Below are 57,052 nucleotides of genomic sequence, written 5' to 3'. Positions count from 1 at the left end.
CGCTCCAAGTGCGGTACAATTTTGTCTTCGTAGAAACGGGCAGCGCGAGAATAAACTTGGGCAATCTTTTCGCCAGCCGGGGGTGCTTCATTATGTGAATGCAACATTTCCTCGAACCCTTCGTAGCCCAGGGCTAAACGCAGCAAATTCAGGTTGCGGCCGGCAAAAATGCCAAAGGATTTTTCGCTAATTCGATGGTCTATCTCAACCGGGGTATTTGGCGACTTTAGTGCTTGACTTTCAGCAAGAGCGATTTCACAGGTTTGCCTAGCGCGTCTCATGTGGGAGACATATACTGCGTCAAACTTTGTACCTTTTTTCTTCAGGTCAACACCTGCACGGCGTGCCTGCAATCGGCCAAATGATGTCAGGTCAACATCCAGCACTCCTGCAAAAATGTTGCGTTCGTTACTGGTACTTTCACCGTGCCGAATAAAGTAGACACGTCCTAGCTCTTCTGCATTGAATTCTTTTGGTGAATCGGCAGAAGTAGCTGTGGTTACACCCTGGGATTTACCTGTAACTTCGATCGATCCATTGTCGCTACTTTCTACCTAGTCATCTAAATCTCTAGTATTCATGATTTATTTTCACTAAGCCTTAAACAGGATTTAGATTGTCTAACGTTGAAATTTCAGACTTTCAAGTCAAACGAGTTAACGACCACAAGCACTCTACCACGCAACCACGGTCATAGACCGTGCCGGTCATAATACTTTGCACGATCGAAGACCGTGCTTTTTGTCCAGCAAAATTTCTGGTAAAATCACCCGAAGTAAAAAAAATCCAAGTAGTCCACTTTCTCGCGCTTTACCTGAAAAGAGAGAGCTATGCTAAAGATTAAATGTACTCGGGTTGATATCAAAGTTTTTCATGATTACAATAGTGCGGGCTGTTTTGAATTCCTAGTCTGAAACCCGTAATTTTCAGTTGAGCGATCGTCGTGCGATCGTTAGCGCCACCCTCCTAATGTTCGCCCTGCAACCCTTCTTCTACAGTGGATTATCAAAAACTGTCGGAAGTGTTGCGATCGGCGATTTCGTGAAAGCCCATTCCCGCGTGCGACTGAATACTAGATATTTTCTCGTACTCACCAAACTAAAATTTGATAGAAAGCTTGTAAAAATTCCTCAAAAAAAACTGTTTGTTCTCGAAGTATTACGCAGATTTTTTGGGGTTTAAAACAGCAAAATCGGACTCGATCGCGACAAATCCTAGGACTCATAAACAAGATTTAGATTCTCTTGTGACTTTAAAGTTTGAGAGATTTAACTCTGAGCGGTTAATCACAAAAAACACTCTGCTGCGAAAGCACTTTCTTTGACCGTGGTGATTATAGTCTGACTTTAACCCTCGGAGCGTAGCAATACTAACTAATTGATGCAGGAGCGATCGCACAACTGACAACATGAAGAACACCCAAATCTTCACAGGATCTAAAACAAAATTTTAGAGAAAAAAGCCCAGCTCGCTCTTTCCCTCGCAAACCAAAAGATTCTTGAGATGGACAGCAGCTTAAGAGCGAGTTTAGGGGATCGATCGCCCATCTAAGCAATAACTTTTGTGAAAAACCCGCCCGACACTTCGATAAATATCAATTTTGCACCTGCATGAGAGCCAAAAAGATTATGCTAGAATCCATCAATACGTAGTCGTAGGTTGGGCACAGGCCGAGAAGAGCAATCTTCTTGCAGTCTAGGGGAGGTTGTAGGTCAGCCACCATTTGGGTCTTCCCAGTTGAAAGCCATCCTGCAACGGCAGCCTAGAATCTGCAACCGCTTTTCCAGTGCGGCAGAGCGGTTGGGAGTGTCACGCTAGAATAAGCAGTACGAGTAGGGACACGGCAATGCCCTGTCCCTACGAGAACACAAACGCTCGTTGTGCGAGCGTGACCTCGAAACGGGCACATAGCAGCAGGTGATGGGAATAAATCATGTTTGAACGCTTCACAGAAAAAGCAATAAAAGTAATCATGTTGGCCCAGGAAGAAGCTCGCCGCCTGGGTCACAACTTCGTAGGGACAGAACAGATCCTCCTGGGTCTGATCGGTGAAGGAACCGGGGTGGCAGCTAAAGTCCTCAAATCAATGGGGGTCAACCTCAAAGACGCTCGGATTGAGGTGGAAAAAATCATCGGCCGCGGTTCCGGCTTCGTAGCAGTAGAAATTCCGTTCACTCCCCGCGCCAAGCGGGTTCTAGAACTATCCCTAGAAGAAGCTCGCCAACTCGGACACAACTATATAGGTACCGAACACCTGCTGCTGGGCTTGATCCGCGAAGGTGAAGGAGTAGCGGCCAGAGTCTTAGAAAACCTGGGAGTAGACTTGTCGAAAGTCCGCACCCAAGTCATTCGGATGCTGGGAGAAACCGCAGAAGTCGCAGCCACTGGCGGAGGTGCCCGCACCAAAACCCCAACCCTCGATGAATTCGGTGCCAACCTCACTCAAATGGCGGTCGATGGCAAACTAGACCCAGTAGTCGGACGCCAAAAAGAAATCGAACGGGTAATTCAAATCCTCGGTCGGCGCACCAAAAATAACCCGGTGCTCATCGGCGAACCCGGAGTCGGCAAAACTGCGATCGCCGAAGGCCTGGCTCAGCGCATCGCTAACAACGACATCCCAGACATCCTGGAAGACAAGCGCGTCGTCACTCTCGACATCGGCCTCCTCGTCGCTGGTACCAAATACCGGGGCGAATTTGAAGAACGCCTCAAAAAAATCATGGACGAAATCCGCACAGCGGGTAACGTGATTTTGGTGATTGACGAAGTGCACACTTTGATCGGTGCAGGTGCGGCAGAAGGCGCGATCGACGCAGCGAACATCCTCAAGCCGGCTCTGGCAAGAGGCGAACTCCAATGTATCGGCGCTACCACCCTCGACGAGTACCGCAAGCACATCGAGCGCGATGCAGCCCTAGAGCGGCGCTTCCAGCCCGTCATGGTCGGCGAACCGACCGTTGACGAGACGATCGAGATTCTCTTCGGTCTGCGGGAACGCTACGAACAGCACCACAAGCTGAAAATTTTGGACACGGCCCTGGAAGCCGCAGCCAAACTTTCACATCGTTACATCTCCGATCGCTTCCTCCCAGACAAAGCAATTGACTTGGTAGACGAAGCTGGTTCCAGAGTTCGCCTGATCAACTCCCAACTGCCCCCGGCAGCCAAAGAACTTGACAAAGAACTGCGCCAAGTCCTCAAAGATAAAGACGAAGCGGTGCGTTCTCAAGACTTTGACAAAGCCGGCGAATTGCGCGATCGAGAAATGACGATCAAAGCCGAAATTCGCGCTATTTCCCAAGCCAAAAAAACCGACTCGGCCCGCACCGGCGAAACCGACCCGTCGCCAGTAGTCACCGAAGAAGACATTGCTCAAATCGTGGCAAGCTGGACGGGCGTCCCGGTCAACAAACTGACCGAATCCGAATCCGAAAAGCTGATGCACATGGAAGATACCTTGCACCAGCGCTTGATCGGTCAGGAAGAAGCAGTGAAAGCCGTTTCCCGCGCCATCCGCCGCGCTCGCGTCGGCTTGAAAAATCCCAACCGCCCGATCGCCAGTTTCATCTTCTCCGGGCCCACCGGCGTCGGCAAAACCGAACTCACCAAAGCCCTAGCCGGCTACTTCTTCGGTTCAGAAGACGCGATGATTCGGCTGGATATGTCGGAGTACATGGAACGTCACACCGTCTCCAAACTCATCGGTTCTCCTCCGGGCTACGTCGGCTACAACGAAGGCGGCCAACTCACAGAAGCAGTCCGCCGCCGTCCTTACACCGTCGTGCTGTTCGACGAAATCGAAAAAGCCCACCCCGATGTCTTCAATATGCTCCTGCAAATATTGGAAGACGGCCGCTTAACAGATGCCAAAGGTCGCACCGTGGACTTCAAAAACACGCTGCTGATTATGACTTCAAACATCGGTTCTAAGGTGATTGAAAAAGGCGGCGGCGGCCTCGGCTTCGAGTTCACTGAAAACCAAACCGATGCCAATTACAACCGCATTCGCTCCTTGGTTAACGAAGAACTCAAAAACTACTTCCGCCCCGAATTCCTCAACAGGCTCGACGAAATTATCGTCTTCCGCCAGTTGAACAGGGAAGAAGTCAAGGAAATCGCCGTCATTATGCTCAAAGAAGTGTTCGGCCGCTTGACAGAACAGGGAATCACCCTGGAAGTGACCGAAAAATTCAAAGAACGGCTGGTAGAAGAAGGCTACAACCCCAGCTACGGAGCCAGACCCCTGCGCCGCGCCATCATGCGGTTGTTGGAAGACAGTTTGGCTGAGGAAATCCTTTCTGGCCGCATCAAAGACGGCGACACCGCTGTTGTGGATGTGGGCGAGGACGGAATTGTTAAGGTGCTGCAAGGTCAAAAGCGGGAATTGCTGCCCCAAGGCGCTGAGTAAGATTGAGTAAGTGCGATCGCCAGTAAAGTTTGGAAATAACCAATCTCGGAGTCGCAAACAACTCAAAATCCTCACATAAAAAAGGTAGAGAATTTAAATTCTCTGCCTTTTTTATGAGTTAATATCAAGAGGAGACTTATTGCATAAATCTTTGATTGATAGGGAAACCGCAGATGCAACGCAGATGCCTTTCAAGATTGTTTGCAAAGGCATACTCTTCAAGTCTAGTAATTAACAGCGACATACTTCAACGGTAAGCTGTACTGCATTTAAATTGTATATTTTGGGCGGGTTCGCGTTCCCAGCCCGCTCATAGTTTGATTATTTCTTGAGATGCAATTTAAATGCGGATGAGCTTAATCAGATAATTAGTGGCAACTATATAGCGAGGACTTTCATGACATCTGAAAAAAATAATTTGGGTACAAAAGTAGCAGAAAATCCGCCGGAAACCTGGTGGCAGAAAGCGTGGAAGTCGCAGCGAGAAAATCTTCAGATAGTGATTATTGCTTTGAGTTTAGCAATAGTGATTCGAGCGTTGGTCGCCGAACCGCGCTACATACCCTCAGATTCTATGGTACCAACTCTGCACGTGGGCGATCGCGTCGTAGTCGAAAAAATCTCCTACTACCTCGAACCTCCAAAAACTGGCGACATCGTAGTATTTGCCCCTCCCGAAAAGTTGCAAGAACAAGGCTTTACCCAAGACCAAGCATTCATCAAGCGGATAATTGGCTTGCCGGGTCAAACCGTCGCTGTTAAAAAAGGTTTAGTTTATCTCAACGACAAACCCATCGTTGAAAAATATATTGCCGAACCTCCTAAATACCAGTGGGGGCCTTATCGCGTCCCAGAAAATGAATACTTTGTGATGGGAGACAACCGCAACAACAGCAACGATTCCAGCAGGTGGGGATTTTTACCTAAGCAAAATATCATCGGCCGCGCTGTACTGCGGTTTTGGCCTCTAGAACGCATCGGGGAAGTTTGAAGTCAGTTGACTGTTAACAGTTGACTGTTGACAGTTGACTGTTGTCATCGCAAGCCCGATGCCCGATGCCCGATGCCTCTCCTGTACGGAAATTTCTACTTATTCTTGTACCTTCAGGGGTAGGGACTTCCTCCGGCAACTGATAAAATAGTACAAAAAGCAGTGGGATTTCTCGCCTCGATCAAAATTAGTAGAATATTAAAAAATTAGGAAAGCTATGGGATTTTTTGATTCAGAAATTGTTCAGCAAGAAGCCAAGCTGTTGTTTGAAGATTATCAATCTCTTATCAAACTAGGTGGCAATTACGGCAAATTCGATCGCGAAGGCAAGAAAATGTTCATCGCTCAGATGGAAGCAATGATGGAGCGCTACCGTATTTTTATGAAGCGCTTCGAGCTGTCTGAGGACTTCATGGCTCAGATGACTGTTGAGCAGTTAAAAACACAGCTCAATCAATTTGGCATCACGCCCCAGCAGATGTTTGAGCAAATGAACTCAACGCTGGAGCGGATGAAATCTGAGCTGGAAAAACAATCCTAGTGAGCAGAAGGAAGAAGGAAGAAGGAAGAAGGAAGAAGGAAGAAGGAAGAAGGAAGAAAAAGAAAGTATTCCCAATGCCCAATGCCCAATTCCCAATGCCCAATGACTGATAATTAAGGCCGCTCAAAAGATGAAGCAGGTTTGAAACTTTCTGCGGGAACGCCTTCCAAAGCTTGGCTCATAAAATCGCGCCAAACAGGGGCGACAATAGTACCGCCAGTAGCACCGTAGCTCATCGGTCTGTAATTGTCGTTGCCCATCCAAACAGCCACCGACAACTGCGGCACGTAACCCACAAACCAGATATCCCGTTCTGAGGAAGTTGTACCAGTTTTCCCAGCAGCCGGCCGCCCAAGTTGAGCCGCTCTTGCCGTTCCGTTGTTAATTACCCCTTGCAGAGCGCTGTTGACAGATGCCGCCGCCCAGGAATTGAGAACTAATTTGGGTTTGGGCGTATTGTCGAGCAAGACGTTGCCGCTGCTGTCAGTGACTTGCACGATAAACGTGGTGTCAGAATGCCAGCCGTTGTTGGCGAAGGTAGCAAAAGCTCCGGCCATTTCTAAAGGAGTCAGGTCAACCGCACCCAAGGGTAAAGAAATTACCGGTTCCATCGGACTTCTGATGCCGAGCACCCGGCAAATCTCAATCACTTTATTCAATCCGACTTCTTGCCCCAGCTTGACCGCGGGAATGTTGAGAGATACTTCCAAAGCTCTGCGGATGCTGACGGCACCGGAGAACCCGCCGCCGTAGTTTTGAGGGTAGTAGTAGCCGTCGCCGTCGCGGTAGCCGACAGGGGAGTCGTAGACAACTGAATCGGGGCTGTATTTGCCGCTAGCAAAGGCAGCGTAGTAGATAAAAGGCTTAAAAGAAGATCCGGGCTGGCGGCGTGCTTGAATGGCGCGGTTGAACTGACTCTTTTCGTAATCGACACCGCCCACCATTGCTTTGACGAAGTGGGTGCGGGGATCGACGGCGGCTAGGGCAATTTGACCTTCCTCGCGATCGTAAAACAGCCCTTGGTAGTAAAGCCGATTGTGCCACGCTTTTACGGTCTCTTCGGCTATGCGCTGCATTTTGAGGTCGATCGTGGTTTGAACGCGCATTCCTCCCTTAACCACGGCATCTCGCCCGAAACGCCTAGTCAGTTCCTGGACTACGGCTTGTGTTACGTAAGGAACTTGAGAGCCACCAAAAGAGGTAATTTTGCCTAGCTTAATTTTTTCCTGGCGGGCAGCAGTCTCTTGGGCCGGCGTAATCCATTTAAGATCCTTCATGCGGCTTAAAACGGTTGTTTGCCGCTCTTTTGCCAACTTGTAATTGACGAAAGGACTGTATTCTTCGGGGGCAGAAATTAAGCCGGCCAGCATCGCTGCTTCTGAAAGAGTCAAATTACTTGCTGACTTGTTGAAATAGCTTCGAGAGGCTGTCTCCACGCCGTACAAGTTGTGACCTAAGTAGATTTGATTCAGGTATAGTTGCAGAATTTGGTCTTTGTTGAGAATTTGCTCCAAGCGGATAGACATTACCGCTTCAGCTACCTTGCGACTAAATTTTGACTGGGGAGAAAGAAACAGGTTCTTGACTAGCTGCATAGTCATAGTCGAGCCGCCTTCAACGGTTCTACCTTTCTCTAGGTTGACTATGAGAGCTCGGGCTATCCCGCCGGGGTTGATACCTTTGTGGGTGAAGAAGTTGCTATCTTCGATCGCCAGAACAGCTCGTTTCAGGTTCGGGGAGATTTGGTCAAGGGGTACGACATCCCGGTTGGCTTCGTCGTGGATGCTGGCTAGGGGCTTGCCGTTGATGTCGTAAATGTGGGTAGTTTCTGTAGGAGAGTAGGTTTGCAAGATCCGAACATCTGGCAAATTGCGGAAGCTGATCGCTAAGCCAACCAGTCCGCCAGCGACTACGGAACTGGCAAGCATTGTCATGCTGAGTATGGTTCCGGCGGTCACTTTACTGACTGACTGAACAAACTCGAATACGGGGGCTGAGTTTTCCGTGTTTTTGCGGACTGCGTTGGTTGACACGTGGATTTCACTTCCTCACTCGATTTGGGGTTTAAGACTTTTAATTTTAGATGCGAACCCTAGAGACAGTCAGTCGATTTTAGATTTTAGATTTTAGATTTTAGATTTATTCCACAGATGAATCTGGGAGTTTGAACAAGAGTCTAAAATTTGGGGATCTCCACGACTGTTGTCGGGGCTGGTATCCGTTTTTGGGCGGGGTCAGCTAATGAAAGCCGATCAGCTTTGGGATTATAGTAGCTTGATAGTTATGTTTTTATGCGTCAACCAGTGAGTGTAACTAATTCTGCTGCACTTTGGCAAAATATGATGGACGATCGCTCCCCGATGATAACTCCTAACCTTTCAGCGCTTTACCGCGGCGTCAGTGAGATTTTTCCAGATCGACCTGATTCTAGCAACCCTGACGAAAATTTAGCCCAACTGCTGGCAAAAGTCGATCGACCCTTGCGCGTCAAACTGGGAATTGATCCGACAGGGAGTGACATTCACTTGGGACACAGCATTTGCGTCCGCAAGCTGCGAGCTTTTCAGGATGCTGGTCACACAGCCGTACTGCTGATCGGAGATTTTACCGCAAGAATTGGCGATCCGACCGGGAAGTCGGAGATGCGCAGCCAGTTGACGGCCGAACAAGTGGCGGAAAATGCCAAGACTTATTTAGACCAAGTGCGTCCGATTCTAGATTTTGACACGCCCGGACGTTTGGAAATTCGCTACAACTCCGAGTGGTTGTCGAAATTGGACTTAGCGAAGATTTTGGAACTGCTGGGGACGATGACGGTGCAGCAGATGCTCGCTAAAGAGGGATTTGATAACAGGATGCAGCAGGAAAATGCAATTTATCTGCATGAGTTTCTGTATCCACTAATGCAGGGTTACGATTCGGTGGCTTTGGAAGCGGATGTTGAATTGGGGGGAACCGACCAAAAGTTTAATATTGCGGTGGGGAGAGATTTGCAGCGACATTTTGGGATGAAACCGCAGTTTGGTTTGCTGATGCCGATTTTGATCGGGACTGACGGCGTACAGAAGATGTCGAAATCCTTGGGCAATTATGTGGGTTTGTCGGAAGACCCGCTGACGATGTATTCTAAGTTGGAGAAAATTGCTGATAGTTCGATCGCCCAGTATTTTGAACTATTGACAGATTTGCCACTTGATGAATTGCCAGAAAATCCGCGAGAAAAACAGAAACTTTTGGCTGTGGATGTGGTGCGCCAGTATCGCGGGAAAGAAGCGGCCGATCGCGCACAACAAGATGCAATTGCGCTGGTTAAAGGTGCTGCGGGACAAGCTGATGCTGTGGCGGAGTTTTCTTTGGCAAACGTCCAGTTTCCGGCTAAGTTGTTTTATATTCTGAGTGCTAGCGGGCTTTGTAAAAGCAGCGGTGATGCGCGGAAGTTGATGCAGGGCGGTGGGGTGAAGCTGGAGGGCGATCGGGTTTCTGATGTTAATCTTACTTTTGAATCACCTGCTGATTTAGGCGGTAAGGTTTTGCAGGTTGGGAAGAATAAGTTTGTGCGATTGGTGTCTTGAATCTCTTTTTTAACCCCAGATGAATACTGAAGATGAACGCTGATGAACGCTGATAATCGAATTATTGTTGCTTTGGATGTTTCGAGTCAAGAAGAGGCGATCGCACTTCTGGACAAACTGCCGCAAGTATCTTTCTGGAAAGTCGGTTTGGAACTGTTTGTGAGTTCCGGGCCGGGGATTTTGGAAATTTTAAAACAGCGGGAAAAGCGGATTTTTCTCGATTTGAAGTTTCACGATATCCCGAATACTGTGGCTGGTGCTTGTCGGGCTGCTGCTAAGTACAATGTGGATTTATTGACTATCCATTCTACTTGTGGTAAAGATGCTTTAAAAGCGGCACAGTTGGCTTTGACTGAAGGGGCAGCGGCTGTGGATAAACCGAGTCCTAAGTTGATTGCAATTACTCTGTTGACGAGTTTGAATTCGCGACAGTTGGCTTTTGAGTTGAAAATACCTTTGGAGTTGCCGGAATATGCTTTGCACATGGCATTGTTGGCTAAGGAAACGGGTTTAGCTGGGGCTGTTTGTTCTCCGCAAGAAGTGGAACAGTTAAGAATGAGTTGCGGGGATGATTTTGTGTTAGTTTGTCCCGGTGTGCGTCCGAAATGGGCCGATGGGGGCGATCAAAGGCGATCGATGACTCCGAAGGCTGCTTTGAAAGCTGGTGCGGATTATCTGGTGATTGGGCGGCCGATTACTGCTTCGGACGATCCGGTGGCGGCTTTTGGGCGTATTTGTGAAGAGTTGGAGTAACAATAGGAATGTTGTTTTTTACCGCCGATAAACGCCGATGAACGCCGATGGAATTTTATCTGCGTTCATGTGTGTTTATCTGCTGATATCTGCGGTTGCAACTCCGACTGTGGCAGTTAATTTTGTGAAAACTCATGCTAACAGTATAAATGCCAGTCGGTATGGTTTGTTAGTGCGATCGCCCTGTCCCGCTGATTTAGAAACTTTGGTCGATCGCCTCTTGCAAGATTTGCCGAGTTATGCTAATCGCGTAATTGTGCGATCGCACTTTTCTCCTAACACTAACACACCGTCCGGTTACGCGCTGCCTCAAATAATTTTAGCCGGTCGCCCGGAGTTTGAACCGTTACCTTTAAATTCTGGGGATGCACTCCCTGAAAATGCCAGTCAAGTTTTCATTACGACTTTGGAACGGCAGTATCGCGGGGGAGAACGAGTCGAAATTCAGCAATATCATTGGTTATTTTTCACTAAAACGGAGAACGGATGGGAGTTGGCAAAAATCGTTTCTCGGTTTGGTACTGCGGCGGATATTCGTCCTTTATTAGGCCAAGATAGTGAAAGCGAAATTGCTCAGGCTATTCGTTTGTGGTTGCGCGATTGTCAGGCAAAAAATAAGTTGTCCCGCAACTAAATTGTATTTTTGGGCGGGCGAGACGCCCACCCCACAAGAAATAATTGTGATTGTGGAACAGGCATCTTGCCTGTTCAAAACAAAGGTGTAATAAAATTTAGTCTTTGTGTGTGGAACAGGCATCTTGCCTGTTCAGAACAAAGGTGTAAGAAAATTCACGAATTTTAGGTTGAGTGGGGGCTGGTTTTTGTAGATTGTGGGTGGGAATTGGAGATTTTTGGTGAACACGCCCTACAAAGCAACCACAAAAATTCATTACAATGGCTATTTTAATTCATCCAATTTAGCCTTGATAGCCTGCATATCTTGCCACATAAACCATTTCGGAGTTTCCGGTTCGCGGGAGGGATTTCGCAACAAGTATGATGGGTGAAATATCGGCATACACAAACGATTTTCCCATTCAATCCATTGACCTCTGATTTTACTAATTGGTCGCTTGTCGCTTAGCAAACCTTTCAGGGCTGTTGCACCAGTTAATAAAATAATTTTCTGGTCTAAGATGCGAATTTGTTCGAGCAAGTAAGGTTTGCAAGCTTCGATTTCTTTTGCTGTCGGAGGGCGGTTGTTGGGAGGGCGACATTTGATGACGTTGGCAATGAATACGTCGGTTTCTGCACTCAATCCCACGGATTCTAAAATCTTATCTAACAGTTGGCCCGATCGCCCGACGAAGGGCAATCCGGTTTCGTCTTCGTTTTGTCCGGGCGCTTCTCCCACAATCAAAATTGAGGCTTGAGGATTGCCGCGCCCGATGACAGCGTGAGTGCGGGTATTGCCTAATTCGCAGCGGTGACAGCGGTTGCAGTGCTCGCCGATTTGTTCCATATTTTGATAAGTGCCGGGAGGAATGGGAATTTTGGCATTTGCTGGTATTGAGTCAGTTTGGAAAGTGGCACTTTGATTGTTGTCAAAAAGGCTCAGTTGCAAGTCGCTGGACATAAATTTTACAATTAGGGAGATTTTTTTGAGTCTAGAGTTTATAGTTTAGATCGGGTTTGGTGATTTGAGATTGGCTAGAAGCTTGTATGCGATGCTGTCGATCGCACAATCTCAAATTAATACTCGCAAGTCTCACATTATTTCGTTGAGCTCGTACAGGCAAAAATATGTTCTCTAACCCGTTTTTTGACGATCGCGCCGATGCAGGCGAAAAACTGGCCGAGGCAGTTCTGGGCGAGCTCGGCAAGTTGAATTTAACGGCACAGGAGGCTGTAAAACCGATTGTTTACGCCTTGCCGCGCGGAGGTTTGCCAGTTGCTGTGCCGATTGCGCGCCGCTTGGGCTGTCCTTTGGATGTGGTTGTCGCCAAGAAAATTACTCGCCCAGATAATTTAGAATTGGCGATCGGGGCTGCAACTGCTGACGGCCACGTTCTCTGGCAAAAGCAAAAGCAGCACAATTTGCGCTTGCAAAAATTAGCACTGCCCGTGGCTCAAAATAATGCTCAATCTCTGCTGACGGATTTATCTGCAGGACGCCCCAATGTCAGCGCGACAGGGGCTTTGGCGATTGTGGTGGACGATGGCATTGCTACGGGGATGACGATGGCTGTGGCGGCGCTGGCTTTGCAGTCGCAGCAACCTGCGGCTTTGTGGATTTGTGCGCCTGTCGCCCCGGTAGAATTGATGGGATTTTTGGCCGAAATGGGCGATAAGTCGATTATTTTGGAAACCCCAGACCCTTTTTACAGTGTCAGTCGCTTTTACGGGCAATTTCCGCAGGTTGAGACGGCGGAGGCTTTAAAGTGTTTGCAGCAACAAACTGAGTGGCGATCGTAGGTTAAGCTAGAAGGCAAAATCCAAAAGCTCGATCGCTAAAAAATGAGACCTTGGCAATATTGGTTGGACACTTTGATTCTGTCTACTCAGCACGATCCGCCTCGCTTTGTTGAGTTGGTGATGTTGACTTTGGCGATGATTTTGCTTGTGCTGTGGAGTGTAACATTGGAGTGGCAGTATTTAACGCTGTCTTTGAGTTATATAATTGGTTCGTCTTTTTCAATTCTGGTGCGGGAATCCATGGGCCCGCGGCCTCAATTTCAACTAACTCATCTGACAGCCTTGTTGTTATTAATAATCAGTTTTTATAGTTTTGCTGAACTGATTAGATAGTTAAGGCAGTTTTGATTTGTAGAGGCAGGTTTGACAATCTCATTGCGAAGGTCGTGAAGCAATTGTATAACTTATATAGCAATCCTCAGCGGGTTGTGAACTAGATGTTTTTTTGAACTAACCGCGAAGACGCGAAGGACGCGAAGAGAAGATCGAGAGTTCACCAATAATTAGCCATCATCCTACATTCTCATGGAATTGATGTAGAATTATGCGGTTGCCGGCGGGATCGAAGGCATAGATTTCTAAACCGTGAGAAGTTTTGATAATTTCTCCGGCGGGCGGATAACCTAAAGCCCAAATTCGGGCGATCGCAGTTTCGATATCGCTAACTTCCAAACACAAACTCATGCCTGTTTTGGCTCGATTTGTAAATTCCGATTTGTGGGAATCTTTGGGTTTGAATATGCCGAGTCTTAAGCCTGGGAGTTGAAATTCAGCATAAGTATTGGGAATGTAGGGGTTTGGTTCTATGTCGAGAAATTTTGTGTAAAATTTCACAAGAACTTCTTTATCAAGGTCTGCTAAAGTCACTAGGGCGGCGCTGTATTGGAAACTCATATAAATTGGTAATAGGTAATTAGCAATCGGTAATCAGTAATATTATAACTTTCTATCTCTTTAAAATCCTCCAATTCGTCCGACTATTTGGATTTTACCTTGTCGAGATCCTTTGAGAATCACAGCTTCGCCGCTTTGCGGAACAATATCAGTAATCGCGGTAATATTTACTTGATGAGTTACCAGAATAATCGCGCCTTTAGTGTTGCGGTTGTCAAGAATCAACTTGCGGAGTGTTGCTGTTTGTCTGGCTTCTTTGCTGCTGTCGCTAAAGAACGAGTTCAGTGCTGGGAACGGTTCGACTTTGCCTAAATTTGTCAGTTTTGCTGTTTCCAAACACCTACACCACTGACTCGATAAAACTCTGGCAACTTTGATGTTGCGATTGCGAAATTCGGCTCCAATTTGCTTGGCTTGGGTTCTTCCTTGTGCTGATAAATTGCGCTGGGTGGAACAGTCGCCTAACTTAAAGTTAGCAGGATCTCCCGTACCAGGGGCGATCGCGTGTCGCATTGCTACCACCAGCCCCGTCTCGCCCCGCTGCAACAATTGCCACCCTGCTTGAGTTTGCGCGTTGGTTGCTGCGTCAGAAGTTGCAGTTGCAGTAATTAAGCCGATCGACAATACTAAAGCTAGCAAACCGAAAAAGCCTTTCCACTTGAGGTAAATCCGCGCCGCCATTGTTCAAGAAGTTAGAAATTATCTTATCATATTAAGATACAACAAATATTGCTCTATGGAACTCACCAATTTTATTGCTCTGTCTGTCATTGTTGCCCTCGTGCTGGGGATTGGGTTTGGAACAATGACTTGGGCTTATTTCGGCAAGGGCAGCATTTCTGTACTCTTTAAAGAACCCATTTTAACTTACCCAGAATTTCCAGATACCGACAGCGGTAGTAAAGCTTCCGTTTATTTTCAACAAGGAATTGAGGCTTATCAGTCGGGAAATTACCGCAAAGCCAAAGATAAATTTACCAGCGCTGTAGAACAAGTTTCAACCTTGGCAGAAGCTTACCACAATCGCGGCTTGGCTTTTGCGAATTTGCGATCGGATGACGAGGCTGTTGCCGATTTGCTCCGTGCCAGCGAATTATACCAACAGCAGGGGACTGGATTTGCGATCGACACGATTAAACAAAATCTTGCCGCCTTGAAGCAGCGCAAATTAGAACGAGAAAAACAAAAAGCAGTAGCGACATAAATTATTAGTTTTAGCCCGTATAGCTCAACCTAAACCTGGAGTTGTGAGCGAAAAAACCCGGTTTCTTTAATGCCTTTCGGAGAAACCGGGTCTGTTTACACAAATTTTATTAAAGTTAAAAATCAAGATTTAACATTCTCCCGATGGACTAAATTTTTCTAGCATCTTCTATTTTGTCGATTTTAGAAATCATCATTTCTCGGCTAGATGCGACAACTCGATAATTAGTAATGGGATCGTAAGCTTCCCATTCTTGAGTTACTTCGCTGTCTTGCCACAAAAACCATTCCCGATAAATTTCGCCGTCATCAATGTCGCCGCACAATGGAAGCCAATCATCTCCTCCCAAGCTATCAAAATCTCCTCCTACTAAGTCAATCCAAGCTGCAAGGATACAAGAATCAATAGCATTATTATTAACAGTGACTGCGTTAGAGTGAAGAGAAGTTTCGGGAAAACAAAGTGTGGATTTCATAAGCTGTACCTGAATGTTATGTTATTAATTTATAAAAAATTCCTCAACGGCAGTGAAAGCAGAATGCCGCTATCTCAACCTCCACAGTTCCCACCTGGAAACACCTTGACAACCAAAGCGCTCAAATGCTTCTGCTGTATGACTTGATAGCGCTTTGACTCAAGTCGCGACAGAGGCGAAATTGAGCCACTTTGCCAAGTGGCATAGAAGAAAGCCCGATCGACAGATATTGCTGGCGAAGGATCTCGCGCCTTGAGGAGCAAAGACAGCGCGACTGCCAATTGTATACTTGGTAAGTTGGCGAGTTTCAGTACAGTTTTTGTGATAAAATTAGTAGCAAGCGAACTTTCATACCGACAGCCCGGTTTGGTCAAAAGCTTTCCAACGGTGGTGCGATCGCCAGTTTTGATTTATTGTTAATTTTGCGAAGTCCCGATCGACTGTTAGGGAAAAAAAATTATGCAAGCAACCAACCAAGAAAGAATTATCGATCTGACAATCCACTATACCAATGGCAAACAGCAACACTTCCAGTTCATTGCGCCAGAGGGAACAGTAGGAGAGCAAGCAACTTTAGGCACTCGCCTGCACAAAATGTTGACCGCAGACCCGATAATTCTCGAATTGGCAGATAAACTGGTAGTTATCCCAGTTCACAACATACAAAGTATTGAAATATCGCCGATTCCTTCCAAATTGCCAGAGGGTGTCCTTCACCCAATGCGAGAAATCAAGATATAGCTAAGGTGTTCTGCATCTAAATTCAACTGAAAAGGCGGGCAAGATGCCCACTCCACGCCAGCTTTTAATAAACATAAATGTCCCAATTAAAGGCGCGACAACTTATTACAGCTAACAGATTAAAATTACCCAAAAACTTGTCGATCGCAGGGACGGTATATGTCGCGTGAGTGAGGGGAATAATTGCAGATTTCGCAGACTTTGACTTATTACCAGAAAAAATGCTAGAACTCCACTGTCACACTACTTATTCCGACGGCACTCTCACCCCTGCGGAACTCGTAGCCGCCGCCGCGTCTTCGGGGGTTCGCGCTTTGGCCGTCACAGATCACGATACGATGTCGGGTTGGGATGAAGCCTTCGCCGCTGCTGCTTTGCACGGTATCGAAATAGTCCCCGGACTCGAACTAAGTACAGTTCACAACGGCCGATCGCTGCACATTTTAGGTTTTTATCCCGATGCGAATAAGTTGCGAGTTCCTTTGAACGATCGCCTGGAAGGAAGGTTTCGCCGATCGCAGGAAATGGTCGAAAAATTAGCAGCAATGGGATACGCGATCGAACTGCCAAAAACCTCTCCAGGTATGGCACCGGGACGGCCTCACATTGCCTCTGCACTTGTAAAAGCCGGTCACGCCAAATCATCGCGGGAAGCATTCGATCGCTGGCTGGGAGATGACGGCCCGGCCTATGTTCATTATGAGAAATTCTCGATCGTCGAAGGCATTGATTTATTGCGAAGTTGCGGTGCAGTACCAGTTTGGGCTCACCCTTATTTATTTCGCGGCGGCGCTGTTGAGGAAGTCTTAAAAGAATTAGTAGATGCTGGTTTAATGGGAGTTGAAGTATACCATCCCAGCCACAGTTCTAGCCAAATCCAAAAGTTGAAAGATTTGTGTCTTCATTACGGTTTGCTGGCAACTGGTGGCAGCGATTATCACGGCCCCGATCCTGAAAGGAAAGCAGCAGATAGCACTCAATTGAATATGCTGCATTTGCCGTTAGAATTGCTCGAACCGATTAAAGTTGCTGCGGCGAGTTTGAAATAGTTTTTTAGGACGAATTTTGCGGATGTATACAGTTGTCAAAAAAAAATCCTTGGCTTTTTGAGTGACGATTTTGCCGGAAGTAAATCATCAGGAGAAGACCGAGGTCAAGCAGAATATAAATTAATATGAAGTTAAAGGCAATTGCAGGCGAGTTGATTTTACAATGTTACTAAAGCAACTTGCCAAACGGAGCTTATTATGAGTGCAGAAGACAGAGCGAAGGCGATCGGCAAAAATTTAGAAGGCAAAGCTCAGGAAATTTTCGGCAACATCACGGGCAACAAAAAAGACCAGGTTGAAGGCAAAGCCAAACAAGCGGAAGCCTCCGCCCGCCACGCAGCAGAAGATGCTAAAGATGCTGTGAAAAATCTGACAGATAAAGCCAAAAGGTCGATCGACAAATTGTAGAAACCGCGCTATACCAAATCCGGGCTAATAGAATTCGCTTCATATCAAATCCTGTGTCATCAATTGGGTTTGATATGATTTATTTTTGGAATGTGCAGAAAACTTGGTGACTCCTGCGATATCCCTTCAAAACTTACCTTAATGCAAACTTACAACCGTGATTAAAGACAACCCTATTAAAGTTATTCCTTATTAAGAGGTATGAATGGATTCTATTAAAGTGGAAAGATTACGCTGTCTCGCTGACACTGGCTATATTCAGTTAAAGCCTATAACTGTTCTTCTTGGACAAAATAGTTCAGGCAAGAGTAGTTTTTTGCGTATTCTTCCTCTATTGAAACAAAGCTTAGAATCTAGAACAACTGGGCCAATACTTTGGTCTGGTCGCCTAGTTGACTTCGGTAATTTTAAAGATGCTCATCAAACTGGAGCAGAAGACAATAACAATATTGAATTTTCTTTTAACTTCAAGCTAGACGCAACAAAATTAACCTATTATAGAGATTTTCTCTACTTTCATTCTTCGGGAGTACAGGATTTAAACAGTTTTGATATAAGCTTAACTCTCCAGGTATCAGAAGATAAAGAGAAAAAAACTACAAGAACAAGTAGAATTATTTTGCAGTTTGAGGATTCAAAAATCCAATTAGATTTGGGTGAGGATGATTCTGTAACGATTTTTTTGGTTAATAATTCATTTAACGTCTTAAATTTGGGTAAATATGTTGCCATAAAATTTGATAGTAGTTTGCTTCTGCCAACTATTACTGAAATTGAGCAAAAAAAAGAATATGATTTTGAAAAAATCTCCTCACTATTTCCTGGTTTTATTGGATATCGTTCTCGCTTCAGAGCTTTATTTCAAGCCTTGATAGACAAAACCGAGGAGACGGCTTATCCTACAACTAAGTTAGAGACTATTATTAAAATGGCATTCTCCTTTGGTCTAGGCAACTCAGAAAATCTGCTAAAATATATTAAAGAAAATAATTTTGCTGGCAAATACTGGAAAAATAAAACAAGAGATTGGACAATAGAGACAAAGGATTTTCAAGAGCTAAGGGATATAATTATCGCAAATGCAATACCTTATATTCTTGAAAAATGTAATGAGACGCTAGCGAACTTCTCCAAGAATATTAGGTATATTGGGCCAGTACGAGCTACAGCAGAGCGTTATTACCGAACTCAAGATTTAGCGGTTGATGAAGTGGATTACCAAGGTAATAATCTTGCAATGTTTTTGCGTAATCTAACTAATTCAGAAATGGAAAGCTTTTCGGCTTGGACTTTAGATAACTTTGGATTTAAGCCATCAATTAAATCGAGCGAAGGCCATATTTCACTAACAATATGTTCTAAGGATTCGGATAAAAACCTTAATATTGCTGATACTGGGTTTGGTTTTTCTCAAATTCTTCCTGTTATTACTCAATTATGGTCACTAAGTTCCAAAGAAAACGTACAGTCAACCTCTCGTCGAGCAAACAGAGGAACAATAACATACGCTATCGAGCAACCAGAGTTACATCTTCATCCCCGTATGCAAGGGACTTTAACAGATGCCTTGGTTAAGTCAATCAAAACAGCTAAGGAGAAAAACATTGATCTACGTTTAATGATTGAAACTCATAGTGAAGTATTGGTAAATCGCCTAGGACAATTAATTGCTGAAGGTAAAATTTCTCCTGATGAAATTAACATTGTTTTGTTTGAGCCATCCGATCAAGTGGGAGAACTAACCATAAGAAATGCCCAATTCGATTCAGATGGGTATCTTTTAAACTGGCCACTAGGTTTTTTTGAAATGGAACTTGTATAAATGCTAATTTTGATTGATAGCTCTGTAGTAGATAAGGGAGAAGAAAATACTTGGGACGATGAGACTGTTTTGGCTTTAGAAATTCTTGCAACTGCTCGTCGTGAAGGTAAGCATTTAGTAATAGCTGAGAGAAAAACTTTAAAAAAGATTGCTCGATGCTGTCGTTTATCTGAAATTACAAGGAATGTTTACACACACTTATCTAACCACGCTACACAAAATTTTAGATCTTATCTTTCTGTGGTAAAGAGGTATATTGAAATTGTTAATCCTTGTCTTGAACCGCAAGTGGTTGAGAATTCAGGTCAGCAAATTATTCAAGTAGCTCCACGTTTTTTTAATGATTCAGAGTCAGTACAGAAAACCATACTCTTGTGTGAAAATAGTGATGATGCTGTTTTTTACGAAACTATAGCAAAAGTTTATCTTATATGGAAAAAGAGGAATGTACAAATAGTATGCGAACCTAGAGGCGGTGGTGGTAATACAATTTCTAGTGAGTATATTAATATTCAGAAAGCAAAAAAACGCTTTTGCCTTTGTATTGTAGATAGCGATAAAATTGCTCCTGATGGAAACCTTGGGTCTACAGCATCTCGCCTGCAAACTCAGAGCGATTCAACTTGTATAAATACACAAACTTTTATTCTTGATTGCCGTGAAATTGAAAACTTAATACCTAACTCAATTTTATCTGAACTGTGTTCAGGAAATCAGGAAAGACTCAAAGCATTAAAATATTTTGAAAATATTAGTAGTGCAGTCGATATTAGATATTTTTTAGATCTCAAGAAAGGAACTCGAATGAAATAAATTATTCAGGCAAGTAATCCTAATATTAAGTCTTTTTGGAAAGTAAAACTTTCTCTGATTCCCAATATATCAAGTTGTATAGATAATTGGTGTCAAGCTAACTGGCAATGCAGTAATAGTGGAGAATGTCAATGTAAAATATCACTTGGCTTTGGAGAAAATACACTGAGTAATACCGTTGAATATCTTAAAAAGGAAACTCCTCATAAAATTGCAAAAATAGTCGATAGATCTAAGCATTCTGATTGGGAACAGATTGGACAGGTTGTTATGGATTGGTGCATTGCTGAAAGTCCTATTCGTGCTTGATAAGGTGTCATTACCTTTTTATTTATAAAGGCGGAGCGCCTACACCTGCGCTTAAAAATCGGGTTCTGCAGCTAAAAGCTCGATCGACAAATCCATCTGTTCCTTCCCCCGCGCCAAAAATTTTTCGCACTCCTGCAAGCACTCCACAGCCACCGCAAACTGCTCGAAAACCTCCTCAAGAGGCAATTCTCCCGATTCCACGCGATCGATAATCGCTTCAATTCGATTTTGTAACAGTTGCCAATGCTCTTCTTCTGTCTGAAATCTTGCCCGCACAGCGTTTGCTAAATAGAGCATTCGCTGCTTGTTTTCCAAGTAAATATCTGCTAATATTGGTAGAGATTGAACTGCCGCCGCAGTCGGAGTGCGGGGTCGTTTATCTGCTACTAAATCGGCGAGAAAGTCGTCTCTTTCGTGCCCGATGCCTGTAATAATTGCAATCGTACAATTCGCGATCGCCCTGACAACTCTTTCATCATTAAAACAAGCCAAATCTTCCGCAGAACCGCCGCCCCGCCTTAAAACGATCGCATCGGCCCTACCGTCCAATTCTACGCGGGCGATCGCGCAGGCGATCGTTATGTGTCAATAAAAGTCGCTACAAGCTGACAAAAAACAGTAAAAATTAGGTCATAAAATTGGGTAGTTCTTATTAGACAAACCGTTGAAATCCTTATTTAAGCCTTGGTTGCTGGCGGACAATCCTCTCCGGAACCGTCCGCCAGCAACCAAGCGGGAGAAGGGATTTCAACGATGGGAGAAGTCTATTATAGAAAATTTCCCAACTTTCCTAAAGCCCGCTCCTATGCCCTCTCTTCCTCTGTGGAACAGGAGTCTGGCCTGTGAATTCCTGCACAGTGGAACAGGGGGAACGTGTGTGAATCGCTGTGGTTCAATCCAACACTCCCTCACCAACAAATGTGGGGCCGAACATTCAGCCCGCCCCACATTCTCCAAAAGGCGCCAAACCATTCACTTAACCCAAGCCGGATGAGCCATCAAAGCCGAAAACGGCTGCACTCCCCGCAACTGATTCGACAGCGGCAAATGACCCCTAGGCGCGCTCAAATCCCAAATAAATTCTTGCGGATACCGCGTCCAATTATTTCCCTTCTTCCAGCCAATTAGCGGCCACAACTTATCCCAATTCTTGCCCGAACTCAGCCAAATTTCCCGCTGCACCGAAAAGCCAAATTTGCCTTCGGAATGAACTTTCCACAGCGTATTAATTGTTTGCAAATCCGCCACGGGCAAACTCTCAACTTGCGTAAAATACAGCCACTTTCTCTGCAAAGCTGTATCACCCGCCAATTCACAAAGCTTGTCTAAAGTTAAGCGATCGGCTTCTTGAAATTCCTGTAATGCCAATAATTGTTGCAGGGGAGTGTAATCAATGTTAGAGTCCGATCGCAGCGGCACGAGCCCAGTCGGAAAATTCGCTTGCAAAAACTCCGCCGCTCTCGGAGAATTAGCACTGTAAAGAATTTGGTAAGCCTTACCCATTACCGCAGTCGGTGCCTCTGACTTGCGCTCTAATAAAAATTCCATCAATACATCCCAACCGGAATCTGCTATTTGTTGTTGCAGCAGTTGCAGTTGAGCTTTTTCCGAACCCGACCTCAACTGAGAGCGGAGTTCGGCTGTATCGGCTGCCGAGTCTAGAGGAGAAGTTGAAATCGAGTCAGTCATGAGAAACTATCAGCTATCAGCTATCAGCTATCAGCTATTAGCTGAAGCCCTGGTTTTCCCCCATTGTACAATGGTACTGACTCCGATTCACTTCTCTATACTCGGATGCCTGCGCGCAACGCCGGCTAGTTTAGCCTCACGCCCGCACACTCTTGGCCAATGGCAGCAATAGCAAATAAGTCTACCATCTAAAATTTACCATCGATGCCATGTCAAAGAGTTTGTCTTGAAGCTAGTCGTCCACGATCGAAACCCATGCAGAGAACGAAGGCGGAAAAAAGTTTATGTCATATTCCGAGTCTTCCCACTCTTTGACCCAAAGCGGCACGGCGCCGGGGCGAGGAGTTGGAGCAAACGTGCGTTCTTTGACTTCGATCGAGTGAAATAGCTGTTTTAAAGTATCTCCCCGATCCAAAGCTTCGCTGAGGATGTCGTCCAAGTCAGGATCGACCCGTTTGACCCGGTTCTTGTCGTCCTCAAGCCACAGAAGTTTCAAAGACTTCAGATCCCTCGGACTGAGGATGCTCTTGTAGTAAACCCGCTTGAGGGTCGCTACGGGCTCCAACGAGCGTTCGATCCGGCGGATTTGCTGAACTCGCAGGTAGTGCCATTCCGCTAAACGCTTGCTTTCCGAAGGCGGGAGGGTTCCCTTCCCGGCTGCGTGTTTGTAGTCGTATTTAATCAAACTGCAAGCCATATTGGCTAGCAGGTGAATCAACTGTTTTTCTTTGGGTGTCGCCTGACGCCGTTCCTGGGTTCTTGTCAATACGCGCTGTCTGCGGGTAGTTTCGAGAGTATTTTCCATTGGGTTTTTACGAGATGAAATACGATTTTGCCAGATCCGAATCCCGAACATCAGAAGGTAAGGAAGTTTATAGGCGGGGAAACTGCACCGACAGACTTGCCTTACCTGTTTATTTTCCCATCCACGGTTCTCAGAAACTGACCCCCACCCCCGGGATTAGGTAGACTGATTATTGGGATCGAGTTTTAACCGCCTCGATCCGAGGCGGTTGCGACAACAAACGCCACCACAACCACAACCACAAGCGCACAACAGCGAACCACACTATAGCGCCAATTATTTCCTGTTTTTACCCGTTTTTACCTCTTCTTGCTCCCCATCCTCATTCGTTCCAGTGTAGTTAAAGTCGGGACGACTCTCCCAAGCCGTCAAACTGCTGGTTGATGAAGGTTGTGGGGCGATCGCAGAAGCGCTGGCGCTGCCTGCCTCGAAAAAGCCGAAGCCAGCCGAGGCAATTACCCCTAATACTAAGATGCTGTTTTTCATGTTCGATGACCCTGATTTTCGTAGATTGACACTTTTTGGCTAACCCGATCTGTCAGAAATGGGTTGATGCAATAACCCACTTGTCTTCTGATAAATCTGCCTGCCATAATCAATTCAGACAGGCACACCCGCTTGCGATCGGAAACGCCGGAAGTGACGTGTTACTAACGTCCACGATCATCTACCAACCCGAATCTTTTGGGTAGTGGAGCGAAAGCCATCAGGGCGCCGATCCATCAGGGAGTTATGCCATCAGGGTGCTAATCCATCGGGTAGTTAAGCCATCAGGGCGCATCTTCTACAATTAGCCACAGACTTAACTTTTATAGTTGAGCGAGTGGTTTGCCGGGCTCTGACAACGCCTTTAAGAATTAAACTTTTTGTGGATTCATCCTGAAAAGTTTGTTCTTAGGAATCCCCGAACGCGAAAGCCCGGGGAAAGTCAGCAGCATGGAATTCCATGCAATCTAAGTCAACTAAAAAAAACGCAGATTAACGATATCTCCCACTCAAGCAGTCCTCAGCAAAACGCTGGGGTTTTTTATTGGCAGCCTTGCTCAGCGTTTGCCTCCGGCATCCGGCAGGCGGATCTGAAGGCAGAAGGTTGACGGCGCTGCGGTTATGAGTTTCCCTGGCAACATCATACCACCGAGTGATTTTTAAAGTATTATTGTAAAAAAATGTGAAAAAAAGGGCATTTTAGCGTTTTCAATTCGATCGGGTGAAAATTCATCTAATTATGTGAACGAGCGTAAAGAATCAATTGCCGGGGTACAATTAGGCCGATCGTAGGATTTGCGGCCAACGCTTGCAAAGATACGGTAAAGATTGACCAGGAGAAAGCTGAGCTAGTAGATAATAGAGAAAGAGGAACAAAAATTTTAAACAATATTAAGCTGGCAATAATTGGAATTTTGTAACCTTTCGATCACACAGCATAGGGGCGTAGCATCTTGATGAATTCCCAGATGACAGCAGAAGTCAACTCCACCTACCAATATCAAGTCGGAGGATATTTGCCTGCCGGTGCGCCCACCTATGTCAGGCGATCGGCCGACAGCGAACTCTACGAAGGGATCAAAGCCGGAGACTTCTGCTACGTGTTGAGTTCGCCACAAATGGGCAAGTCCAGCCTGCTAGTGCAAACCGCCAAAATGTTGCAAGCAGAAGGTACAGTTTTTGCGGCCGTCAACTTGAGAAGCATCAGCAGCCCAAATATCTCCCCCCAAAAGTGGTATGCCGCAATCATGTACCGCATGGCAAGCAGTTTGCACCTCACAAACAGGTTTGATGCCATCAAGTGGTGGAACGATCGCGAACTGCTATCGCCGGTGCAGCGATTGGAGATATTTATCGAAAAAGTTTTGCTCAAGTCACTTCAGCAAAATCTGGTAATTTTCATAGATGACATTGACAGCATCAGCAGCCTAAATTTCAGTACCAGCGATTTTTTTGCTTTGATCCGGGCTTGTTACTCCAAGCGGGCAGAGCAACCGGAATACGATCGCCTGACTTTTGCTGTTATGGGAGTAGTAGCCCCCTCAGCATTGATCCGAGATCCAAGCTGCAACCCTTTTAATATTGGACGGCAGATTCATTTAAGTCGATTCCAACTGCACGAAAGTTTGCCGCTAGCAAAAGGATTGGCTCTCAAAGCTTTTCGCCCCCAAAAAGTGCTCCAAGAAATATTAGCTTGGACGGGCGGACAACCGTTTCTAACTCAAAAAGTTTGCCACTTGGTACTTGAATACGGGCCTTTTATTGGCAGAAATTCCGAAGCTCATCAGGTTGAAAAACTGGTCAAACACAGAATTATTAAAAATTGGGAAGAAGAAGACGAACCCCAACATTTGACACCAATTCGCGATCGCATTTTCCACAGCCACTGCGACATCACACGGCTGTTAACGCTGTACCAGCAAATTTTGCAACCGCCCCAGCCAACAAAACCGGGGGAATCGCAGGGAGTAGCAGCAGATTACTCTCCCGAAAAAATCGAATTGCAACTGTCAGGACTGGTTGTTAAATCTCACGGTAAATTAATAGTTTCTAACCTAATTTATCAGTCAGTTTTTAATCGGTTCTGGGTAGAAAAAGAGCTGGGAAAATTGGCTCCGTACCGCTCCGCGCTAGCAGCATGGCTGGCTTCTGACCGCGAAGATGAATCGCTGTTATTGACAGGGGAAAGTTTGCAGTCAGCTTTGGATTGGGCTGCGAACAAACAATTAAGCCAAGAACACTATTGGTTCTTGAATCCCGATCGAACTTTTGAAGAAAAACCGACAGTCGTTGTCGCACAAGTTGCAGACAGCAGCGCAGACACCGATGCAGGCAGCAGCATCCTCACCCCGCCCTCAGAGAGTGTTCCAACTGGCAGCAACGAACAGAGATTGTACGATCACATCGTCTCCTGCGTGGAAACAGAATCCCCCGCACAGGTGATCGAACGGTTCCGAAAGCTATTTATCGACGGCATGGGCTATCCCGATCGAGAGATTGAAGCAACTTTGTACAGTATAGTATCAGTCAAGCGAGCAAATTACGACTTTAAATATATCCTCCACCGCTGCTGCTACATCCCGATTAACCGCTGGCAATTGCATTCCCAAAACCACTTGGCGATCGCCAAGTTGGTAGCTTTATTTAAGCAGACTTCTCCCAGATTCGGGATGGAATTTTACATAGTCAAGCGCTTGCAAGAACAAATAGCTTTCTTTACTCAAAGTGAAGAATTCCAGACCATAGAGCGCTTAGTAAAAGCCTTAGATAGAGAGGCGGAACAGCAGAAACAAGATACAGATTCTCCTTTGGGCGAATTGATCTGTAGGTATCCTTATTTGTACGGCCATTCTCTACTGAGCAAGGACAGCATTGAGGAAGACCAACAAACTATCAAAAAACTGGCATTTCAAAGACAGCGACAATTTGAAATACATTTGTCTCAATATTTAAATTATTTGGTTGAGCCGAGAAATACAGAAATAGGCATTGTGCAGCGGGCAGCTAATCCCACACTTTTGAACGATGCAGAACTGCACTTAGCGGTCAGGGAATTTGCGGGAAAAGTAGTAGCAGGCGATCGCAGCTACAAAGAAGCGGCTCAATTTTTCCTGAGAGATTCCAGAAAAACTCCATCTTACGGTTCATTTAAAGTGGATTTATATGAATATTTAATATCGTCGGTCGAACCAGAATACGGCGGGCGTCAATTTAACGATCGTTTGTACAAGCAAATCAAAAATACATTGCGAGAAAATGACTCGGTGAAATTCAATAATATATTGTTAGTTCGGACTTGCCACCAGTTGTTCAACTTCTTAGTAGTGGAAAATTCCCAACATCCCAGCCACTACGTTTTTTACGACTTGGTGTACAACCTCGGCGCCAGCCGGACTATGGGTTTAATGTTCAAACTCGTTCTACTTTCGGGCAAAGTTAAACCAGAGTTGGAAAAGCGATTTTCTATTTTGTTTAATCACTATGAAGGTAAAGCTTCTAATGAAATTATGTGGTTTGTCAAATCGTTGGAAAATTTCAATGTGGCTTTGGTTGTGAATTTTGGCAAGACGGATTTGTCTTTGGTTAAACATCATCTTATTTTGAATTAAAAAAAAAAACTCCCTGGTGCAGGGTTATATAATAGTATTAATTTCAAAAAATCAAGGTAAAACACATGAAAGCCTTTGAAGTCACAGGAACGATCGACGAAAAAGGTCAATTATTGCTCGATCGACCTTTAACACTAGACACTCCGGGCCCCGTGCGAATTATCGTCCTTCTTCCCGAACCTACAGATGAAGCTGAAGACGACCCCGACGATACTCCAGTTGAAGAAGTAAAAGCTAGTCTCAAAAGAGCGTTGCAGGAAGCTAAAACCCGACAGCGAATACCTCTTTCTCAAATGTGGGAGGGCATCGATGTCGAATGAATCCGATCATCTAGTTCAAATCGATTTAACGCCTGAGTATAAGCGAAATTTGCGTGAATTATCCAAAAAGTATCGACAAATCCGGCTAGATACTCAGCCCGTAATTGAACAAATACAGGCAGGCAATTTTATTGGCGATCGCATTCCCGGAATGGGCGAAGATTATATCATCTTAAAAGTCCGAGTGAAAAACAGCAACATCCAAAAAGGGAAAAGTGCAGGGTATCGCATGATTTATCAGATTGAATCGCCCCTCAGCGTACTTTTGTTAACCATTTACTCAAAATCCGATCGCACAGATATCAGCCTCAACGAAATCCGCAGCATCATAGCCGAGTTTGATGAAAGCCAATAGCGGTGTATTATAAACTCTATGATTAGCTATCTCAAAGGCACAGTCGCCGATATCGCCAAAGGCAGCAACCGCGTCATATTGACTCTCGAAGTCAATCAAATTGGCTATGAAATCCAAATTTTGCCCCGCGTGACCGGTCAATTGCCAGCCTCCGGCGAAGTCGCCCAAATATTTACCCACCAGCAAGTTAAGGAAGACCAAATCGTATTGTACGGTTTTGGCAGCGCGGCAGAACGCGATTTGTTTCGGCAGTTGACGAGTGTCAGCGGTGTCGGTGCTCAACTGGCGATCGCACTTCTCGATACTTTAGGATTGCAAGATTTAGTCCAGGCGATCGTCGGCGGTAACACCCGCATCCTCGCCAAAACTCCGGGCGTGGGTACAAAAACCGCAGAACGTCTCGCCCTCGAACTCAAAAGCAAACTCTCGGAATGGCGACAGCAAGCAGGTTTGACAACTTCAGTCGCCGCCGGAGTCCCCCCAGCTATTCAAGAAGAAGTCGAGATGATCCTGCTGGCGATGGGATACACTGCGGCTGAAGTCTTGCAAGCGCTGCAAACCCTCAGTCAAGACAGCACTTTGTGCGCCAAAGGTAATGCCGATGATTGGATACGTGAGGCGATCGCCTATTTGAGCCGATAGTTTTCTGGTCAATACTATGGTTTTTGAGTGTGTCCTGTCTCAGCGTCAGTTTGAGGAGTTTCGCACTCGCCTGCGGGGACGGGTCAATTTGGATGAAGATAACATCCGTTTTTATGCTTTGTCAACGCGGGCGATCGGGCAGGTAGAAACTTGGGGTTCTGGCCCGCCGGTGACTCAAGCGCCAACTTCGATCGTTGTCTAAAGTATTTTTTTTGACACTTGACAGCTAGGGAAATCTAGGTTAACCTTACGCCATTGCTAAATTGTGATTGTAAATCACACAAGCCAATACAAACTTGTCGTGTTAATTACTATCTAAATAAACAGCGCCAGTACCTATAAAATTAAATAGATTAGAGCAGTGTTTTAGCGCTTCAATCATTTAGCTGTGCGATAGCCTCGCTAAATGGCTGAAACACCGATTCTCTGGTCGAGGCGGCCGTTCCCTTGTCCCGTAAAGGTTTCAGGGATTTTTGAGAGGTGATTTTCGGCCCTAAGTGAGTTCAGCATCAGAGGCGGTCGGAAACGGCTTCTGGAGCCTTTACTACGCAAGGCTTTCACAACGAGGGGTCGCAATTCACTTTTCCCCGCAAGGGGATTGAAACTCTGGTAAACAATAATCAGGTTGAATGTAGATTGCTTTGTCACGTCGCAATTCACTTTTCCCCGCAAGGGGATTGAAACTCCCTCTACAACACAGAAGTGATTTACCAGCTTCAGAGTCGCAATTCACTTTTCCCCGCAAGGGGATTGAAACTTTGCTTTATTAGGATTTTTATAGTCTATAATAAAAAGTCGCAATTCACTTTTCCCCGCAAGGGGATTGAAACTAAACTCTGTAAATTGTACGTCTTGCACATACCAGACAACAGTCGCAATTCACTTTTCCCCGCAAGGGGATTGAAACTAGCCTTCCCTGACTTGATCCAGCGCTCCGCCCTCATGGTCGCAATTCACTTTTCCCCGCAAGGGGATTGAAACACATAGCTATCTACCCAGCCCTCCTTGCTATCGCCGAGTCGCAATTCACTTTTCCCCGCAAGGGGATTGAAACATGGTGTCTAACGCTTCTAGTAACACACCCGCTTTACCTTGTCGCAATCCACTTTTCCCCGCAAGGGGATTGAAACAATAAAGTGGAGTATGATAGGTCATTAATTGCGCCACAATTCACTTTTCCCCGCAAGGGGATTGAAACGCCTGATGTTAAGTACATCAAGTTAGATAGACGACCGCAATTCACTTTTCCCCGCAAGGGGATTAAAACAGGGCGTAGGCCAGTAATATAGGTAAGTATGTTATCGCCGCAATTCACTTTTCCCCGCAAGGGGATTGAAACTCCGCTTCATTACGGGTGCGATCTGCGCTAGGTGCAATGTGTCGCAATTCATTTTTCCCCGCAAGGGGATTAAAACTTTATCAAGACAACTCTGCTGGGTCTACAACCGTCACCATACAGTCGCAATTCACTTTTCCCCGCAAGGGGATTAAAACTGGAAGTTGCCGATCGTCCAGTCTTCAACAGCTTCAGTTGCAATTTACTTTTCCCAGCAATGGGATTAATATCAATTCCGGCTGTGCCGGAATGATGAGGAGACGGCAGTGCCGTTTCCCTACCCCGATCGATTGTAGGGACACGGCACTGCCGTCTCCTCCGTTTATATCTCGGTTTGCGAACTCTTGCAGCAAAAATTTCATCCCGCACGCTGCACCCTTGTCGATCACCTGTGATATCATTGGAGATTGTGACATCGTACAAAAAAAACTAAAATCAATTCATGGCTCTTACACAACAGCGCAAACAAGAAATCATGGGCGACTTCCAAACCCATGAAACCGATACCGGTTCAGCAGATCTCCAAGTCGCCATGCTGACCGATCGCATCACCAAACTCAGCGCCCACCTGAAAATCAACCAAAAAGACTTCGCCTCCCGGCGCGGTTTGATGATGATGATCAGCCGCCGCAAGCGCCTGCTGGCATACATCCAAAAGCAAAATGTCGATCGCTACAAAGCATTGATTGCGCGTCTAGGCATTCGCGGCTAAACACCAAAGCCAAAATTTGCGACAATATTCTTTAATCTTGGACAAACACCGAGACTTATTGAAAAATGTTCGAGATTTCAGGTTAGAGATAAAATATGTCCTCCGAACCACCCCGCAAGCGCTTGCCCTTTGAACCGGCAACAAATCGTAAAAAAACGCCTAAAAAGCTCCCAGAACCCCAAGCAAACGCAGCCTTAGAGTCGGATTCTGCTGACAAGCAGCCGAAAGCTAACAAAACCGGAAAACAGGCGCAATCCATCCCTGAAGTAGTCAGCAAACGCATGATATCCCGCATAGCGGTATTCTGCGGCATACCGACAATCCTGGGAATTTCCACATTTTTTGTAAGCTATTTGGTAGTCAGCAACGACTTGTTCGATCTGCCCAACACAGCAGTATTGCTGGTAAGCATGGGCTGTTTTGGTCTAGGTGTTCTGGGATTGAGCTACGGAGTCCTCTCGGCTTCCTGGGATGAAGAAGTTTCAGGAAGCACTCTGGGGTGGGAAGAATTTAATACCAATTTTGGACGGATGCGAGAAGCGTGGCGCGCGGCCAAACCAAAAAATTAGTCATTAGTCATTAGTTATTAGTTATTAGCTAACAACTAAGCTGTTAACCATCTAGAATTTGTTTTTGGGGAGGAAACAAGAACCAGCCCCACAACAATGCTAAAAATACTGATATAAATAGATTCTCGATCGCCCATTGCATCTATTTTTCTCAGTGCATCCGTGTCATAATCCGTGTCTAGCCCAACAGAAAAGGCAAAAAAAATATGATTATTGTAATGAAAGCCGGCACTCCAGAAGCCGAGATCGATCGACTAGACGAAGACCTCCGCACTACCTGGGGTTTGATCCCAGAAAAAATCGTCGGCCGTTACAAAACCGTCATGGGTTTGGTAGGCGATACCGTCGATCTCGAACCTCTGCAACTGCGCGAAATGAGCACCTGGATTGAAGAAGTGCTGCGCGTCGAAAAACCCTACAAGCGCGCTTCTCTGGAGTACCGCCAAGGAGAACCCAGCGCAGTAAAAGTTTCTACTCCTTTAGGAACTGTGACGATCGGCCTAAATCACCCGATCGCGATCGTAGCAGGCCCTTGCTCGGTCGAAAACGAAGAAATGATTGTCGAAACGGCAATGCGCGTCAAAGCTGCTGGAGCTCATTTTCTCCGTGGTGGCGCGTACAAACCGAGAACTTCCCCCTACGCTTTCCAAGGCCACGGCGAGAGTGCTTTGGGATTGCTAGCTGCGGCCCGGGAAGCTAGCGGTTTGGGAATTATCACCGAAGTGATGGATGCGGCCGACTTAAGTGCGATCGTGGAAGTAGCGGACGTGGTACAAGTCGGGGCGAGAAATATGCAGAATTTCTCACTGTTGAAGAAAGTCGGAGCTCAAGACAAACCTGTTTTGCTGAAGCGCGGCATTTCCGCCACCATTGAAGAATGGTTGATGGCTGCTGAGTATATCATGGCTTCTGGCAATCCGAACGTGATTTTGTGCGAGCGCGGAATTCGCGGGTATGACAGGCAATATACGCGCAATACGCTAGATTTGTCGGCAGTACCTGTATTGCGGACTCTGACTCACTTACCGGTGATGGTTGACCCCAGTCACGGTACCGGTTGGGCGCAGTTTGTACCGTCAATGGCGTTTGCTTCGATCGCCTCTGGTACTGATTCGCTGATGATTGAAGTGCACCCGAATCCGAAAAAAGCTTTGTCTGACGGGCCGCAATCTTTAACACCGGATCAGTTCGACAAGTTGATGGAAGAATTGGCGGTGATTGGTAAAGTCATGGGACGTTGGCCACAACCGGTGCCAGTTTTGGCGTAGAAATCGCAGTCATAAGTAGGTCATTGCCAAAAAAACCATAGTATTCACAAGGTACTATGGTTTTTTTGCGCTTAGCCGTTACTCATTGAATTAGCGATCGCTTTGATTTAAGATTGTTTGAATTTGATTTTGTACTTGTTCGAGTTCTCGACGTTTGTCAGCCAGCCAAACCTTTTCTGCTTCGCATTCTGCTTGATTTTGTCGATCGCGATTTTCCTGCTGTTCTAATAAATTCTCCCACAGCGAGATAGCTTTTGACATCACACCATTACTCGCCTCAATTCGCTTCTCGAATAATGCAATAATTCTTTCTTGTATCTTATCAAAAATAGACTGTGAAGATTCATCGAAATTCTCAAACCCTAACTCACAAACTTTTTCCTTGATTTGAGCTTTAACGGCGTCGCCATCTAAGAAACTCCAGCCCAAACCTCCACCAGCACCCGCAGCTAAGCCACCCAAAATAACTCCAATAAAACCAAGCCCTGTAAAAAACAGCAAAGCAGCACCGACGGCGGCACCAATCCCTAAACCGCCCATGAAGCCGCCATCTTCTATCTCACCAATTGATTCAGCAATCCCGCTTCCACTTGTACCAATCCCGCCCAAATTACCGGCCATCGCCAAATTATTAAATTGACTGACAAGGTTACTACTCAGTTGCTTATCGAACTTTTGAAACTCCTGCCGAATTGCATAAATGTCTTCATCTATTTGACTATTTAAAGCTCCCATATTCTGTTGAAAAATAAACTGTACTTTTTGAGTAGCCCAATCTTCTATTTCTTGGGTGATATCTCCCACAAATTGATCGGAATAATCTTTAGTCAACTCTTTTTGACTCCACATATGCGAATGCTCAGAAGTCCAGCGCTCTTTTTTTGTAATCAGGCGTTCTCCTAATCCTTCCACCCATTGATTCCAAGATTCAAGAGTTTTGTCTAAAGATTGCTGCATCAATTCATCCGCTAAAAGTTTGATTTTGACATCGCGGCCGCTTACTACCGCCATTTGTTCAAAAATATGCGCCTTATCTCCTTGAGAAACTGTCAACTTTCCTTCTAACATTTCCCGCATTTGAATCAATTCATCGCAGCCAGTGTCAATGATTTGCTTCATTCCAGATGCCGACTGCTGAAGTGCGATCGCTCCCCGTTCAACTGTCAAAAACTGCTCAACCGACTTTGTAAAACCCTGAAAAGATTTTAGGTAATCGTCATTTTCATTTCCTGCTAAAATCGCATCCAATGCTGATTGAGCAGAAATAAAATGACTCCGATTTTCCCCCGCAATAATCGGATTGGCCCCATTAACAATCGTTTGCACCCTTTTTCTTACCTGATTGCGACTCTCTTCTCGGCGCAGCAAATCGAAAAAATTAACAACAATAAAAATATTACTTGCGCCTCGATCGTTCGCATAATTCAGTTCTTTTTTTAAGTACAAAAGCAGTTCCCGCTCTTTTTCCGTTAAAGCATTTTGAGCATGAGTCAAGAAAATTACTGCATCAGCCGTTTTTAGAACTTGCTGAGTTACCGCTGTGCGTTCCGCTTGTTCGTTTAATCCGGGAGAATCAATAATTTCTACCCCATTGCGGCACAACTCTAATTCGGGATGCTCGAAAACAATTTCTTTAATTTCCGAATTGATTATCTCATCTTCGCAAGATCCCAAAGCCGCCTCTTCCGAAATGGAAGCTTTTTCTTGATATTGTGCCGGTGGAATTTCTTCCTCCCGTCCATCTTTGTAGCGACAAATCACCCTGCGCTGCGAACCATATTTCAAAATAGTCACAGTCCCGCTACAGGGAATATCCCGCACCGGTTGGATTTCTTCGCCGAGTAACGCATTGAGTAAAGTTGATTTGCCTTTACTAAACTCGCCGACAACAGCCACGCGGAAACGCTGAGATTGCAAGTTGCGAGATATTTTTGTTAGTTCTTCTGTTAAAGTACGAGAAAAGACGCTGCGCTCGCTTCCATCTAGCAGAATTAAATGTAGTTTGCCACAAACTGTATCCAGTTGTTTTCGATACTCCTGAAATTTTTTCAACTCCTGATAGGACGAAACTGAATGCTTTTGATTGCTTTGTTGTTTGGGTTTGGATGGCAAATATTCGATAATGTGACTAGCAGCACGGACAAACAAAGAATCGAGAGATTGAAATCGTGCGGGATCTAGTAACGAGTGGACTTCTGCTAAAGCTGCTGTATCGCTTATTGCTTGACTGCTAAAACTCGCTTCCAAAACTGCCAAGTATCGAGAGTCAATTTCCAGTGTGTTACCGATAAGTATCAAATACTCTTTTTCACGATCGTCCATTGTTCCATCTGCTGCCGACATCTGATAGCCAAAACTAATTAACAGCAGTTTTTCCTCCTCGGAAAAGCACGATGTCAGGGCCAGCAACTCGTGCATTTTTTTGTAAATTTCCTGATATCGCACGGCCTTAACCATCGGCTTTACCAATGGGCGCAAACTGTTGTTAGCGGGGATAAGTGCCGTCATAGTTGTGCTCAGTCGCTGCGTTTCCTCAGCGCCAACCGTACCGTCGGCATAGATAACTCCCACCAACACTGTCACCAGCCCCGCCAGGAAAAGCATCGGCGGAGAAATATCTTCTTTTCGGAGTTTTTGCCGTGTCAGCAGCGAAATAAGCTCAACGGTTTGGGAACTAATTAACGAAGTATTCATTTGTAGCGCCTAATAATATTTCTTTAATTAAATGGATCATAATAGATCAGTTGTTCTGTGAGATGCTAGCAGGGTAAAAATTTATGATGAACTTTGTATTTTCCCCAGCGGTACAGGCTGCGATCGAGGCTGGCAAGTACGCACAAGTGTTTACATCCGCTGGATTACCGATCGGCATGGCGAGGGATGCAGCGACAGGACAGTTTATGGCCCATGCCGTTGGCGCGGCTGTCAACAACAGCCCGTTATCACCTTTAGTGTCTCCTATGCAGTTCGTCATGGGCGGCTTGCAGATGCAGCAAATGCACATGGGCTTTCAAGGCGTCCAAGCCACTTTGGGGGTGCTGCAAGCGACAACAGCCGTCATTGGTGTGGGAACTTTCGCCGGGGTAGCCTTATCAGCGGTCAATTTGCACCAGACATTGAAACTAAAAAAAGCGGTAGAGAGGCTGGAAGTTAAAGTAGAAAATGGTTTCATCAATTTAGAACAACTTTTGAAAGGTCAAGGCGCGGAAATTAAGCAATTAATTTCCGAAGTTGTTGCAGATATAAAATTTGAGAACCATCGCCTAGTCTTAGTGCGGGCTTACGGGTTATTTAATCAAGCAATTCAACGAATGCGATCGGCTTTGCAACTGCAAGATATTAATCGCCGCAATGCTGAAATTGATGCTGCGCGGGGGATGTTGTTTGAGGCTTTAGCAGATTACAGAAATCCGCATTTATTAGAAGAAACTTGTGCGGCGGGACAGTTGCGTCGGTTAGAGTGCAGTTGGGCGATCGAGCAAAGTATTATCGGCACGTATCAGGTGCAAAATGAATTTGGTGCTGCGGGCGATCGGCTTTCTCAACTTCAACAACAAATCCGTCAAGATGGCTTAACAGTAATTGCTGGCTGCGACTCGGACGACGAACTCGATTTTCTATTCCCAGAAATCACGCGAATTCACAATCACGATTTAGCTGCCTTAGACATTTGGCTTAATCAGATTGAATGGACTAAAGCTTTGCCCGAAAGTGAGCTAAAACATTTACAGAGTAACGATTTTACTAATGCAAAGTTTTCATCAAGCGGTGATAAAAAATCAGCAACAACAGCTTCAGCAATACCGGATGAACAGTTATTTTATGAAAGTTTGCGGCCCAAGTCTCATTTTTATTCTCTTCGGACTCAACTGGAATTAATGCTCGCTCCGCAGCAGCGTCAAGAGTACGAAGATTATATCATTGAGCAAGGGAAAATAGCTGGTCATAAAAGTTTAGTATCGTCGAACTTGGAAAAAGCGTCTGATTTGGCTGTTGCTAATCTGTTTTACTATTTCAGAGTCCGGGATGAATCGGAAGAATCGGAATAATCAGACCTAATTTGTAATTTGCTATAAGTTTATCCCTGTTTTGATTATCCATCAATTACTATCGAGAACTCAAAGACATTCATTCAGTTGTTTCAGATCCCCTTGCTGCTGCACTTGCTTGTGCAAACTAATTTTGTCGCCCACTTCATACCCCGAATTAAAACCCGCCTCGCTGCTGACTTGAGAATCTGTTCTCGTTCTAATTTTAACCCCTCGGCCCTCTAGATAATCGGCGATCGCCTGTTGATTTTTCTCAAACATCGATCGCACTACAATCCCTGGAGTCGCCGCCACATCCCCCGAACCCGGAATCCCCGACTCTTCCATCTCCTGTTTTTGTTCCAACAATCTTTGTCTCAACCTTGTCGCGCATCCAACCCGAAAAGCATTCAGATACGCCAACCCCCGGCCGTTTCCTTTGCGGTATTTAGCCCTTTTTTCAATCGCAGAACTCAAATACTCGTAAAGATGTTTGCAAACAATCAGGTTTGTAGAGGTTCCCACCAAAAACATACTGCCCGTATAAGTATTTCGCATGGCATTGCAACCGTTAGCATCGGCAATTCCCGACAGCAGCATCATTTTCCAAGTAACAAATTTCGATGTTGTTTCAACAGAGTTTTCGTCAATCTCTTCTTGGTGATTTGGCCCTAAATCCGCGAGGCTGAGATTGTACTGTGCAAGTAACAGGGAAGCTTTTTCGGCCGCAGCAGTCGATTCGTTTTCATTTGATGAGGTGGCGAGGGCTAAAAGCTTTTTGATTCTTTCAACAATACTTGTGTCTGGCATTTTTCAATCGATTTTAGGGTGAGAGTATGCGGTGGCAAGGATTTGGGTAAATTCCCATTTTAGTATAGCGTGCAATGTGCGATGTTTTTTGAGGATAATTTAATTCATATAATAGGCTTTTTTTGAACCGCAGAGGGCGCAGAGAGAAAAAGAAATAAGTTCGCAACTGATGCGCGGATTGGTTACTCTTCGAGGACTTCCAGGACTGATTTGGGCAACAATTTATCTTTAAACCAAACTACTTTTGCTGGCACATCATTTACATTTACCCCGGCTTTTTCTAAATTCAGCCGTTCGGAAATAGCTAAAATCAAGTGATCGCATTCAGACTTCTGTACTTGTGCAAATTTCTTTTGCAAATACTCCGGCCGCCAATAGCCAACTATTTCTAATAAAAACACTCGCCCGTCGGGATGCACTAACCGAAAGTCGGGAATCATCACACTACCTGGAATCGGAATTAAATCAACTTCTCGCTCCAGTTGCCACTCGGTTTTTGTGGAATTCCATCTCTCAGCAAATGCTGCTTCTAACATACTATCATAAGGCTTGCCAGGGGGATAGTGGCTGACTAAACCGCAGTCGGAATTTAGGGTAAATTTTCCTGTTTTCAAAACGCCGCTAAAAGGATCTTTTGTGTGCAGTGTCGAGTGCATACTCCATTTGGTGACGTGCAGCAGTGCGGGCAGCATTTTCGCCAGGGCTAAGCCGTAGCGGGTGCTGGGTTTGAATAAGCTTGTAGGGCCGTCTATTGTCAGTGTAAAACCGTGGTCTGCATCGCCTTCGATATAAGTCATTAATTGAAATAGTTTCAGATAGCGAAATAAGAGTTTGTATTCTCCTGGATCGTTGCGGTGGGCGGTTAATTGGACTTGACTTGCTCGGTAAAATATGCCTTGAACTTGAGAAAGATTGTATTTGTGCAGCAAGTTTTCGGGAGTTGGTGCATTAAACTCAGTGAGGATTTTGTTTTCGTTTAAATCCGCGTATAAACCTGTAGTGATTTCGTGAGGCAAAACTTCTCTGTTTAAGTCTTGGCTGAGTTCACTTGCTACTTTTTCCAGGGTTAATTGGGTGGATTGAGGGCTGGGAGTCGATCGCGCAGACAATGCAAAAACCCGCTGTCTCAACTCTGAGGGTTCTAGGGGACTGATGACTTCCAAGGTGCAGAAACCGCCTTTCAGCAGGTGCGCTAATCCCCGTTTCAGCCGATAATCCGGGCTGTCGCCTTCTAACTCTAGCAAGCGTCCGTCGAGCTCGCCTTGGGTTTTGCCGATCGACTCTTGGAAGCAGTTTATCGTTTCGATAGCTGCTTCTAAGTTTTTAGCATCTATCTTGAGGCGTAGCGGGACGATTGATTCTCCGTTTTGGCGGTGACTTAATAAATCAGTTGGTAGCATAAGCAGTGAAAAGTTTTACTCAATTTTTTGTTCGACAATCACCATAACTCCCCTGAGTTTTCCTTCTTCTGTCAAGCTTTGGGTAGTCCGAATTCGCCGATCGCAACTGACAAGATTTATGGTTTCTACAGCCTTGAGAATGCCAGTTGCTTTGTCCCATACTTGAAAAACGATTAAATTATCTCCAACTTCTGTGGCTAGTGTCTTGTAGTTAGAAAAGATAGAGTCATTACTTTCAATTTCTACTTGCCCTTCACCGACAACATGACCCACAAAGTTTTGTGTTTCACTCTTGCCATTGGCATAAGTTTGAAGGTTAGTTTGCCTCCACTGGTTATCAACAATTTTCTGGGTTAACACTGCTGTAAAACGCTGGGTGTCTTGGAAATCAGCATTGAGGATTGTCCAAGTTCCCTCCCAAACTCCTGTATGTTTGGGGAAGACTTTAAAGTTACTTATTTGTGTGAGATCGATCATTTTCCGGTACTATGAATTAGTCAATATTCAGATTATACACTAATTGGGCAACCTTCAAGATTCCTTGAAATCATCATTTTTTACCCACTTTTCTGTGATTCTGCTGCTTTTTAGTCGCCTCTCGGTTGACTCCGTAAATCGATTGTAGATGGTAGTTTTTAAATAGACCTAGGAGTGATTTAATTATATAGCCATCTTTTCACTAAGACTACCCATCCCACAACTAACTTATTTAGGCTTGCTACCAGGGAATTTCATCATTGTCTTCTCCCCATTTTGCGGGTGATTCTGCTGCTTTTTTAGTTGTCTCTCGGTTAACTCCGTAAATCGGTGTCGGTTTGACAGTTTCTAATTTCTGATATTCTGGCTTTGGCGGTTCTATTTGTGTTTGTGGTTGGGGTTTGTGAGGCTGCATTCCTCCTCGGCGGCGCTGGGATGTTCTTTCTTCGCTGGTGTCTTCGGTGACGACTTCGTAGAGAATTGCTAACTTATTTACATCGCTGCTTTTGCGGAGAACTCGACCCAATCGCTGGATGTATTCGCGTTCGCTGCCGGTTCCTGACAATATGATAGCAATTCTGGCGTCGGGAACGTCCACTCCTTCGTTGAGGACGTGGGAGGCGACGAGGGTTTTGTATTCGCCGCTGCGAAAGCGATCGAGGATTTCGTGGCGTTCTTTGACTGGGGTTTGGTGGGTAATTGTGGGGATGAGAAATTCTTGGGAAATTCGGTAAACTGTGGCGTTGTCTCCGGTGAAAATTAGGGTGCGCTGGGGAGAGTGTTCTGCTAGTATTTGGGCTAAGATTCGCAGTTTTCCTTCGGTACAAAGGGCGATTTCTTTGGCTTGGCGGTGGGCTAGCATGGCGCGCCTTCCCAGGGGCGATCGCGCGCTTGCCATGATAAACTGTTTCCAACCTTCGAGGCTGGATATTCTGATGTTAGACTGTTTTAAGAAGTCGTTGCGAATGTTGATTAATTCGGCGTAGCGATCGCCCTCTTCTTTTGACAGTTTTACCATGATTTGAACTATTTTATGGTCGGCTAAAGCATCGCCTGCCAAATCTTCGGGTCTTTTGCTAAATACTGTCGGGCCGATGAGGAAATGCAAATCGCTGTGGCGGCCGTCGGTGCGATCGGGTGTGGCTGTCAGTCCGAGTCGAAAAGGCGCGATCGCATATTCGGAAATTACTCGATAAAAATCCGTTGGCAAATGGTGGCATTCGTCAAAAACCAGCAAACCGTATTTATTGCCCAAGGTTTCTGCATGAATACTTGCACTGTCGTAGGTAGCGACTAAAATTGGCGTTTTGTCCCGCGAACCTCCGCCCAACAATCCGATTTCGATGTCGGGAAAAGCTGCTTTTAAATTAGCATACCACTGGTGCATTAAATCGAGAGTTGGTACTACAATTAATGTACTGCGACCAGTGACTTGCATGGCTAATTGTGCCAGATAAGTTTTGCCGGAAGCGGTGGGGAGGACGACTACTCCTTGGCTTCCTGCTTCCTGCCAAGCTGCGAGGGCCTGTTCTTGATGTGGGTAAGGCTGCATTTCCACGCTGGGTACGAGTCCTAGTAGTTCGTATCCCCTAGCTTCGTCCGTGAAGTGAATGCACTCGGATTGAAGGCATTCTACCAGCGGGCGGTAGTGAATTGCCCGAATGCGGTATTTTTCCACGCGATCGTCCCAAGTGGCAAAGTCCACCCAGTCTCTGCCTTTGGGCGGCGGGTGCAGCAGGAGAGTTCCGCGATCGAATGTTAAGGTAGGTGTGCGTGGCATTTGTTTAGATAGGGGGGCGAGTTATGCCTGTTAAATTATAAGTGACCGATCAAATATATTCACACCAAACTCTCTAGAAGTTAGTTCTTTTTTAAGCAAATCTCTAGAACCACCATCTACTTTATACCGTTTCGGGTTGTTTGTTGAGATTTTTACCATTTTTTTTAGCAGATAAGTTTCCTTAAATGTCAAAAGTTCATTTGCACCTACCTAGTTAGTTGAAAGTCTGGCGAAGATGTTGGAATATCTCAAGATAGTATGGTTGCTGAGGTGCGTACTCAATACGGGCGCTTTGCCTAAAAAATAATTACTCTTACCAGCCCAAAAAACTGCCCCTCATTGATTATAATGTGGAGTCATTTAAAGAAAAAGTAAGTCACAAAAAAAATAAAAAAAAAGGGGTATAAAAGGTAAATGTAGAGTAACCATTTTAAGTGGCTTTATTTACGAGTATTTTGACCTAGGGTATATCAATGCCGACCACGCATATCAAATAAAGTAGGAACAAGCTAAAAAGACGATCGACCTTATGCAAAATTACCTATTTGGGAAATTGCGATCGCACTGGCTGAAAATCCCACAAAAATTCTCCTAGCCCAGCCGGATTGCCAAATCTAAAATCTACAATGGTATTGTCCCGCTGGGGATGGTTTTTAGGTTAGATTCGATCTATGTATGCCTGAGATTAGAGGTTATAGATGGAAATAGGCGTCCCCAAGGAAATCAAGGATTTAGAGTTTCGAGTCGGGCTAAGTCCCACAAGTGTTCGGGCTTGTTCGGACAAAGGCCACGTAGTTTTCGTGGAAACGAATGCTGGTGCTGGGGCCGGTTTTGCGGACGAGGACTACGTTGAAGCAGGGGCTAAGATTGTCTTAAAGGCTTCAGATGTCTGGAAGCGCGAACTAATTGTTAAAGTTAAAGAACCGCTGCCTGCTGAGTATCCCCTGATTCAAAAAGAGCAGTTGCTGTTTACATATTTGCACTTGGCTGCAGATCGCACATTAACCGAGCATTTAATCAGCAGCGGAGTCCAGGCCATCGCCTACGAAACCGTCGAACTCCCGGACAGAAAGTTGCCGCTGCTGACCCCGATGAGCGTTATTGCAGGGCGTTTGGCCGTGCAGTTCGGAGCTCGGTTTCTGGAACGACAGCAAGGCGGCCGGGGCGTACTTTTGGGCGGTGTACCGGGGGTAAGACCGGGTAAAGTTGTGATTTTGGGCGGCGGAATTGTCGGCACGGAAGCAGCCAGAATTGCTGTAGGAATGGGCGCTAGAGTGCAGATTTTGGATGTAAATGTCGATCGTTTAGCCTACTTGGAAACTCTGTTCGGTTCCAGAGTAGAATACCTCTACAGCAGTCCTTTGCAAATTGAAGCAGTTGTTCCCGATGCTGATTTGTTAATCGGTGCGGTTTTGGTCTTAGGTAAAAGAGCTCCGGTGCTGGTTTCTCGCGAATTCGTTGCGAAGATGCACCCCGGTTCTGTGATTGTTGATGTCGCTGTCGATCAAGGCGGCTGCGTGGAAACTTTGCGGGTAACTTCTCACACAAATCCTACTTATGTTGAGGAAGGAGTTGTGCATTACGGCGTGCCGAATATGCCCGGTGCTGTGCCTTGGACTGCGACTCAAGCTTTGAATAACAGCACTTTGCCTTATGTTTTGCAGTTGGCAAATAGCGGGATTAAAGCTTTGGAAATGAATCCGAGTTTGGCGAAGGGATTGAACGTGCAGAAGCACCGATTGGTGCATTCGGCCGTGCGCGAGGTTTTCCCCGATTTAGCCGATTAGATTCCCATTTTTCAGCAAATCTCGTAGGGTGCGTCAGATCAAAGCTTGTGGATTATTAATAACCGAACGCGATCTGACGCACCCTACTCAACTACACAGCGTTTTGCGATGTTTGGCTAACAGTAAATCCTCGAAACTAAAGCAGTTCTCAACCCGAACAGTAATTTGTGCAAAATATTACTCGCAGTCCAGAAAAAAAATAAATTCCTCAAAACACTTGACAAACTGGCGAACATATGGCAATGTAGTAATTCGTGACCGATGCGGAACTGGCGGAATTGGTAGACGCGCATGATTCAGGTTCATGTGGTGCAAGCCTTCCGGGTTCAAGTCCCGGGTTCCGCATTCCAAAGGCAGAAGGAAGTTTGGGGTTAACCCGATACAGGCAATAACCCCATTCGCTCTGCTGAATTAAACAATGCTGACAAGTATTCAAAACCCCCTAGTTAAAGAAATTCGCAAGCTGCACAGCTCGAAGGGACGCAGGGAACAACAATTATTTTTACTCGAAGGGACGCACTTGCTCGAAGAAGCTTGCGCTGCCAAATACCCGCTAGCAACGGTTTGCTGCACTCCCGAATGGCTGGATCAGCACGGGGAACTTTGGCAGCAAGTTGCTAATTTAGCCGATCGCACAGAATTAGTAAGTGCAAAAGTGTTAGAGTCGATCGCCACGACAGTCCAACCCGACGGCATTGTCGCCACCGCACCCCGCACCGCAACAGAACCCGCAAAATTGTCAACTTTAGGAATAGCCTTAGAAACAATCCAAGATCCCGGCAACTTGGGGGCGATCGTCCGCACGGCTGCGGCTGCTAATGCCGACGGTTTGCTGCTGAGCGCAGACAGCGCCGATTTAGACCATCCCAAAGTGCTGCGCGCCTCCGCAGGAGCTTGGTTTAAGCTGCCAATGGCAGTCAGTCCAGATTTAACCGCCGAAGTCTCCGCGTATAAAAATCGAGGAATGCAAATTTTAGCAACCGTCGCCGGGGCCAGTTTAAGTTATTGGGAAGTAGATTTGCGAGTGCCGACTCTGATAGTTTTGGGCAACGAAGGCTCTGGTTTGTCGGAAGAATTGAGGAGTTTGGCCGATCGACAAATCCAAATTCCCCTGAGTCGTGGCGTAGAATCTTTAAATGTGTCGATCGCCGGAGCCCTCATATTGTACGAAGCTCAACGGCAAAGAACTGATTAGACTTATTGCATAAATTTTTGATCGATCGGGAAACCGCAGATAAATGCAGATGCAACGCAGATTCATTTCAAGATTGGAAAGCGAATGCTTGCAATTCAAGTCTATGGGTCAATTGTTAATTGGTCATTATCTGTAGGGCGGGTTCATCAATATCTCTAACTTCAAATTTATACCCTTGGACAGACGGGTGGCCTGAAACCGGGTTTTTCAACCAAAATACCTCCTTACAGCGCGCCGATTCGGTAAAAAGCCCGGTTTTTTGGGTACTTTGTGCGATCGCCAACTGAAGCTGCCGGGCCTTTAAATTGTATTTTTCACTTCGCTGTGCCCCCAGCGTTTCCTCCCCCTCTACCAATCTCCCCCTCTGAGATGTGGCGGATTTTGTTTATATTGATGCAAACTGTAAAGCCAGGAAAGCGGATACTCTCGTATCAACAGTCCAGCCTGGCCTGAAATAAATATGAAGAAATGTAGGCAACTGCTCTCACAAATGTTAAGATTCTTAACATAACGTAGTATTGTGCACACCCCAACCAAAACCTAACCTGAGACGGTGCTGACTGGGAGTAGTAGCTAGCTACCATAAAATTAAGCCTCTTTAAATGGAAGGAAAGCGCAAGTCCCCGCCCGCTTTCCTTCCCAGCTAAAGCTAGGGGTTTGCGACTACCGCAAACCTTTAGAGGCACAGATCCTCAGCGGGAAAAGCTCATGAAAACTCTTAAGTCCTCAGATACAGATTCTGTTCGCGCTTACTTGCGGGAAATCGGCCGCGTTCCCTTGTTGACCCATGAGCAAGAAATACTCTACGGGAAACAGGTACAGCGCTCAACCGCACTGCATCAGGAGAAAAATATTTTAGCCGAAGAGTTAGGCCGCGACCCGACGGCGGCTGAATGGGCACAGGCAGTTGGGCTGTCTGAGGCACAGTTGCAGCGGACGATCGAACACGGGGAAAGGGCAAAGCGCCAAATGGTGGAAGCGAATCTCCGCCTGGTAGTGTCTGTTGCCAAAAAATATATCAAGCGCAACGTAGATTTACTGGATCTAATTCAGGAAGGCACGATCGGGATGCAGCGGGGAGTAGAAAAATTTGACCCGACTAAGGGCTACAGATTTTCTACTTATGCTTATTGGTGGATTCGTCAGGCAATTACTCGAGCCATCGCCGAAAAAGGCCGCACCATCCGCTTACCCATCCACATCACCGAAAAGCTCAACAAAATTAAAAAGGCTCAGCGCCAACTTGCTCAACAGCTCGGTCGCGCGGCCACGGCTGCTGAATTGGCATCAGAGCTAGAATTGACTCCCAAACAGATTCGCGAATATCTCGATCGCGCGCGCCTGCCACTTTCCCTGGACTTGCGCGTGGGAGACAATCAAGATACAGAGTTGGGCGATTTGTTGGAAGATACGGGTACTACGCCAGAAGATTTTGCCCTGCAATCTTCCCTGCGGACTGACTTAGACCACCTGATGGCGGAACTGACTCAGCAACAGCGAGAAGTGCTCGCCTTGCGGTTCGGTTTAGAAGACGGGCAAACCCTAACTTTGGCCAAAATAGGCGATCGTCTCAACATCAGTCGGGAACGAGTGCGGCAAATAGAACGCGAAGCTTTGACCAAACTCCGCAAGCGCAAGCAAGATATCAACGATTATCTCGCCAGCTAGCTAGATTGGGGATTGGCGATCGGACATTTCGCCCACTCGCTATCCCCAATCTAAAATCGTAAAAACCGCCGCTTTTAATTCGGTTGTGCCCACTTGGTTGCTACAAATGTCCTGCTACATTAGTAATTACTTAGTAATAAAGATCAGCAGCGATCGGATAAAGGTTATTTAATTTAACCGCCCGCGTCTAACATAACAAGCTGTCTCTGCAACGGAGGTACTCGTGAGCAACTCATCTAATAAATCCCCAGAATTCTTTGAAGAAGACGGAGAAAATGCCAACTTATTATGGCAATACGTGCAGTCCATGGCTCCCGACACAGTTTCTCAGTTGTCTAAGCCGACTTCTCACGAAGTGTTTCAAGTAATGGAGCGAAATATTGTTGGACTTTTGGGGAATTTGCCTTCGGAACACTTCGGGGTGACAGTTACTACCAGTCGCGAACATTTGGGTAGATTACTCGCCTCGGCTATGATTAGCGGTTATTTTCTCAAAAATGCCGAACAGCGAATGACTTTTGAAAAGTCCATACAAGCCAGTGAGAGACACGGCTCGGACGATTAGTAGATTCTAAACATTTAAGTGCTAAAAATGTCAAGACCCCCCTCGCAAGATGGGGGCTTAATATTTTAGATTTTAGATTTTAGATTTTAGATTTTAAATTAAATAATTGAATAATTATTGATATTATTCTTAAATTCCCAATTCGCAATTCCCAATTCCCAATTCCTAATTAATATGTCTCTTTCTCCTGTTGCCCACAAAGTTATCGGCGTTGCTGCAATCTGGAACGATCGCCAACAAATTTTGATTGACAAGCGCCGACAACACGGACTGCACGGGGGTTTCTGGGAGTTTCCGGGCGGTAAAATAGAGCCTGGGGAAACGATCGAAGCTTGCATAGAACGGGAAATTATGGAGGAGTTGGGGATTGTCGTAGAAGTTGGCGATCGCCTGATTACAATCGACCACGACTACACTAAATTTACAGTTAGACTATACGTCCACCACTGCCGCCACATCAGCGGGGAACCGCAAACGATCGAATGCGATGAAATTCGCTGGGTGACACTCGACGAAATTGACCAATTTACTTTTCCCAAGGCAAACGCACAGATTATTGCTGCACTGCGGAAAAGTTGAGCTGTATACCAGAAGTAAGAAGTAAGAAGCAATCTTCCGCAAGGGTTTTAGGAATTAAGAACCTCCTAACCGTCGGGCGCAGTTGCTGTAATATCAAATTCGGTTGCTACTGACAACTGTTAACTGACAACTGACAACTGTTAACTGACAATTGACAGCTAACTTTTATTTTTGGACGGGCAGAGTAAAGTGAAAACAACTGCCTCTATCGGGTACGGAGTCTACCCAAATTTGACCGTAGTGAGCGCGGATGATGCCTTGACAAAGAGACAGTCCAATACCGTAACCGTCTGTTGATTTATCTCGCTGCAAGCGAAAGCTGTCTTCAAAAATGCTCGCGCAATCTTCTTCAGGAATTCCCGGGCCGCTGTTGCAAATGCTGACTTGAACTTTGTAAGCGGTGCGGTGGAGAATTGAAAGATTAACAGTTCCTCGGTCGGGCGTGTACTTGCTGGCGTTGTCAAGCAGGTTGACTATGACTTGTTTGATGCGATCGGGATCGGCATAAACCAAGGGCAAATCTGCGGGAATGTCTGTTTCTAAGTTGAGACTTTTCGCCTGAAATTTGTCTTGAAACTGCAAGATTACATCTTGACAAATCGCCCCCAGTTCGATTCTTTTTGGTTCAATGTGGAGTTGAGCGTTTGTACCCCGGGCTGCTTGCAGGATATCTGTAATCATACGATCGACAATCCGGATTTGGCGGCGGGCTTGTTTCATCAAATGAGCCGCCAGACTCGGTGTCAAACGCGAATTTTCTCCCGGTTTCACCTTCTGACTAGACTCCAAAGTCTCCAAAGCCAAAGATGCGGCCGTCAAGGGATTGCGCAAGTCGTGGGCTAGCATCGCAATAATTCGGTCTTTCAACTGCAACTGCTCTTGCAGGTGTTCTTTTTCCTGTTTGAGGCGAAAAACTTCATCAGAAAGCTGCACAATTTCGGCGGCGCAAGCAACCGAATAGATGGGTTTTGGGTCAGTCATGGCTTCAGCAAGAGCTGGGGCAGACTGTTGCTGAGCTGCGTATTCTTCTACAGAACGCTTCCAGCGGGGCCACCAGTGTTCGAGTTGGGCGATCAAATTGCTGCCGGCGAGAGTTTGTCGCGGCTCGGGATGAATTTTGAGCAGCGAAGGAGTTGCTACGAGTTTAAAGTGTTCGGCTAAATCGGGCTGTTCTCCTACGTCGATGATTTGAAGCTCAAAGTCGCACTCTGCCTTCAAATCCTTTAGGGATTTGCGGATGTGTCTGGTCTGTTCCCTGGAAGAGGGACGCTTGTCTACGAACAGCAAAAGCTGTAAAAGCGGTGCGGAATTGGCCGGCTGTTCGGGAGAACAGTCAGTGCCGCTGGTGCCTGGTGTTGGATGGACGTTGTTGAGCTTTTCGATCGGGTGAAAATAATTGAGCATTGCCGAGCCGAGTTATTTCACTTCTACTTTAATTTAATACTTACTTTAGATTTATGCTATTGTCCGATAATTTCATTACAGGCGGGCAGATGATATTTTTGAAATGGAAGAAAAATGAGTCGCTGCGGGTGGTGGTTCAAGTGGCGGCCGCCTTTTTTGTGCTGTGTCTGTTGCTGACGCTGCACCGCTACTACAGCTTTTACGCTACTTACGACCAAGGCATTTTCAATCAACTTTTTTGGAACGGCACTCGGGGTCACTTGTTTGAGAGTTCCCTATCTTCGGCTTTGTCCACTAATGTGGTTCACGAAAACCAGCTCCCGGAAGTATCTTACTATCGGTTGGGGCAGCATTTCACCCCGGCGCTGATGCTGTGGCTGCCAATTTACTCGCTGTTTCCCTCCCCCGTCACTTTGACTGTATTGCAGGTGACTTTAATTACGGCGGCTGGAGGAGTGCTCTGGGCTCTCGCCAGACACTATCTGGAACCGAGGCTGTCGGCGACAATTGTTGTGAGCTATTACTGCGCTAACGCGGTCATCGGCCCGACTTTGGGCAATTTTCACGATATTTGTCAAATGCCGCTGTATGTATTTGGCTTGCTGCTGGCGATGGAGAAGCGCTGGTGGCCCTTGTTTGGGATTCTGGCAAGTTTAATTTTGGCGGTGCGAGAAGATGGGGGAGTTGTTTTATTTGGCGTCGGAGTTTACATGATTTTGAGCCGGCGCTACCCTCGGACTGGTTTAGCAGTCTGCATACTCAGTTTTGGTTATATGATCGTCCTGACCAATCTGATTATGCCTTTGTTTTCTGCTGATATATCCCAGCGGTTTATGATGGAGCGCTTCGGTCAATATGCCGATGGAGATGAAGCTTCGACTCTTGAAATTATTTGGGGAATGGTTAGCAATCCCGGGCGCTTGGTGGCTCAATTATTTACGCCGTTTTTTGGTAAGATTAGATACCTGCTTGGCCAGTGGTTGCCATTAGCTTTGGTTCCAGCTTTCGCGCCTGCGTCTTGGATGATAGCTGGATTTCCGCTGCTGAAGCTATTTTTAGCGAAAGGAGAGTCGGTGCTGGCGATTAATATTCGCTATGCGATGACTGTGGTTCCAGGGCTTTTTTATGGGGCAATTCTGTGGTGGGCCCAGCGTCAAAAGGAAGAAGATAGAATGGTGAAAGAGGAAAGAATGTTTTTGCGTTTTCCTTCTGCTTTATTTCCTCTGCCTTCGTCTTCAAAGTTTCGCCGCTTTTGGGCGTTTTGCATCTGCTTGTCGCTATTTTTTACCTTCACGTCTAACCCAAATCGGACTTTTTCTTGGATTTTGCCCGATGCGATCGATCCTTGGGTGCAGGTTCCTCTCGTCAGACAGTGGCAGCACGTATCTCAAGTGCGGCCGCTGTTGGCTCAAATTCCTGCTGATGCTAGCGTGGCAGCGACGAATACTATTGTGCCGATTTTGTCAAGCAGGCGGGAAATTCTCAGGTTTCCGATGTTTGAACTGCGCAATGATGCGGGGAAGGCAGTGAAGATGGAATATGTAATTGCCGATGTCTGGCAGTTGCAGCAGTATCAGGCTGCGTTTCGCGGGGAACGGGGACAGTTGCGGGAGATCGTACCGGCGATCGATCGAATGTCCAAATCAGGAGAGTACGGAATTGTTGGCTTTGAAGACGGCGCGATTTTGATGCGTCAGGGTGCTGTTTCTAACTCTGCATCGGCTGCTGCTTGGACCGGTTTTCGCCGTGAATTGGAGCCGATTTTGAAGAAAGGGTAGGCGGATAGACGCGATCGCCATTGCTTCCTTCTGTGGCACAAATCTTGAGGAAACCTGTGTTTTCAGGCAATGGCGATCGAGCCATTTCCTGCAAAAACCCGGTTTCTGCATGATTTTCCGTCCTTGTTGCTGCCGCAAGTCAGGCATTGGGCATAAACTTGCGATCGACTAAAATTTGAGGCTGATTATCATACAATAAATCTGTCAATTCTAAACATTAAGATATATAAAATCTTTGGAGGGGAAAAAGATGAAAATTTTGGTATTGGCATGGGAGTTTCCTCCCAGAATCGTAGGCGGTATCGCCCGCCACGTAGCGGAACTGTATCCAGAATTAGTGAAGCTGGGCCACTCGATTCACTTAATTACAGTAGAGTTCGGCCACGCGCCGATGTACGAAGTGGTGGAAGGAATACGGGTGCATCGGGTGGTGGTGGGACACGCCAGGGACTTTTTTCACTGGGTAGCGAACCTCAATCAAAGCATGGGCAAACAAGGCGGCAAACTGATGCTTGAGGAAGGCCCCTTTGATATCATCCACGCTCACGATTGGTTGGTGGGAGATGCGGCGATCGCCCTCAAGCATACCTTTAAAGTACCGCTAATTGCCACCATCCACGCCACCGAATACGGGCGCTTCAACGGCATCCACAATGAGGGGCAGCACTACATTAACACCAAGGAAAACGACCTCGCTTACAACGCTTGGCGGGTAATTGTTTGCAGCGATTATATGCGGCGGGAAGTCGAACGGGTACTATCGACTCCGTGGAACAAAATAGAGGTAATTTACAATGGAATTAGGTCGGAGAAAAAACCGCGATGGCACGAATTTGACGCGATGAACTTCCGACGCCAGTTTGCGGCAGACGACGAAAAAATAGTCTATTATGTAGGAAGAATTAGCTACGAAAAAGGCATTGCTGTATTTCTAAATGCTGCGCCTAAAGTAATTTGGGAAATGGGTGGTAAAGCAAAAATTGTAATTGTTGGCGGCGGCAATACAGACCATCTAAAACATTTGGCTTGGCATTTAGGAATTTGGAATAAATGTTATTTTACAGGCTTCATGTTTGAGGAACATCTCGACAAATTCCAGACGGTGGCTGACTGCGCGGTTTTCCCCAGTCTTTACGAACCTTTTGGGATTGTAGCGTTAGAAAGCTTTGCTGCAAGGGTGCCGGTGGTTGTGTCGAATGCGGGCGGACTTCCAGAGGTGGTGCTGCACTCTAAAACAGGCGTTGTTACTGAGGCCAACAATCGGGATTCTTTGGCCTGGGGAATTTTGGAGGTGCTGAAAAATCCGGGTTACGGGCGGTGGTTGGTTGACAATGCTTATGAGGATTTGGAACGCCGGTTTAGTTGGCCGAAGTTGGCGATGGAAACCCAGTGGGTTTATGACCGGGTGGTGGAGGAAAGGGCTGAGGTTGATTGGTGAAACTGCCAGGTTGAAAATTAGACTCGGCAGTTGAAACCGCTGCTGAGAGTCAAACTTGTGCCCCTCTCTAAGAGACTAAAATATAAAGGGGTATTTAAACCGAATTCGGCAATCAAAAGGCAGGAAATAAAACTGCCGAAGTATACCTTACTTTGAGTGCATTCAGACAATTTAAAGGGAATTAGCATCTTGAATATTTTTAGGGACATAGATCCCCAACCCAGACGCGGCTTGCTGACTTTATTCACCGCAGGCCTGCTATTCTGGTCGAGTTTGGCTTCGCTGCTGCCAACTTTGCCGCTGTACGTTCAATCTGTGGGCGGCACAAAACAGCAAATTGGCTTTGTGATGGGTGCATTTGCGATCGGACTTTTGCTATCGAGGCCGCAGTTGGGTAAAATAGCCGACAGCAGGGGGCGAAAACAAGTTTTGCTTCTAGGCGCGGCAGTCGCTGCGATCGCCCCGATGGGCTACCTGTTAGCTCAATCTATCCCCTTACTCTTACTTATTCGCGTTTTTCACGGCATTAGCATTGCCGCTTTTACCACAGCTTACAGCGCTTTGGTAACAGATTTGTCGCCGCCAGGAAAGCGGGGCGAATTAATCGGTTACATGAGCTTGGTGAACCCTATTGGTCTAGCAGTTGGGCCGGCTATTGGCGGATTTGTGCAAGCTTGGGTTGGTTATATTCCTTTGTTTGCGATGTCGGCGGCTTTCGCTGCAACGGCTATATTTTTTACCAGCAAAATTGCGGAACCTAATTTTGTAGGTTTAACAAAATCGGACTCGCTATCTGAGGACAAAAATAGCCAAAAATACTGGAAAATGCTCTGGAATCCTAGAGTGCGGATTCCGGCTTTAGTGTTATTGGTGGTTGGTTTAGTATTTGGAACTTTGAGCACTTTTATGCCTTTGTTTATCCAAGAAACCAAGGCTAATTTGAATCCGGGATTATTTTATTCTACGGCGGCTATCGCCAGTTTTGGTATTCGCTTAGTCACGGGACGGGCTTCGGACAAATACGGCCGCGGCTTGTTTATTTCTGCAGGCTTAATCTGTTATGCCGTATCTATGTTATTGTTGTATTTTGCTAACAACAGCAGTGCTTTTTTAATCGCAGCTTTGGTTGAAGGTTGTGCCGGCGGTATGGTTTTGCCGATGATGGTAACGCTGATGTCTGACAGGTGCGAACCTCATGAAAGGGGCCGCTTGTTTTCGCTTTGTATTGGCGGATTTGATTTGGGAATTGCTATTGCTGGGCCGACTTTAGGCTTTGTTGCTGAACAAGTTGGCTACAGAAATATGTTTGGTTTTGCGGCTGGACTCGCTGGCTTGGCTTTGCTGGTTTTTATTACTCTGTCTAGCAAGGGCTTGTCTAATTCGATGAAATTTGCGATCGGTCGAGGCAAAGATATTTATGCTTTGAATCAGTAAACGTACCAAATTAAAAAAGTTATGAGTTTTAAGTGGTGAGTTGAATTAATTTCTTAATTCAAAACTCATAACTCAAAACTCATAACTTTTGATAATGGGCTTGGAGGGATTCGAACCCCCGACCTCATGGTTCGTAGCCATGCACTCTATCCAACTAAGCTACAAGCCCCTGTTGAGTTCAGATTTAATCTAAAATTGATTAAGTTCTTTTCTCACAGAATATAACAGTAACACCATTACCAAAATAATGCAAGACCTTTCGCCAACTTTTTCTAAATTGCCCGATGCGGCACAGCTAACTCACCTCGACAGCAGCGGGGAAGCCCAAATGGTGGACGTTTCGGCGAAGATGCCGACTGTGCGACAAGCTGTGGCCGCTGCGAGGGTGCGGATGTTACCGGAGACTTTTGCGGCGATTGAAGCGGGGAATGCGCCGAAAGGTGATGTGTTGGGCACTGCCAGGTTGGCTGGAATTATGGCGGCGAAACAGACGGCGAATTTGATTCCTCTGTGCCACCCTCTACCGCTGAGTAGTGTGGAGGTGCAGGTGATAGCGGATGCTGGGTTGCCGGGGTATCAAATTCGGGCGACGGTGAAAATTAAGGCGGAAACAGGGGTGGAAATGGAGGCGCTGACGGCGGTTTCGGTGGCGGCGCTGACTCTGTACGATATGGCGAAAGGATTGGAAAAGTCGATCGCCATTGAATCGATTCGACTGGTGAGTAAAAGTGGCGGCAAGTCAGGAGACTATGAAAATTTAGAGGCATAAGTTTCCTGCCGAAAGAGGGATGCAGAATTCAAAAAGCTGCACTTAAGATTAAAATAGGCAAAGAACTACTAATATCAAGTGAAAAACTATGCCTCCTCGTTGGCCCCGCAAACCCGATCGCAATGATCCAGAGTACCGCCGTTTAGATGACCGGATGAATTTTGCTATCCACGTCGGTCTTTTTTCTGCTACAAATTCTGGTTTGTGGTTTGTTCACAATTTGCAAAAGGCTGATTGGCCTTGGGCAATTTCGGTAACGGGTGCATGGGCTCTAGTAGTTTTGGCCCACGCGGTTTACATTTTCGCGATCGCCGATTATTCGCCCCTCACCAAAGATTCTGGCTGAAGGCAGTGGTGGGCGATTTGTTAAGTCTTTTGATTGATAACAAATAACTTTCGGCTTTTTTGATATGGCTAATACTACACAGGCGATCGAATCCTTAGCAGCCGAAATCGGCGAAAATGTCTACATAGATATTGCCAAGTGGCATTTGTATCTGAGAGATGCCCACCTGCATACCGTTGTTGCCCAACAACTTTACCCGATGCTGGAAAATGGGAATATAGATGCTGACAGAGTGGGACAAGTTTTGCAAGGAATTCCAGTCAAGTTGGGCGGCGGCAAGCGAGAAGTGCCGCTGGCAGATTTAATTCCGATGCAGTGTCAAGTTCAGTTGATGGATGTGCTTGAGGAATTTCAGCGGAATATGTGATCTCAATTGTTGATTGGGATTTAAGCGCGATCGCCTTTTTTGGTCTTTTTTGATCGAAGGGGCGATCGCACTTTTGTTGATTCCTTGAATCAGCCGCAAATTTCCGATATCTATTTGCGAAAACGTCCCCGAATGCGATCGACAAACATATCAACTTCCGGCAACTTCATCTGACTGACAAACAGGGCAAAAACTCCTAACCCTACAAAACTTGCTACACTCAACTGCACTAATTGAATTACCAAACCTTCAGTACCCAAAACTCTTTGACAGGCTTGCAGAGTAGCTAAGGTAACGAAAGCAGTTAGAAAACTGCCAGAAGTTAACCCCAGAAAAGGCAAACTCCACTCCCGCCACGGCAGGCCGCCCAGCTTTTTATCTAATAAGTACAAAAGCATAACCATCGAAAGAAGATTCACTCCCACCGTCGCCAAAACTAATCCGGGCGCGCCATAAGCTCCTACTAACAAATAATCCAGCAATCCGTTAAAAAAGATATTGATAATACTGACGCGAAAAGGGGTTTCTCCGTCTCCCAAAGCGTAAAATACCCGCACCACAACGTCGCGTCCCAAATACACAAACATTCCAATACTGTAAGCCATCAATATCGGCGTGACAAACTCCGAGGCTGACCGATCGAAAGCATAGCGTTCGTAAACAACGCGGACGATCGGCCCGGCAAGTGTTACCATTAAAGCGCTCAGGGGCAGCATCGTAATCCCCGTCAAAACTAAAGATTGACGAATTTTATTTTTTAATTCCGGCCAGTCTTTGGGTTCGGTGAGGCGAGAAAATATCGGCAAAAATGGTACTAAAATTACATTAGAAATGATGCCTAAAGGAGTCATAACTAACAACCCGCTGTAACCCATCGCAGAGGCAGCTTGAGGGATGTAAGATGCAAAAAATAGGTCAGTATAGACATTAATTTGCAGCATTCCTGAGGATAAGGTAGCAGGAACCATCACCTTAACTACTTCTTGCACTCCCGGCCGTTTAAAATTAAACCGCAAGCGCAATGTTCCCAAGCCTGCTCGCCACTGCGTCGCTAGTTGCACCAACCACTGCAAAACTGCTCCCGCTAGGGTTCCCCAAGCTAACACTAAGCCGCCAATTAATGCGTATTCTGGCTGAATAATTTTGTCTCCGAGTTGCAATGCAAGAATCCCTAAACCGCCGACAAGTGCAACGCTGGAAAATAAAGGGCTAATCGAAGGCAACCAGTACATATCGGCGGCGTTGAGAGTGCCGAAACCAATGCCGATTAAGCCTGAAAGTAATGCCATCGGCGCCATAATCCGAAATTGCTGGACGGCAATTGCTTTGATTTCTAAACCTTCTGCTGTTCTATTTAATCCCGGTGCCACCAAATCTATCAGCGGATCGGCAAAAATAATTAAAGCGACTGTTACCAACAGCAGCAAGCCGCCGACTAAGGTGGTGATAGTCTCGACTAAGGGCGCTGCTTCTTTTTTGTCGCGGCGGGCTAAAACGCTGACTATGGCGCTGTGAAATGGCCCGTTAATGCCTCCGAGCAAAATAAATAAGAAACCAGGGATGACGTAGGCGTAGTTGTAGGCATCGACGGCGACACCGACTCCAAAGGCTGCGGCGATCGCAATTTGGCGCACCAAGCCGAAGACTTTGCTAATGAGAGTGGCGATTGCGACAATGCCGGCAATACCTGCGAGGGAACGAGAGGGCTTCTGTAATTGGGACACAAATGGTTACAAACGCTAATGCTAAAGGGATTCACTTATTTTAATAGCGAATCGGGAAAATCATATCATGAACTCAGAAAACTTCTATACCGAATTGCGTTTACTGGACAATTTTATAGATATTACTGACTTGCAGAACTTTGTTGACGTACCCGATGATTGGTACATTGTTATCACAGATATTCGCGGTTCTACAAAAGCGATTGAAGCTGGAAAATATAAAGAAGTTAACTTATTGGGGGCTTGTTCGATCGCTGCTGTTTTGAATGTAGCAGGCAAAATAGAAATTCCCTTTATCTTTGGTGGCGACGGCGCTTCTCTTTTAATGGGCCCCTCGCTTTTACCCGCTGCCCAGAAAGCTTTGCTGGCAACTAAACAAATGGCTAAGACTGAATTTGACATGGATTTGCGAGTTGGGGCTGTGCCCGTTCAAGTTGTGGTAACAGCTAATTATTCGGTTAAAATAGCTAAGTTTAAAGTTTCGGAAAATTACAGCCAAGCTATTTTAATCGGTGGCGGTTTAACCCGTGCTACTGAACTTATTAAAGACCCTGCTGCTGATAATATTTACAGTATTAAAAATAATGGCATTTCTGCAACAGCCGATTTTTCGGGATTGGAGTGTCGGTGGCAGGATATTCCCAGCAAGTACGGGGAAATAGTAACACTGCTGGTAATGGTGCGATCGGATTTTGGTCATGAGAGCAATCTAATTTATAGAAAAGTTTTAAAAATAATCGAATACATTTACGGCAAGGAAGATTATTTAAATCCGATAGATCGCCAAAATCTTAAATTGACATTGAATAGCGCCAAGCTAATTAAAGAAACTCTAGTTAGGGCGAGCGGTTGTAGTTGGTTAGACCGCCAGCTATATTTATCAAAAATCCAGTTAGAAACGGCGATTGGTTCGCTGCTAATGAATTTGGAAGTTAAGACAGAAGAGTTAGATTGGGGAGTTTATAAAGATATTGCGATCGCAGCTACGGATTACCGCAAATTTGATGATATGTTGAGAATGGTAATTTCGGGCAATGGGTGGCAGCGAAAAAATTTGACGGGGTATTTGGAAAAGAATTACCGAGAAGGCAAGCTGGTTTACGGTTTGCACGTTGCTGACAGAGCGTTGATGACTTGTTTGGTGTTTGAACGCAACGGCCAACAAGTGCATTTTATAGACGGTGCTGATGGTGGTTATGCTTTAGCGGCGAAGGATATGAAACAAAGAATGAATCAATACAATACTCCGGACAGTTTTTAAGCAGCCAAAGTACCATAAGACAAGACTGAAGGAAGATTAGGATGGTTTAAAATC

The 57,052-nt window shown here is 45.9% G+C and carries 55 protein-coding genes, 2 tRNA genes and 1 CRISPR repeat array (1 of these 58 cut by a window edge); of the genes, 37 read left to right on the top strand and 20 right to left on the bottom strand.

Features of this window, described 5'->3' with window-relative positions; translation table 11 throughout:
* Positions 1 to 386: the start of a histidine phosphatase family protein gene (locus tag QUA54_RS06525; RefSeq protein WP_333413883.1), read on the bottom strand. It extends 1,504 nt beyond the left edge of the window; the window shows 386 of its 1,890 coding nt (coding positions 1-386); it begins with the start codon at positions 384 to 386; its stop codon lies off the left edge, out of view.
* Between the two features lie 544 nt (positions 387 to 930).
* Between QUA54_RS06525 and QUA54_RS06520 the strand changes: the two genes are divergently transcribed.
* The 4 genes from QUA54_RS06520 to QUA54_RS06505 all read left to right on the top strand — a co-directional run bounded on the left by QUA54_RS06520 (position 931) and on the right by QUA54_RS06505 (position 5,943).
* Positions 931 to 1,182 carry a hypothetical protein gene (locus tag QUA54_RS06520; protein ID WP_333413882.1) on the top strand — a complete coding sequence of 84 codons (252 nt, stop codon included), beginning with the start codon at positions 931 to 933 and terminating at the stop codon, positions 1,180 to 1,182.
* Positions 1,183 to 1,933: 751 nt separating this feature from the next.
* Positions 1,934 to 4,411, top strand: coding sequence for an ATP-dependent Clp protease ATP-binding subunit (locus QUA54_RS06515; protein ID WP_333191122.1), 2,478 nt, complete (start codon positions 1,934 to 1,936; stop codon positions 4,409 to 4,411).
* A 397-nt stretch (positions 4,412 to 4,808) separates the two neighbouring features.
* Positions 4,809 to 5,402, top strand: a complete 594-nt coding sequence (lepB, locus tag QUA54_RS06510) for a signal peptidase I (RefSeq protein ID WP_333191123.1) — start codon at positions 4,809 to 4,811, stop codon at positions 5,400 to 5,402.
* Between the two features lie 217 nt (positions 5,403 to 5,619).
* A complete protein-coding gene (locus tag QUA54_RS06505) occupies positions 5,620 to 5,943 on the top strand; it encodes a DUF1825 family protein (protein WP_333191124.1) in 324 nt (107 codons plus the stop codon).
* A gap of 113 nt (positions 5,944 to 6,056) precedes the next feature.
* Here QUA54_RS06505 and QUA54_RS06500 read toward each other — a convergent pair whose 3' ends face one another.
* Complete coding sequence (locus QUA54_RS06500; RefSeq protein WP_333199487.1) at positions 6,057 to 7,976, bottom strand: transglycosylase domain-containing protein; 1,920 nt, start codon at positions 7,974 to 7,976, stop codon at positions 6,057 to 6,059.
* A gap of 306 nt (positions 7,977 to 8,282) precedes the next feature.
* Here QUA54_RS06500 and tyrS point away from each other — a divergent pair, with 306 nt between their 5' ends.
* The 3 genes from tyrS to QUA54_RS06485 are packed head-to-tail and all read left to right on the top strand — an operon-like array spanning position 8,283 to position 10,902.
* A complete protein-coding gene (gene tyrS / locus QUA54_RS06495) occupies positions 8,283 to 9,515 on the top strand; it encodes a tyrosine--tRNA ligase (protein WP_333413956.1) in 1,233 nt (410 codons plus the stop codon).
* 42 nt (positions 9,516 to 9,557) lie between these two features.
* Positions 9,558 to 10,268, top strand: a complete 711-nt coding sequence (gene pyrF, locus QUA54_RS06490) for an orotidine-5'-phosphate decarboxylase (RefSeq protein WP_333413881.1) — start codon at positions 9,558 to 9,560, stop codon at positions 10,266 to 10,268.
* A gap of 37 nt (positions 10,269 to 10,305) precedes the next feature.
* Entirely contained in the window at positions 10,306 to 10,902 is a 597-nt protein-coding gene (locus QUA54_RS06485; RefSeq protein ID WP_333413880.1) for a hypothetical protein, read from the top strand.
* 264 nt (positions 10,903 to 11,166) lie between these two features.
* On the opposite strand, the gene QUA54_RS06480 is transcribed toward QUA54_RS06485, so the two are convergent.
* Positions 11,167 to 11,844 carry a uracil-DNA glycosylase gene (locus QUA54_RS06480; RefSeq protein ID WP_333413879.1) on the bottom strand — a complete coding sequence of 226 codons (678 nt, stop codon included), beginning with the start codon at positions 11,842 to 11,844 and terminating at the stop codon, positions 11,167 to 11,169.
* Between the two features lie 167 nt (positions 11,845 to 12,011).
* Between QUA54_RS06480 and QUA54_RS06475 the strand changes: the two genes are divergently transcribed.
* Positions 12,012 to 12,683, top strand: coding sequence for a phosphoribosyltransferase family protein (locus tag QUA54_RS06475; RefSeq protein WP_333413878.1), 672 nt, complete (start codon positions 12,012 to 12,014; stop codon positions 12,681 to 12,683).
* A gap of 42 nt (positions 12,684 to 12,725) precedes the next feature.
* The gene (locus tag QUA54_RS06470) at positions 12,726 to 13,016 is read left to right on the top strand and encodes a hypothetical protein (protein WP_333199497.1); all 291 of its coding nucleotides are present in this window, start codon (positions 12,726 to 12,728) and stop codon (positions 13,014 to 13,016) included.
* 177 nt (positions 13,017 to 13,193) lie between these two features.
* On the opposite strand, the gene QUA54_RS06465 is transcribed toward QUA54_RS06470, so the two are convergent.
* Positions 13,194 to 13,577 carry a VOC family protein gene (locus QUA54_RS06465; protein ID WP_333413877.1) on the bottom strand — a complete coding sequence of 128 codons (384 nt, stop codon included), beginning with the start codon at positions 13,575 to 13,577 and terminating at the stop codon, positions 13,194 to 13,196.
* 60 nt (positions 13,578 to 13,637) lie between these two features.
* Positions 13,638 to 14,258 carry a histidine phosphatase family protein gene (locus QUA54_RS06460; protein WP_333413876.1) on the bottom strand — a complete coding sequence of 207 codons (621 nt, stop codon included), beginning with the start codon at positions 14,256 to 14,258 and terminating at the stop codon, positions 13,638 to 13,640.
* Positions 14,259 to 14,313: 55 nt separating this feature from the next.
* On the opposite strand from QUA54_RS06460, the gene QUA54_RS06455 reads away from it, so the two are divergent.
* Positions 14,314 to 14,781, top strand: a complete 468-nt coding sequence (locus tag QUA54_RS06455; protein WP_333191133.1) for a hypothetical protein — start codon at positions 14,314 to 14,316, stop codon at positions 14,779 to 14,781.
* A 148-nt stretch (positions 14,782 to 14,929) separates the two neighbouring features.
* Here QUA54_RS06455 and QUA54_RS06450 read toward each other — a convergent pair whose 3' ends face one another.
* Positions 14,930 to 15,256 carry a hypothetical protein gene (locus QUA54_RS06450; RefSeq protein ID WP_333413875.1) on the bottom strand — a complete coding sequence of 109 codons (327 nt, stop codon included), beginning with the start codon at positions 15,254 to 15,256 and terminating at the stop codon, positions 14,930 to 14,932.
* 74 nt (positions 15,257 to 15,330) lie between these two features.
* Positions 15,331 to 15,630 (bottom strand): hypothetical protein, encoded by a 300-nt coding sequence (locus QUA54_RS06445; RefSeq protein WP_333413874.1) that lies wholly within the window; start codon positions 15,628 to 15,630, stop codon positions 15,331 to 15,333.
* Positions 15,631 to 15,715: 85 nt separating this feature from the next.
* Here QUA54_RS06445 and QUA54_RS06440 point away from each other — a divergent pair, with 85 nt between their 5' ends.
* The 5 genes from QUA54_RS06440 (at position 15,716) to QUA54_RS06420 (ending at position 20,089) form a co-directional block, all read left to right on the top strand.
* Positions 15,716 to 15,997 carry a hypothetical protein gene (locus QUA54_RS06440; protein ID WP_333255661.1) on the top strand — a complete coding sequence of 94 codons (282 nt, stop codon included), beginning with the start codon at positions 15,716 to 15,718 and terminating at the stop codon, positions 15,995 to 15,997.
* A 221-nt stretch (positions 15,998 to 16,218) separates the two neighbouring features.
* Complete coding sequence (locus QUA54_RS06435) at positions 16,219 to 17,046, top strand: PHP domain-containing protein (RefSeq protein WP_333164884.1); 828 nt, start codon at positions 16,219 to 16,221, stop codon at positions 17,044 to 17,046.
* Positions 17,047 to 17,244: 198 nt separating this feature from the next.
* On the top strand, positions 17,245 to 17,454 hold the full coding sequence (locus tag QUA54_RS06430; protein ID WP_172186973.1) for a CsbD family protein: 210 nt from the start codon (positions 17,245 to 17,247) through the stop codon (positions 17,452 to 17,454).
* A gap of 205 nt (positions 17,455 to 17,659) precedes the next feature.
* Entirely contained in the window at positions 17,660 to 19,276 is a 1,617-nt protein-coding gene (locus QUA54_RS06425; protein ID WP_333413873.1) for an AAA family ATPase, read from the top strand.
* Positions 19,277 to 20,089: a hypothetical protein gene (locus QUA54_RS06420; protein ID WP_333413872.1), complete on the top strand. Its 813-nt coding sequence runs from the start codon at positions 19,277 to 19,279 to the stop codon at positions 20,087 to 20,089.
* Positions 20,090 to 20,449: 360 nt separating this feature from the next.
* Here the strand turns inward: QUA54_RS06420 and xseB are convergent, their stop codons facing one another.
* From xseB to QUA54_RS06400, 4 genes are all read right to left on the bottom strand, one after another.
* A complete protein-coding gene (gene xseB / locus QUA54_RS06415; RefSeq protein ID WP_445301532.1) occupies positions 20,450 to 20,947 on the bottom strand; it encodes an exodeoxyribonuclease VII small subunit in 498 nt (165 codons plus the stop codon).
* Positions 20,948 to 21,370: 423 nt separating this feature from the next.
* Entirely contained in the window at positions 21,371 to 22,087 is a 717-nt protein-coding gene (locus tag QUA54_RS06410) for a GUN4 domain-containing protein (RefSeq protein ID WP_172186979.1), read from the bottom strand.
* A gap of 232 nt (positions 22,088 to 22,319) precedes the next feature.
* Complete coding sequence (locus tag QUA54_RS06405; protein ID WP_333184117.1) at positions 22,320 to 22,892, bottom strand: hypothetical protein; 573 nt, start codon at positions 22,890 to 22,892, stop codon at positions 22,320 to 22,322.
* Between the two features lie 276 nt (positions 22,893 to 23,168).
* The gene (locus tag QUA54_RS06400; RefSeq protein ID WP_333184120.1) at positions 23,169 to 23,378 is read right to left on the bottom strand and encodes a hypothetical protein; all 210 of its coding nucleotides are present in this window, start codon (positions 23,376 to 23,378) and stop codon (positions 23,169 to 23,171) included.
* A 968-nt stretch (positions 23,379 to 24,346) separates the two neighbouring features.
* Here QUA54_RS06400 and QUA54_RS06395 point away from each other — a divergent pair.
* The 5 genes from QUA54_RS06395 to QUA54_RS06375 all read left to right on the top strand — a co-directional run bounded on the left by QUA54_RS06395 (position 24,347) and on the right by QUA54_RS06375 (position 28,505).
* On the top strand, positions 24,347 to 26,986 hold the full coding sequence (locus QUA54_RS06395; protein WP_333413871.1) for an AAA-like domain-containing protein: 2,640 nt from the start codon (positions 24,347 to 24,349) through the stop codon (positions 26,984 to 26,986).
* Positions 26,987 to 27,051: 65 nt separating this feature from the next.
* Entirely contained in the window at positions 27,052 to 27,306 is a 255-nt protein-coding gene (locus tag QUA54_RS06390) for a type II toxin-antitoxin system RelN family antitoxin (RefSeq protein WP_333413870.1), read from the top strand.
* A complete protein-coding gene (locus QUA54_RS06385) occupies positions 27,296 to 27,661 on the top strand; it encodes a type II toxin-antitoxin system RelE/ParE family toxin (protein WP_333413869.1) in 366 nt (121 codons plus the stop codon). Before QUA54_RS06390 ends, QUA54_RS06385 begins: the two co-directional genes overlap by 11 nt.
* 18 nt (positions 27,662 to 27,679) lie before the next feature.
* Positions 27,680 to 28,303 carry a Holliday junction branch migration protein RuvA gene (gene ruvA, locus QUA54_RS06380; RefSeq protein ID WP_172186984.1) on the top strand — a complete coding sequence of 208 codons (624 nt, stop codon included), beginning with the start codon at positions 27,680 to 27,682 and terminating at the stop codon, positions 28,301 to 28,303.
* 16 nt (positions 28,304 to 28,319) lie between these two features.
* Entirely contained in the window at positions 28,320 to 28,505 is a 186-nt protein-coding gene (locus QUA54_RS06375) for a CRISPR-associated endonuclease Cas2 (RefSeq protein WP_333413868.1), read from the top strand.
* Between the two features lie 376 nt (positions 28,506 to 28,881).
* A CRISPR array of direct repeats spans positions 28,882 to 29,797; the repeat unit is 27 nt; unit sequence CACTTTTCCCCGCAAGGGGATTGAAAC.
* Positions 29,798 to 29,830: 33 nt separating this feature from the next.
* On the opposite strand, the gene QUA54_RS34400 is transcribed toward QUA54_RS06375, so the two are convergent.
* Complete coding sequence (locus QUA54_RS34400; RefSeq protein ID WP_445301531.1) at positions 29,831 to 30,055, bottom strand: hypothetical protein; 225 nt, start codon at positions 30,053 to 30,055, stop codon at positions 29,831 to 29,833.
* A 26-nt stretch (positions 30,056 to 30,081) separates the two neighbouring features.
* Between QUA54_RS34400 and rpsO the strand changes: the two genes are divergently transcribed.
* The 3 genes from rpsO to aroF all read left to right on the top strand — a co-directional run bounded on the left by rpsO (position 30,082) and on the right by aroF (position 32,188).
* A complete protein-coding gene (rpsO, locus tag QUA54_RS06370) occupies positions 30,082 to 30,351 on the top strand; it encodes a 30S ribosomal protein S15 (protein ID WP_333205659.1) in 270 nt (89 codons plus the stop codon).
* Positions 30,352 to 30,446: 95 nt separating this feature from the next.
* On the top strand, positions 30,447 to 30,920 hold the full coding sequence (locus QUA54_RS06365; protein ID WP_333413867.1) for a PAM68 family protein: 474 nt from the start codon (positions 30,447 to 30,449) through the stop codon (positions 30,918 to 30,920).
* A 206-nt stretch (positions 30,921 to 31,126) separates the two neighbouring features.
* Complete coding sequence (aroF, locus tag QUA54_RS06360; protein WP_333413866.1) at positions 31,127 to 32,188, top strand: 3-deoxy-7-phosphoheptulonate synthase; 1,062 nt, start codon at positions 31,127 to 31,129, stop codon at positions 32,186 to 32,188.
* A gap of 90 nt (positions 32,189 to 32,278) precedes the next feature.
* On the opposite strand, the gene QUA54_RS06355 is transcribed toward aroF, so the two are convergent.
* Positions 32,279 to 34,882, bottom strand: a complete 2,604-nt coding sequence (locus QUA54_RS06355; protein WP_333413865.1) for a dynamin family protein — start codon at positions 34,880 to 34,882, stop codon at positions 32,279 to 32,281.
* Positions 34,883 to 34,965: 83 nt separating this feature from the next.
* On the opposite strand from QUA54_RS06355, the gene QUA54_RS06350 reads away from it, so the two are divergent.
* Positions 34,966 to 36,237, top strand: a complete 1,272-nt coding sequence (locus QUA54_RS06350; protein ID WP_333413864.1) for a hypothetical protein — start codon at positions 34,966 to 34,968, stop codon at positions 36,235 to 36,237.
* A 69-nt stretch (positions 36,238 to 36,306) separates the two neighbouring features.
* Here the strand turns inward: QUA54_RS06350 and QUA54_RS06345 are convergent, their stop codons facing one another.
* From QUA54_RS06345 to QUA54_RS06330, 4 genes are all read right to left on the bottom strand, one after another.
* Positions 36,307 to 37,026, bottom strand: a complete 720-nt coding sequence (locus QUA54_RS06345) for a DUF2786 domain-containing protein (protein ID WP_333413863.1) — start codon at positions 37,024 to 37,026, stop codon at positions 36,307 to 36,309.
* Between the two features lie 182 nt (positions 37,027 to 37,208).
* Complete coding sequence (locus tag QUA54_RS06340; RefSeq protein WP_333413862.1) at positions 37,209 to 38,426, bottom strand: DUF790 family protein; 1,218 nt, start codon at positions 38,424 to 38,426, stop codon at positions 37,209 to 37,211.
* A gap of 15 nt (positions 38,427 to 38,441) precedes the next feature.
* The gene (locus QUA54_RS06335; protein WP_333413861.1) at positions 38,442 to 38,903 is read right to left on the bottom strand and encodes a DUF3598 family protein; all 462 of its coding nucleotides are present in this window, start codon (positions 38,901 to 38,903) and stop codon (positions 38,442 to 38,444) included.
* A 241-nt stretch (positions 38,904 to 39,144) separates the two neighbouring features.
* Entirely contained in the window at positions 39,145 to 40,683 is a 1,539-nt protein-coding gene (locus tag QUA54_RS06330; protein WP_333413860.1) for a DEAD/DEAH box helicase family protein, read from the bottom strand.
* Between the two features lie 698 nt (positions 40,684 to 41,381).
* Between QUA54_RS06330 and ald the strand changes: the two genes are divergently transcribed.
* The 6 genes from ald (at position 41,382) to mutT (ending at position 46,477) form a co-directional block, all read left to right on the top strand.
* On the top strand, positions 41,382 to 42,470 hold the full coding sequence (gene ald, locus QUA54_RS06325) for an alanine dehydrogenase (protein ID WP_333413859.1): 1,089 nt from the start codon (positions 41,382 to 41,384) through the stop codon (positions 42,468 to 42,470).
* A gap of 263 nt (positions 42,471 to 42,733) precedes the next feature.
* Positions 42,734 to 42,815 (top strand) — tRNA-Leu (locus QUA54_RS06320).
* 73 nt (positions 42,816 to 42,888) lie between these two features.
* Positions 42,889 to 43,665 (top strand): RNA methyltransferase, encoded by a 777-nt coding sequence (locus QUA54_RS06315; protein WP_333413858.1) that lies wholly within the window; start codon positions 42,889 to 42,891, stop codon positions 43,663 to 43,665.
* A 708-nt stretch (positions 43,666 to 44,373) separates the two neighbouring features.
* Positions 44,374 to 45,333, top strand: coding sequence for an RNA polymerase sigma factor, RpoD/SigA family (locus QUA54_RS06310; protein ID WP_190661889.1), 960 nt, complete (start codon positions 44,374 to 44,376; stop codon positions 45,331 to 45,333).
* 223 nt (positions 45,334 to 45,556) lie between these two features.
* Complete coding sequence (locus QUA54_RS06305; protein ID WP_172187001.1) at positions 45,557 to 45,898, top strand: DUF760 domain-containing protein; 342 nt, start codon at positions 45,557 to 45,559, stop codon at positions 45,896 to 45,898.
* 174 nt (positions 45,899 to 46,072) lie between these two features.
* A complete protein-coding gene (mutT, locus tag QUA54_RS06300; RefSeq protein ID WP_172187002.1) occupies positions 46,073 to 46,477 on the top strand; it encodes an 8-oxo-dGTP diphosphatase MutT in 405 nt (134 codons plus the stop codon).
* A gap of 165 nt (positions 46,478 to 46,642) precedes the next feature.
* On the opposite strand, the gene QUA54_RS06295 is transcribed toward mutT, so the two are convergent.
* The gene (locus QUA54_RS06295; RefSeq protein ID WP_333413857.1) at positions 46,643 to 47,881 is read right to left on the bottom strand and encodes a histidine kinase; all 1,239 of its coding nucleotides are present in this window, start codon (positions 47,879 to 47,881) and stop codon (positions 46,643 to 46,645) included.
* 53 nt (positions 47,882 to 47,934) lie between these two features.
* Between QUA54_RS06295 and QUA54_RS06290 the strand changes: the two genes are divergently transcribed.
* From QUA54_RS06290 to QUA54_RS06280, 3 genes are all read left to right on the top strand, one after another.
* Positions 47,935 to 49,659, top strand: coding sequence for a DUF2079 domain-containing protein (locus tag QUA54_RS06290; RefSeq protein ID WP_333413856.1), 1,725 nt, complete (start codon positions 47,935 to 47,937; stop codon positions 49,657 to 49,659).
* 250 nt (positions 49,660 to 49,909) lie between these two features.
* On the top strand, positions 49,910 to 51,097 hold the full coding sequence (locus QUA54_RS06285; protein WP_333184170.1) for a glycosyltransferase family 4 protein: 1,188 nt from the start codon (positions 49,910 to 49,912) through the stop codon (positions 51,095 to 51,097).
* 189 nt (positions 51,098 to 51,286) lie between these two features.
* Positions 51,287 to 52,531 (top strand): MFS transporter, encoded by a 1,245-nt coding sequence (locus QUA54_RS06280; protein WP_333413855.1) that lies wholly within the window; start codon positions 51,287 to 51,289, stop codon positions 52,529 to 52,531.
* A 95-nt stretch (positions 52,532 to 52,626) separates the two neighbouring features.
* Here QUA54_RS06280 and QUA54_RS06275 read toward each other — a convergent pair.
* Positions 52,627 to 52,700 (bottom strand) — tRNA-Arg (locus QUA54_RS06275).
* 78 nt (positions 52,701 to 52,778) lie between these two features.
* Between QUA54_RS06275 and moaC the strand changes: the two genes are divergently transcribed.
* From moaC to QUA54_RS06260, 3 genes are all read left to right on the top strand, one after another.
* Positions 52,779 to 53,300 (top strand): cyclic pyranopterin monophosphate synthase MoaC, encoded by a 522-nt coding sequence (moaC, locus tag QUA54_RS06270; protein WP_333184175.1) that lies wholly within the window; start codon positions 52,779 to 52,781, stop codon positions 53,298 to 53,300.
* 88 nt (positions 53,301 to 53,388) lie between these two features.
* Positions 53,389 to 53,646, top strand: coding sequence for a 2TM domain-containing protein (locus tag QUA54_RS06265; protein ID WP_333184177.1), 258 nt, complete (start codon positions 53,389 to 53,391; stop codon positions 53,644 to 53,646).
* Positions 53,647 to 53,710: 64 nt separating this feature from the next.
* A complete protein-coding gene (locus tag QUA54_RS06260; protein ID WP_333413854.1) occupies positions 53,711 to 54,013 on the top strand; it encodes a DUF3181 family protein in 303 nt (100 codons plus the stop codon).
* A gap of 110 nt (positions 54,014 to 54,123) precedes the next feature.
* On the opposite strand, the gene murJ is transcribed toward QUA54_RS06260, so the two are convergent.
* Complete coding sequence (gene murJ, locus QUA54_RS06255) at positions 54,124 to 55,737, bottom strand: murein biosynthesis integral membrane protein MurJ (RefSeq protein WP_333413853.1); 1,614 nt, start codon at positions 55,735 to 55,737, stop codon at positions 54,124 to 54,126.
* Positions 55,738 to 55,804: 67 nt separating this feature from the next.
* Between murJ and QUA54_RS06250 the strand changes: the two genes are divergently transcribed.
* Entirely contained in the window at positions 55,805 to 56,998 is a 1,194-nt protein-coding gene (locus QUA54_RS06250; protein ID WP_333413852.1) for a DUF3095 domain-containing protein, read from the top strand.
* Positions 56,999 to 57,052 lie beyond the last annotated feature (54 nt).

Origin of the sequence: Microcoleus sp. MOSTC5 (genome assembly GCF_036701825.1) — a bacterium.
In the GTDB taxonomy this organism is placed as follows: Bacteria; Cyanobacteriota; Cyanobacteriia; order Cyanobacteriales; family Microcoleaceae; genus Microcoleus; species Microcoleus asticus.
This window is presented reverse-complemented; position numbering and strand designations above follow the sequence as displayed.

Excerpts from the sequence above, each read along its gene's own strand:
- QUA54_RS06515 (WP_333191122.1), top strand. The coding sequence starts at position 1,934 with ATGTTTGAACGCTTCACAGAAAAAGCAATAAAAGTAATCATGTTGGCC.
- lepB (WP_333191123.1), top strand. The coding sequence starts at position 4,809 with ATGACATCTGAAAAAAATAATTTGGGTACAAAAGTAGCAGAAAATCCG.
- QUA54_RS06505 (WP_333191124.1), top strand. The coding sequence starts at position 5,620 with ATGGGATTTTTTGATTCAGAAATTGTTCAGCAAGAAGCCAAGCTGTTG.
- tyrS (WP_333413956.1), top strand. The coding sequence starts at position 8,283 with ATGATGGACGATCGCTCCCCGATGATAACTCCTAACCTTTCAGCGCTT.
- pyrF (WP_333413881.1), top strand. The coding sequence starts at position 9,558 with ATGAACGCTGATAATCGAATTATTGTTGCTTTGGATGTTTCGAGTCAA.
- QUA54_RS06485 (WP_333413880.1), top strand. The coding sequence starts at position 10,306 with ATGAACGCCGATGGAATTTTATCTGCGTTCATGTGTGTTTATCTGCTG.
- QUA54_RS06480 (WP_333413879.1), bottom strand. The coding sequence starts at position 11,844 with ATGTCCAGCGACTTGCAACTGAGCCTTTTTGACAACAATCAAAGTGCC.
- QUA54_RS06475 (WP_333413878.1), top strand. The coding sequence starts at position 12,012 with ATGTTCTCTAACCCGTTTTTTGACGATCGCGCCGATGCAGGCGAAAAA.
- QUA54_RS06470 (WP_333199497.1), top strand. The coding sequence starts at position 12,726 with ATGAGACCTTGGCAATATTGGTTGGACACTTTGATTCTGTCTACTCAG.
- QUA54_RS06465 (WP_333413877.1), bottom strand. The coding sequence starts at position 13,577 with ATGAGTTTCCAATACAGCGCCGCCCTAGTGACTTTAGCAGACCTTGAT.
- QUA54_RS06460 (WP_333413876.1), bottom strand. The coding sequence starts at position 14,258 with ATGGCGGCGCGGATTTACCTCAAGTGGAAAGGCTTTTTCGGTTTGCTA.
- QUA54_RS06455 (WP_333191133.1), top strand. The coding sequence starts at position 14,314 with ATGGAACTCACCAATTTTATTGCTCTGTCTGTCATTGTTGCCCTCGTG.
- QUA54_RS06450 (WP_333413875.1), bottom strand. The coding sequence starts at position 15,256 with ATGAAATCCACACTTTGTTTTCCCGAAACTTCTCTTCACTCTAACGCA.
- QUA54_RS06440 (WP_333255661.1), top strand. The coding sequence starts at position 15,716 with ATGCAAGCAACCAACCAAGAAAGAATTATCGATCTGACAATCCACTAT.
- QUA54_RS06435 (WP_333164884.1), top strand. The coding sequence starts at position 16,219 with ATGCTAGAACTCCACTGTCACACTACTTATTCCGACGGCACTCTCACC.
- QUA54_RS06430 (WP_172186973.1), top strand. The coding sequence starts at position 17,245 with ATGAGTGCAGAAGACAGAGCGAAGGCGATCGGCAAAAATTTAGAAGGC.
- QUA54_RS06425 (WP_333413873.1), top strand. The coding sequence starts at position 17,660 with ATGGATTCTATTAAAGTGGAAAGATTACGCTGTCTCGCTGACACTGGC.
- QUA54_RS06420 (WP_333413872.1), top strand. The coding sequence starts at position 19,277 with ATGCTAATTTTGATTGATAGCTCTGTAGTAGATAAGGGAGAAGAAAAT.
- QUA54_RS06410 (WP_172186979.1), bottom strand. The coding sequence starts at position 22,087 with ATGACTGACTCGATTTCAACTTCTCCTCTAGACTCGGCAGCCGATACA.
- QUA54_RS06405 (WP_333184117.1), bottom strand. The coding sequence starts at position 22,892 with ATGGAAAATACTCTCGAAACTACCCGCAGACAGCGCGTATTGACAAGA.
- QUA54_RS06400 (WP_333184120.1), bottom strand. The coding sequence starts at position 23,378 with ATGAAAAACAGCATCTTAGTATTAGGGGTAATTGCCTCGGCTGGCTTC.
- QUA54_RS06395 (WP_333413871.1), top strand. The coding sequence starts at position 24,347 with ATGACAGCAGAAGTCAACTCCACCTACCAATATCAAGTCGGAGGATAT.
- QUA54_RS06390 (WP_333413870.1), top strand. The coding sequence starts at position 27,052 with ATGAAAGCCTTTGAAGTCACAGGAACGATCGACGAAAAAGGTCAATTA.
- QUA54_RS06385 (WP_333413869.1), top strand. The coding sequence starts at position 27,296 with ATGTCGAATGAATCCGATCATCTAGTTCAAATCGATTTAACGCCTGAG.
- ruvA (WP_172186984.1), top strand. The coding sequence starts at position 27,680 with ATGATTAGCTATCTCAAAGGCACAGTCGCCGATATCGCCAAAGGCAGC.
- QUA54_RS06375 (WP_333413868.1), top strand. The coding sequence starts at position 28,320 with ATGGTTTTTGAGTGTGTCCTGTCTCAGCGTCAGTTTGAGGAGTTTCGC.
- QUA54_RS34400 (WP_445301531.1), bottom strand. The coding sequence starts at position 30,055 with ATGTCACAATCTCCAATGATATCACAGGTGATCGACAAGGGTGCAGCG.
- rpsO (WP_333205659.1), top strand. The coding sequence starts at position 30,082 with ATGGCTCTTACACAACAGCGCAAACAAGAAATCATGGGCGACTTCCAA.
- QUA54_RS06365 (WP_333413867.1), top strand. The coding sequence starts at position 30,447 with ATGTCCTCCGAACCACCCCGCAAGCGCTTGCCCTTTGAACCGGCAACA.
- aroF (WP_333413866.1), top strand. The coding sequence starts at position 31,127 with ATGATTATTGTAATGAAAGCCGGCACTCCAGAAGCCGAGATCGATCGA.
- QUA54_RS06355 (WP_333413865.1), bottom strand. The coding sequence starts at position 34,882 with ATGAATACTTCGTTAATTAGTTCCCAAACCGTTGAGCTTATTTCGCTG.
- QUA54_RS06350 (WP_333413864.1), top strand. The coding sequence starts at position 34,966 with ATGATGAACTTTGTATTTTCCCCAGCGGTACAGGCTGCGATCGAGGCT.
- QUA54_RS06345 (WP_333413863.1), bottom strand. The coding sequence starts at position 37,026 with ATGCCAGACACAAGTATTGTTGAAAGAATCAAAAAGCTTTTAGCCCTC.
- QUA54_RS06340 (WP_333413862.1), bottom strand. The coding sequence starts at position 38,426 with ATGCTACCAACTGATTTATTAAGTCACCGCCAAAACGGAGAATCAATC.
- QUA54_RS06335 (WP_333413861.1), bottom strand. The coding sequence starts at position 38,903 with ATGATCGATCTCACACAAATAAGTAACTTTAAAGTCTTCCCCAAACAT.
- QUA54_RS06330 (WP_333413860.1), bottom strand. The coding sequence starts at position 40,683 with ATGCCACGCACACCTACCTTAACATTCGATCGCGGAACTCTCCTGCTG.
- ald (WP_333413859.1), top strand. The coding sequence starts at position 41,382 with ATGGAAATAGGCGTCCCCAAGGAAATCAAGGATTTAGAGTTTCGAGTC.
- QUA54_RS06315 (WP_333413858.1), top strand. The coding sequence starts at position 42,889 with ATGCTGACAAGTATTCAAAACCCCCTAGTTAAAGAAATTCGCAAGCTG.
- QUA54_RS06310 (WP_190661889.1), top strand. The coding sequence starts at position 44,374 with ATGAAAACTCTTAAGTCCTCAGATACAGATTCTGTTCGCGCTTACTTG.
- mutT (WP_172187002.1), top strand. The coding sequence starts at position 46,073 with ATGTCTCTTTCTCCTGTTGCCCACAAAGTTATCGGCGTTGCTGCAATC.
- QUA54_RS06295 (WP_333413857.1), bottom strand. The coding sequence starts at position 47,881 with ATGCTCAATTATTTTCACCCGATCGAAAAGCTCAACAACGTCCATCCA.
- QUA54_RS06290 (WP_333413856.1), top strand. The coding sequence starts at position 47,935 with ATGCTATTGTCCGATAATTTCATTACAGGCGGGCAGATGATATTTTTG.
- QUA54_RS06285 (WP_333184170.1), top strand. The coding sequence starts at position 49,910 with ATGAAAATTTTGGTATTGGCATGGGAGTTTCCTCCCAGAATCGTAGGC.
- moaC (WP_333184175.1), top strand. The coding sequence starts at position 52,779 with ATGCAAGACCTTTCGCCAACTTTTTCTAAATTGCCCGATGCGGCACAG.
- QUA54_RS06265 (WP_333184177.1), top strand. The coding sequence starts at position 53,389 with ATGCCTCCTCGTTGGCCCCGCAAACCCGATCGCAATGATCCAGAGTAC.
- QUA54_RS06260 (WP_333413854.1), top strand. The coding sequence starts at position 53,711 with ATGGCTAATACTACACAGGCGATCGAATCCTTAGCAGCCGAAATCGGC.
- QUA54_RS06250 (WP_333413852.1), top strand. The coding sequence starts at position 55,805 with ATGAACTCAGAAAACTTCTATACCGAATTGCGTTTACTGGACAATTTT.